Source organism: Paenibacillus mobilis (genome assembly GCF_058267595.1).
In genome coordinates, this window is sequence record NZ_JBZCMS010000015.1 from 1 (window position 1) to 57,671 (window position 57,671).

The 57,671-nt window shown below is 51.5% G+C and carries 44 protein-coding genes, 5 tRNA genes, 1 rRNA gene and 1 riboswitch (1 of these 51 running past the window's edge); of the genes, 39 read left to right on the forward strand and 11 right to left on the reverse strand.

Annotated features, from left to right (window positions below):
* The first annotated feature begins 5 nt into the window (after window positions 1–5).
* The 12 genes from rrf to AC3ZPD_RS20505 all read left to right on the forward strand — a co-directional run bounded on the left by rrf (window position 6) and on the right by AC3ZPD_RS20505 (window position 9,529).
* A 5S ribosomal RNA gene (rrf, locus tag AC3ZPD_RS20450) occupies window positions 6–122 on the forward strand.
* A gap of 31 nt (window positions 123–153) precedes the next feature.
* Window positions 154–228, forward strand: a tRNA-Glu gene (locus AC3ZPD_RS20455).
* Between the two features lie 11 nt (window positions 229–239).
* Window positions 240–316, forward strand: a tRNA-Asp gene (locus AC3ZPD_RS20460).
* A 32-nt stretch (window positions 317–348) separates the two neighbouring features.
* A tRNA-Leu gene (locus AC3ZPD_RS20465) sits at window positions 349–432 on the forward strand.
* Window positions 433–443: 11 nt separating this feature from the next.
* Window positions 444–520, forward strand: a tRNA-Pro gene (locus tag AC3ZPD_RS20470).
* 8 nt (window positions 521–528) lie between these two features.
* A tRNA-Gly gene (locus tag AC3ZPD_RS20475) sits at window positions 529–602 on the forward strand.
* A 301-nt stretch (window positions 603–903) separates the two neighbouring features.
* Complete coding sequence (locus AC3ZPD_RS20480; RefSeq protein ID WP_490986128.1) at window positions 904–2,067, forward strand: family 8 glycosyl hydrolase; 1,164 nt, start codon at window positions 904–906, stop codon at window positions 2,065–2,067.
* 132 nt (window positions 2,068–2,199) lie between these two features.
* Complete coding sequence (locus AC3ZPD_RS20485; RefSeq protein ID WP_490986129.1) at window positions 2,200–3,792, forward strand: response regulator transcription factor; 1,593 nt, start codon at window positions 2,200–2,202, stop codon at window positions 3,790–3,792.
* Between the two features lie 19 nt (window positions 3,793–3,811).
* Entirely contained in the window at window positions 3,812–5,611 is a 1,800-nt protein-coding gene (locus AC3ZPD_RS20490) for a sensor histidine kinase (RefSeq protein WP_490986130.1), read from the forward strand.
* Window positions 5,612–5,726: 115 nt separating this feature from the next.
* Window positions 5,727–7,451, forward strand: a complete 1,725-nt coding sequence (locus tag AC3ZPD_RS20495; protein WP_490986131.1) for an ABC transporter substrate-binding protein — start codon at window positions 5,727–5,729, stop codon at window positions 7,449–7,451.
* A 143-nt stretch (window positions 7,452–7,594) separates the two neighbouring features.
* The gene (locus AC3ZPD_RS20500) at window positions 7,595–8,578 is read left to right on the forward strand and encodes an ABC transporter permease (protein WP_490986132.1); all 984 of its coding nucleotides are present in this window, start codon (window positions 7,595–7,597) and stop codon (window positions 8,576–8,578) included.
* An 18-nt stretch (window positions 8,579–8,596) separates the two neighbouring features.
* Window positions 8,597–9,529 carry a carbohydrate ABC transporter permease gene (locus AC3ZPD_RS20505; protein WP_490986133.1) on the forward strand — a complete coding sequence of 311 codons (933 nt, stop codon included), beginning with the start codon at window positions 8,597–8,599 and terminating at the stop codon, window positions 9,527–9,529.
* 141 nt (window positions 9,530–9,670) lie between these two features.
* Here the strand turns inward: AC3ZPD_RS20505 and AC3ZPD_RS20510 are convergent, their stop codons facing one another.
* From AC3ZPD_RS20510 to AC3ZPD_RS20520, 3 genes are all read right to left on the reverse strand, one after another.
* On the reverse strand, window positions 9,671–10,627 hold the full coding sequence (locus AC3ZPD_RS20510) for a DMT family transporter (RefSeq protein WP_490986134.1): 957 nt from the start codon (window positions 10,625–10,627) through the stop codon (window positions 9,671–9,673).
* A 116-nt stretch (window positions 10,628–10,743) separates the two neighbouring features.
* Window positions 10,744–10,891, reverse strand: a riboswitch (FMN riboswitch).
* Between the two features lie 94 nt (window positions 10,892–10,985).
* Window positions 10,986–11,297: an ArsR/SmtB family transcription factor gene (locus tag AC3ZPD_RS20515; RefSeq protein ID WP_490986135.1), complete on the reverse strand. Its 312-nt coding sequence runs from the start codon at window positions 11,295–11,297 to the stop codon at window positions 10,986–10,988.
* A gap of 158 nt (window positions 11,298–11,455) precedes the next feature.
* Entirely contained in the window at window positions 11,456–12,706 is a 1,251-nt protein-coding gene (locus tag AC3ZPD_RS20520) for a methyl-accepting chemotaxis protein (protein ID WP_490986136.1), read from the reverse strand.
* 228 nt (window positions 12,707–12,934) lie between these two features.
* Between AC3ZPD_RS20520 and AC3ZPD_RS20525 the strand changes: the two genes are divergently transcribed.
* Entirely contained in the window at window positions 12,935–13,384 is a 450-nt protein-coding gene (locus AC3ZPD_RS20525; protein ID WP_490986137.1) for a MarR family winged helix-turn-helix transcriptional regulator, read from the forward strand.
* A gap of 6 nt (window positions 13,385–13,390) precedes the next feature.
* The gene (locus AC3ZPD_RS20530; RefSeq protein ID WP_490986138.1) at window positions 13,391–14,908 is read left to right on the forward strand and encodes a DHA2 family efflux MFS transporter permease subunit; all 1,518 of its coding nucleotides are present in this window, start codon (window positions 13,391–13,393) and stop codon (window positions 14,906–14,908) included.
* A 161-nt stretch (window positions 14,909–15,069) separates the two neighbouring features.
* On the opposite strand, the gene AC3ZPD_RS20535 is transcribed toward AC3ZPD_RS20530, so the two are convergent.
* Window positions 15,070–15,984: a molecular chaperone DnaJ gene (locus AC3ZPD_RS20535; RefSeq protein WP_490986139.1), complete on the reverse strand. Its 915-nt coding sequence runs from the start codon at window positions 15,982–15,984 to the stop codon at window positions 15,070–15,072.
* 187 nt (window positions 15,985–16,171) lie between these two features.
* Here AC3ZPD_RS20535 and AC3ZPD_RS20540 point away from each other — a divergent pair, with 187 nt between their 5' ends.
* Together AC3ZPD_RS20540 and AC3ZPD_RS20545 are read left to right on the forward strand one after the other, a co-directional pair.
* Window positions 16,172–16,801 (forward strand): SGNH/GDSL hydrolase family protein, encoded by a 630-nt coding sequence (locus AC3ZPD_RS20540; RefSeq protein WP_490986140.1) that lies wholly within the window; start codon window positions 16,172–16,174, stop codon window positions 16,799–16,801.
* Between the two features lie 55 nt (window positions 16,802–16,856).
* The gene (locus tag AC3ZPD_RS20545) at window positions 16,857–18,122 is read left to right on the forward strand and encodes an MFS transporter (protein ID WP_490986141.1); all 1,266 of its coding nucleotides are present in this window, start codon (window positions 16,857–16,859) and stop codon (window positions 18,120–18,122) included.
* A 33-nt stretch (window positions 18,123–18,155) separates the two neighbouring features.
* Here the strand turns inward: AC3ZPD_RS20545 and AC3ZPD_RS20550 are convergent, their stop codons facing one another.
* On the reverse strand, window positions 18,156–19,064 hold the full coding sequence (locus AC3ZPD_RS20550; RefSeq protein WP_490986142.1) for a C40 family peptidase: 909 nt from the start codon (window positions 19,062–19,064) through the stop codon (window positions 18,156–18,158).
* A gap of 107 nt (window positions 19,065–19,171) precedes the next feature.
* Between AC3ZPD_RS20550 and AC3ZPD_RS20555 the strand changes: the two genes are divergently transcribed.
* On the forward strand, window positions 19,172–20,173 hold the full coding sequence (locus AC3ZPD_RS20555) for an aldose 1-epimerase (protein WP_490986143.1): 1,002 nt from the start codon (window positions 19,172–19,174) through the stop codon (window positions 20,171–20,173).
* Between the two features lie 178 nt (window positions 20,174–20,351).
* Here the strand turns inward: AC3ZPD_RS20555 and AC3ZPD_RS20560 are convergent, their stop codons facing one another.
* Window positions 20,352–20,678 carry a LytTR family transcriptional regulator DNA-binding domain-containing protein gene (locus AC3ZPD_RS20560; RefSeq protein ID WP_490986144.1) on the reverse strand — a complete coding sequence of 109 codons (327 nt, stop codon included), beginning with the start codon at window positions 20,676–20,678 and terminating at the stop codon, window positions 20,352–20,354.
* 112 nt (window positions 20,679–20,790) lie between these two features.
* Window positions 20,791–21,981 (reverse strand): ROK family protein, encoded by a 1,191-nt coding sequence (locus tag AC3ZPD_RS20565; protein ID WP_490986145.1) that lies wholly within the window; start codon window positions 21,979–21,981, stop codon window positions 20,791–20,793.
* Window positions 21,982–22,192: 211 nt separating this feature from the next.
* Between AC3ZPD_RS20565 and xylA the strand changes: the two genes are divergently transcribed.
* From xylA to AC3ZPD_RS20590, 5 genes are all read left to right on the forward strand, one after another.
* Complete coding sequence (xylA, locus tag AC3ZPD_RS20570) at window positions 22,193–23,509, forward strand: xylose isomerase (protein ID WP_490986146.1); 1,317 nt, start codon at window positions 22,193–22,195, stop codon at window positions 23,507–23,509.
* A 43-nt stretch (window positions 23,510–23,552) separates the two neighbouring features.
* Entirely contained in the window at window positions 23,553–25,049 is a 1,497-nt protein-coding gene (gene xylB, locus AC3ZPD_RS20575; RefSeq protein ID WP_490986147.1) for a xylulokinase, read from the forward strand.
* A 152-nt stretch (window positions 25,050–25,201) separates the two neighbouring features.
* On the forward strand, window positions 25,202–26,224 hold the full coding sequence (locus tag AC3ZPD_RS20580; RefSeq protein ID WP_490986148.1) for a Gfo/Idh/MocA family protein: 1,023 nt from the start codon (window positions 25,202–25,204) through the stop codon (window positions 26,222–26,224).
* A gap of 90 nt (window positions 26,225–26,314) precedes the next feature.
* Window positions 26,315–27,394 carry a lactonase family protein gene (locus tag AC3ZPD_RS20585; protein ID WP_490986149.1) on the forward strand — a complete coding sequence of 360 codons (1,080 nt, stop codon included), beginning with the start codon at window positions 26,315–26,317 and terminating at the stop codon, window positions 27,392–27,394.
* 43 nt (window positions 27,395–27,437) lie between these two features.
* Window positions 27,438–28,316: an aminoglycoside 6-adenylyltransferase gene (locus tag AC3ZPD_RS20590; protein ID WP_490986150.1), complete on the forward strand. Its 879-nt coding sequence runs from the start codon at window positions 27,438–27,440 to the stop codon at window positions 28,314–28,316.
* 47 nt (window positions 28,317–28,363) lie between these two features.
* Here AC3ZPD_RS20590 and AC3ZPD_RS20595 read toward each other — a convergent pair whose 3' ends face one another.
* Window positions 28,364–29,443, reverse strand: a complete 1,080-nt coding sequence (locus AC3ZPD_RS20595) for a bifunctional 3-deoxy-7-phosphoheptulonate synthase/chorismate mutase (protein ID WP_490986151.1) — start codon at window positions 29,441–29,443, stop codon at window positions 28,364–28,366.
* A gap of 552 nt (window positions 29,444–29,995) precedes the next feature.
* On the opposite strand from AC3ZPD_RS20595, the gene AC3ZPD_RS20600 reads away from it, so the two are divergent.
* Window positions 29,996–31,087: an AI-2E family transporter gene (locus AC3ZPD_RS20600; RefSeq protein WP_490986152.1), complete on the forward strand. Its 1,092-nt coding sequence runs from the start codon at window positions 29,996–29,998 to the stop codon at window positions 31,085–31,087.
* A gap of 239 nt (window positions 31,088–31,326) precedes the next feature.
* A complete protein-coding gene (gntK, locus tag AC3ZPD_RS20605; protein ID WP_490986153.1) occupies window positions 31,327–32,883 on the forward strand; it encodes a gluconokinase in 1,557 nt (518 codons plus the stop codon).
* A 174-nt stretch (window positions 32,884–33,057) separates the two neighbouring features.
* On the opposite strand, the gene AC3ZPD_RS20610 is transcribed toward gntK, so the two are convergent.
* Entirely contained in the window at window positions 33,058–33,633 is a 576-nt protein-coding gene (locus AC3ZPD_RS20610) for a hypothetical protein (protein WP_490986154.1), read from the reverse strand.
* 164 nt (window positions 33,634–33,797) lie between these two features.
* On the opposite strand from AC3ZPD_RS20610, the gene AC3ZPD_RS20615 reads away from it, so the two are divergent.
* The 3 genes from AC3ZPD_RS20615 (at window position 33,798) to bcbE (ending at window position 38,720) form a co-directional block, all read left to right on the forward strand.
* Window positions 33,798–34,820 carry an FUSC family protein gene (locus tag AC3ZPD_RS20615; RefSeq protein WP_490986155.1) on the forward strand — a complete coding sequence of 341 codons (1,023 nt, stop codon included), beginning with the start codon at window positions 33,798–33,800 and terminating at the stop codon, window positions 34,818–34,820.
* Between the two features lie 217 nt (window positions 34,821–35,037).
* Window positions 35,038–37,398, forward strand: coding sequence for an RNA polymerase recycling motor HelD (gene helD / locus AC3ZPD_RS20620; RefSeq protein WP_490986156.1), 2,361 nt, complete (start codon window positions 35,038–35,040; stop codon window positions 37,396–37,398).
* Window positions 37,399–37,478: 80 nt separating this feature from the next.
* Complete coding sequence (gene bcbE, locus AC3ZPD_RS20625) at window positions 37,479–38,720, forward strand: bacillibactin exporter BcbE (RefSeq protein WP_490986157.1); 1,242 nt, start codon at window positions 37,479–37,481, stop codon at window positions 38,718–38,720.
* Window positions 38,721–38,891: 171 nt separating this feature from the next.
* On the opposite strand, the gene AC3ZPD_RS20630 is transcribed toward bcbE, so the two are convergent.
* Complete coding sequence (locus tag AC3ZPD_RS20630; RefSeq protein ID WP_490986158.1) at window positions 38,892–39,092, reverse strand: hypothetical protein; 201 nt, start codon at window positions 39,090–39,092, stop codon at window positions 38,892–38,894.
* Between the two features lie 92 nt (window positions 39,093–39,184).
* Between AC3ZPD_RS20630 and rpiA the strand changes: the two genes are divergently transcribed.
* Window positions 39,185–39,856: a ribose-5-phosphate isomerase RpiA gene (rpiA, locus tag AC3ZPD_RS20635; protein ID WP_490986159.1), complete on the forward strand. Its 672-nt coding sequence runs from the start codon at window positions 39,185–39,187 to the stop codon at window positions 39,854–39,856.
* A gap of 37 nt (window positions 39,857–39,893) precedes the next feature.
* Window positions 39,894–40,343: a GNAT family N-acetyltransferase gene (locus tag AC3ZPD_RS20640; RefSeq protein WP_490986160.1), complete on the forward strand. Its 450-nt coding sequence runs from the start codon at window positions 39,894–39,896 to the stop codon at window positions 40,341–40,343.
* 63 nt (window positions 40,344–40,406) lie between these two features.
* Here AC3ZPD_RS20640 and AC3ZPD_RS20645 read toward each other — a convergent pair whose 3' ends face one another.
* Window positions 40,407–41,081, reverse strand: a complete 675-nt coding sequence (locus AC3ZPD_RS20645) for a tetratricopeptide repeat protein (RefSeq protein ID WP_490986161.1) — start codon at window positions 41,079–41,081, stop codon at window positions 40,407–40,409.
* Between the two features lie 386 nt (window positions 41,082–41,467).
* On the opposite strand from AC3ZPD_RS20645, the gene gpmA reads away from it, so the two are divergent.
* From gpmA to AC3ZPD_RS20695, 10 genes are all read left to right on the forward strand, one after another.
* Window positions 41,468–42,217: a 2,3-diphosphoglycerate-dependent phosphoglycerate mutase gene (gene gpmA / locus AC3ZPD_RS20650; protein ID WP_490986162.1), complete on the forward strand. Its 750-nt coding sequence runs from the start codon at window positions 41,468–41,470 to the stop codon at window positions 42,215–42,217.
* Between the two features lie 182 nt (window positions 42,218–42,399).
* Window positions 42,400–43,542 carry a type III polyketide synthase gene (locus tag AC3ZPD_RS20655; RefSeq protein WP_490986163.1) on the forward strand — a complete coding sequence of 381 codons (1,143 nt, stop codon included), beginning with the start codon at window positions 42,400–42,402 and terminating at the stop codon, window positions 43,540–43,542.
* Window positions 43,535–44,248 (forward strand): methyltransferase domain-containing protein, encoded by a 714-nt coding sequence (locus tag AC3ZPD_RS20660; protein ID WP_490986164.1) that lies wholly within the window; start codon window positions 43,535–43,537, stop codon window positions 44,246–44,248. Before AC3ZPD_RS20655 ends, AC3ZPD_RS20660 begins: the two co-directional genes overlap by 8 nt.
* Before the next feature lie 206 nt (window positions 44,249–44,454).
* On the forward strand, window positions 44,455–46,254 hold the full coding sequence (locus AC3ZPD_RS20665) for a sensor histidine kinase (protein WP_490986165.1): 1,800 nt from the start codon (window positions 44,455–44,457) through the stop codon (window positions 46,252–46,254).
* Window positions 46,247–47,809, forward strand: a complete 1,563-nt coding sequence (locus tag AC3ZPD_RS20670) for a response regulator (protein ID WP_490986166.1) — start codon at window positions 46,247–46,249, stop codon at window positions 47,807–47,809. Before AC3ZPD_RS20665 ends, AC3ZPD_RS20670 begins: the two co-directional genes overlap by 8 nt.
* Before the next feature lie 95 nt (window positions 47,810–47,904).
* Window positions 47,905–49,011, forward strand: coding sequence for an ABC transporter substrate-binding protein (locus tag AC3ZPD_RS20675; protein WP_490986167.1), 1,107 nt, complete (start codon window positions 47,905–47,907; stop codon window positions 49,009–49,011).
* A gap of 117 nt (window positions 49,012–49,128) precedes the next feature.
* Window positions 49,129–50,226 (forward strand): ABC transporter ATP-binding protein, encoded by a 1,098-nt coding sequence (locus AC3ZPD_RS20680; RefSeq protein WP_490986168.1) that lies wholly within the window; start codon window positions 49,129–49,131, stop codon window positions 50,224–50,226.
* Window positions 50,213–51,976, forward strand: coding sequence for an ABC transporter permease (locus AC3ZPD_RS20685; RefSeq protein WP_490986169.1), 1,764 nt, complete (start codon window positions 50,213–50,215; stop codon window positions 51,974–51,976). Before AC3ZPD_RS20680 ends, AC3ZPD_RS20685 begins: the two co-directional genes overlap by 14 nt.
* 38 nt (window positions 51,977–52,014) lie before the next feature.
* Complete coding sequence (locus AC3ZPD_RS20690) at window positions 52,015–53,226, forward strand: extracellular solute-binding protein (RefSeq protein ID WP_490986170.1); 1,212 nt, start codon at window positions 52,015–52,017, stop codon at window positions 53,224–53,226.
* A gap of 161 nt (window positions 53,227–53,387) precedes the next feature.
* Window positions 53,388–57,671, forward strand: the 5' portion of a protein-coding gene (locus AC3ZPD_RS20695; protein WP_490986171.1) for a DNRLRE domain-containing protein. 1,020 nt of this gene lie beyond the right edge of the window; only the first 4,284 of its 5,304 coding nucleotides appear in the window; the start codon lies at window positions 53,388–53,390; its stop codon lies off the right edge, out of view.

Genomic DNA, 57,671 nt, shown 5'->3' on the forward strand with positions numbered 1-57,671 from the left:
GCCCGTTTGGTGGCGATGGCGGAGGGGTTCCACACGTACCCATCCCGAACACGACCGTTAAGCCCTCCAGCGCCGATGGTACTTGGACCGCAGGGTCCTGGGAGAGTAGGATGCCGCCAAGCGTACCCATTTAGGGTGTACATAAAATAGCATGGCCCGTTGGTCAAGGGGTTAAGACACCTCCCTTTCACGGAGGTAACAGGGGTTCGAATCCCCTACGGGTCACCATTATTTCTCTTGGAACCGTGGTGTAGAGGCCTAACATGCCTGCCTGTCACGCAGGAGATCGCGGGTTCGAATCCCGTCGGTTCCGCCATTTATTTAAAAATGGCAGCAATAATTGAATATGCGGTCGTGGCGGAATTGGCAGACGCGCACGGTTCAGGTCCGTGTGGGCTAACCCCCGTGGAGGTTCGAGTCCTCTCGACCGCATATCTGATTTTCGGGATGTAGCTCAGCTTGGTAGAGCACCTGGTTTGGGACCAGGGGGTCGCATGTTCGAATCGTGTCATCCCGACCATCTATAATGCGGGTGTAGTTCAATGGTAGAACTCCAGCCTTCCAAGCTGGTAGCGTGGGTTCGATTCCCATCACCCGCTCCATAATTACACTAATGAGACCCTTGCGATGCAAGGGTTTTTTGCTGCAGAAAACTTGATAGGGGGTAAATAAAGCTCAGTGACTTTATTCCGCAAATTTCTACATAGTTTGGCTAGTCAACAAACTAAGTTTTTATGTTATAATGACACAGAAAGCGTCTGTTGAATTACTCTTTTTTGTAAACGGTTACATTGGAAGTGGATTTCATTGATCTGCGGTTGATATTTGTCGTGCTATACGCAATCTGATGGAATGTGATTTATTACCGACGACAGAACCAATTCAATTGGAGGGTGAACAAAAATGGAGAAAACACTGGGCGCTTATGATTCCGGGAATTACCGCAACGTTTTTCGGGAAATCGGATTTTCTGAAAAGGAAATTGAAGCGAGGGTCGAGGATACCTGGACCCAGCTGTTTGAAGGCCCCGAGGATACGCGAATTTATTATGAGGCCGGCGAGGACATGGGATATTTATTGGATACGGGAAATCTCGATGTTCGCACCGAAGGTATGTCGTATGGCATGATGATGGCGGTTCAACTCGGCCGCAAAGAGGTGTTTGACCGGATCTGGAAGTGGACGTACACCTATATGTTTATGACGGAAGGGGAAAACGCCGGTTATTTCGCCTGGTCCTGCGACCCCGATGGTACACGGCGTTCCAATGGACCGGCGCCGGACGGCGAGGAATTTTTTGCATTGGCGCTTCTGTTTGCTTCACATCGTTGGGGGGACGGAACCGCTCCGTTTGATTACGGCCGGCAGGCCCGCAACCTGCTTCGGACGTGCTTGCATAAAGGGGAAGACGGGAATGGACAGCCGATGTGGAATCCGGACAACAAGCTGATCAAATTTGTGCCTAACTGCGATTTCTCTGATCCTTCTTACCATCTTCCTCATTTTTACGAGTTGTTTGCTTTATGGGCTTACCCCGAGGATCGGCTTTTTTGGAAGGAAGCGGCTGCTGCGAGCCGGGCGTATCTTCATATCGCCTGTCATCCGGTTACAGGTCTGGCCCCCGAATATGCTTATTATGATGGAACGCCTAACGATACAAAGGGTTACGGAAAATTTTTCAGCGATGCTTACCGGGTAGGGGCCAATATCGGCCTTGATTACGAATGGTTCCGCGCGGACGAGTGGCAGCCGGTGGAAGCGGATCGCATTCAGGCTTTTTTTGCGGATATTCAGCCGGAGGACTACCGGAGATACACCATAGACGGCAGGCCTTTGGAGGAAAAATCCTTGCACCCGGTAGGCCTATTGGCCACCAATGCAATGGCTTCGCTGGCTGCATCCGGTCCGCATGCTGAAAACGCAGTAAAATTGCTGTGGAACACACCGGTTCGGACCGGCAGCCGCAGATATTATGACAACTGCCTTTATATGTTTGCCATTTTGGCTTTAAGCGGGCGTTACCGGATTTTTAAACCTGCGGAAGACCTGCATATAAATGAACAGTAGATGCGCAGGTGATGCGCAATAAATATGCAATAAATACGCAATACAAGCAATAAGTAGAAAAAGGTGCCGAAGTCACCCGTTTAGCCTGGCCTTACCAGGTCATGCACAGAATCCTTTGGAAGGAGGGTACGGATGTATAAAGTAATTTTGGTTGAAGATGAGGTTTTTGCGAGGCAAGGACTTCGGAATTTGATAGACTGGAATACCTGCGGTTATGAAGTCATCGAGGAGGCGGACAACGGCGAGGAAGCGCTCAGGCTGATCGAGGAAATCAAGCCGGAGCTGGTCATTACGGATATTCGCATGCCGGTGCTTGACGGTTTAGGTTTAATCCGGATGACCAGGAACAAGGGCGATGAGGAGACGAAATTCGTGATCATCAGCGGGTACGGGGATTTCCAGTACGCTCAGCAGGCGATTAAATTCGGCGTAAAAGATTTTATCCTGAAGCCGATAGACGAGCTGGAGCTGCAGGATTCCCTGTCGCGTCTGGCCAGCGAGATCGGAAAAGAAAAGCTGATGAAGGAAAGGCCGGCCGGGCATGAACAAAAAGCTTTTACCAGATTGCTAAGAGGCGAAACCTCCAAAGAGGAGTTGGATGAGCTAGCCCACATGTGGGCCCTTCCTCAGGAGGGACATTACGGCTACCTGATCGCCGAAATAAACGATTTGGTAAACCCGCTTAAGCGGGATTCCGAAGCCAAAGAGCTGCGGGAGTTCCGGCATGCCCTCATTGAGGAAGCCGCCTTATGGAACCCGGCTATCAAGCCGGTCCCTCTGCATGAGCACCGGCTTGGAGTATACGGCTTCCCCGTATGCCTGGATGCCTCAGACGCGGCCAACGGGCAGCAGACGGATATCGGGGACATGGCGGCTCGGCTGGCGCACCGTATGAACGGCCGTTTTACCGCCCGGCCGATCCTGATCTATGCCGGAGACGATGGACGCTCCTTGAGCGAAATAAATCACTGTTATTTGACGGCCATCGAAACGATGCAGCACAAATACGCCGCTGCCGAGCACCGGGTTTTGACGTATAGCCGGATGAAAAATCAGCCCCTTCGTTACATGGAGTTCGAAGCGAGTGTTTATGCCCATCTGCTGGAGCAGATGGAGGAGGGGAACCGCGATGCGATGCTGGAAGCGGCGGACTGGATTTTTGCGGAGATGCAGCAGCGGGCCTTTGCGCCTGAGGCGGTACAAAACGTGATCGCCCGGCTCGTGTTTGCCGTGATCGGTTCCATCTCAGCCATGCAGGGCGACGAAAAGGAGCTTAGCTCACTGGAGGCGGTGCTGCAGTGGCGGAATTATCCGGTTACCCTGGAAGGTCTGAAGAACCGCTTCCGCGGCTTTATCGAGGAAAGCGCCGAAATGGCCGCGGCTCTGCGCAGGAACCATGCAAGGGGCGATATTATGAAGATCAAAAGCTATATTGAACGGCATTATAACGAAGATATCAGCCTGAAAAGCATCGCTGCCCGTTTTTACATGAATCCCGTTTATTTAGGGCAGCTGTTCAAAAAAACATTCGGTGTTTATTTTAATGATTTTCTGCTGCAAATCCGCGTTGACAATGCTAAACGGCTGCTTCGCCAAACCGAACTGCGGGTATACGAAATCGCGCGTCACGTAGGTTTTGACAATGCCGACTATTTTGTATGCAAATTTGAAAAGGTGGAAGGCCGTACGCCAACCGCTTACCGGAATCAGCTTTCCTCCAAATAAAACGAGCGGGGCTTAATTTATGAAGCTTAATTTTAACCATGTGCGCCTGAGAAGCAAAATGCTCATCCTTTATACCGTCGCTGTTTTTGTTCCGATCGTCGTAACCAATATCGTGTTTTATCAGGTGACAACGCATAACGTGAAGCAGCAGAAGATCAACGACATGTCGAAGGCGATGGAACAGATCCGCAACGATTTTTTAGCCCAGATTGACGTGGCCGTTGGCATCTCTTCCGTGCTTTACACAGATAACCTACTGAACGACGCCATCGAAAAAACATACGAAACGCCTTCCGATTACATCGATTCTTATTATGCAACCATCAGTCCGACCCTGTACCGTTACTCTCCTATCTACAAAGCCATTCAAAATATTTCGATTTACACCAACAACAATTCGGTGATCGGAGGCGGAGGTATTCTTCCAATTACGGCCGGGGTCCGTCAGGAGCCCTGGTTCCGGACTATCATGAATAACTCCTCCCCTTCGCCGATTGTAATCCGCAGCGTAAATTATACCTACAAAGGTCCCGAAACCACCTATACCGTTGTCCGGCGGCTGAATTATTACAAATACCAGAATCTTCGGACTAAAGTGTTAAAAATCGACATCGGACTGGATACGATTACCGGCCTGTTCCGCAATTCGACGCTTCAGGGGAAGCTTTACCTGGTCAATGATTCGGGCATGATCGATTACGCGACCGATCCCGAGCTGGATTGGCAAGCCAAAAAGCTATCGTTCGATAAGCTTTCCGTACCTTCCCATACGCTTGTGTTCAAGCAGGAGTTCAACAACGTCAACTATTTGCGGGGGTGGCGGATTGAGGGGCTTTTTCCGGAAAATGAGCTGCTTAAGGACGTTCACCGTTCCCGGAATTTTGTCCTTTATTTGGCGATCCCTAACCTGCTCGTGCCTACCTTGATCATTATTTGGTTCACCCGCTCTTTTAACAAACGGATCGTGCGGATTTTGAAGCATATGAAAAAAGTCAAAAACCATCATTTTGATACGATCAAACATGAGCAATACCGGGATGAGATCGGGCAGCTCACCGATGAATTCAACCGGATGACGCTGCAGATCCGCAAGCTGATAGACGATGTGTACGTTGCCGATATTCAGCGCAAGGATTTGGAGCTCAAACGCAATCAGGCCCAGCTTCATGCGCTGCAGAGCCAGATCAACCCGCATTTCCTGTTTAATGCGCTGGAGACGATCCGGATGCGGAGTCTGCTGAAAAAAGAAACGGAAACGGCAAAAATTATCCATAACATGGCCAAAATTTTCCGTAAATCACTAACCTGGGACCGGGATTTGGTATCCGTCCGGGAGGAGCTTGAGTTGATTTATTGTTTTCTGGAAATTCAAAAATACCGCTTTGGCGATAAACTCGATTACCGGGTGGATATCGACGAAGCGGCTTATGGGTGCCAGATTCCGAAAATGACCATACTGCCGTTTGTCGAAAACGCCAGCATCCACGGCATTGAGCCGCTGAAGGAGGGCGGGCGCATCCTGCTGCGGATTCGGCTGTCGGAGGATAACCTGATTGCCGAGGTGGAGGATAACGGCGCAGGGATCGGACAGGAGCAGCTGGAGGAGATCTGGCATTCCCTTGCGGATGAGGAAGCGATGGGCGAGCATATCGGCATTCGCAACGCTTATTACCGGCTGAAGCTCAACTATCGTGAGCGGTTCCGATTTTGGCTGAACAGCATGGCGGGTGAGGGGACAACCGTGCGTATTGAGCTGCCGGGCCTGCAGGAGGGAGCACGGAAAGAAGTCCAGGCTGGGGGGCAGGAGCCTCCAAGCTAAACATCTATGTTTTTCAAAGTAGAGTATAAAGTTTTTCGGGTTATCAGAAAATCCCCTGTTCTTTAAAATGAAAGTGCTTACAAAAATAAACGAGCGAAAGGGGATAACGACATTCATGGTCAGAAAGAAGCTTGCAATGTTAGGTTTAACCCTCTTGATGACGGCTTCCTTGTCGGCCTGCAGCGGAGGAAACAACGGGAATGGAAACGACAAGGCCTCGTCGGCGGAGCCGTCGGGAAATGCCGGCGCCTCCAATTCGGCGAGCAACTCCACGCAGGCGGATAAGTCGCCGGTAACCTTCACTTATTTTAACGCCAATTCCCAGGTTCCCGACATTGACTCCAATAAAACCGAAATCGGCAAAAAGCTTGAAGAGCAAACCGGCGTCAATTTTAAACTGCAGTTCCCGGTTGGCGATGTGAACACCAAGATCGGTACCATGATTGCGAGCGGCGATTACCCGGACGTACTCGCTCCGGATACGGCGATCGACAAGATTTTGGACGCCAAGGCTTTTATCCCGTTAAACGATCTGATCGAGAAATACGGACCCAATATTAAACGGGTATACGGGCCTTATTTCAACCAGATGAAGCAGGCGGACGGCAACATCTATTTCCTGCCGTTTTCAGCGGTTGTGGGCGACTATCTGCCGGCACCAAAAATCGAGCAGGGGGCCTTTTTCATTCAACGCCGGGTCCTGAAAGAGTTCGGGTATCCGAAGATCAAAACGCTGGACGAATACTTCGACTTGATCAAGAAATACAATGACGTACACAAAAGCGAAGGGTTGACCGGCTTCACCTCGCTGACCTATGACTGGCGGACGATGGGCATCTTCAACGCTCCGATGCATTTGGCCGGTTATCCGAACGACGGCGACGTGATCGTCGATATGACCACTCATAAATCGGATGTTTATGCTGACGATGATTACACCAAGCAGTGGCTTAAGAAGCTGAACGAAATCAACAACGAAGGCCTTTACGACAAGTCCTCTTTCGTCAACAACTATGATCAGTACCTGGCGAAAGTCTCCTCCGGCAAAGTGCTTGGCTTCTTCGATTACGAGTGGGAAGTCGATCAGGCGATTCAAAATATCCGCAAAACCGGAAACGACGATCTGGACTACATGCCGCTGCCGATCGTATTTGATCAAAACACCAAAGACCAATACCTTGATCCAAACTCTTTCGTTGACAACCGCGGCGTAGGCATTACGACAAGCGCCAAGGACCCGGTACGGATTATCCAGTTCTTCGACAACATGCTGAAGGAAGAAAATCAAATCATGATTCAGTGGGGCTTTAAAGGCGAAACTTATGAGGTGGACGATCAAGGCCGCTTCTACCAGACGCCGGAGCAGATCGAAGCCCGCAAAGACAACGCCACCAACCAGAAGGTAGGTTTTACTTACTTCAACTACAGCTGGCCGATGTACGGTTTGGGCTCCAGATTCAGCGACGGCAACGCTTATGCGGTTAACCGCCAGCCGGAAGTAGCCCAGGCTTCCTTTACGGAAGGCGACAAGAATGTTCTTGAAAAATACGGCGTCAAAACGTTCTCCGAATTGTTTGCGACTCCAGACGACCGGCCGTGGTATCCGGCCTGGAGTATCTCGATCGAGCAGGGCTCACCTGCGGAGATCTTCCAGCAGAAATCGAAGGACGTCAAACTTAAATATTTTCCGAAGCTTGTGCTGGCCAAACCGGACCAGTTTGATGCGATCTGGGAGGAATACCTCAAGGAATTCGGCAAACTGGACGTAAAAGGGTTTGAAAGCACCATGGATGACCTGATCGCGGCCAAAATCGCCAAGGTGACGGGAACCGGAAACTAATCATTACGTGTTCAACTGTTCGTTCCGGCGGGAGAAGCAAAGGGGCGGGTTTGGCTTCGGCCGGGCCCGCTTCCTTCCGATAGGCCCCCATGCATGGCCTGCCGGCTTGACGACAAGGATGTCCGATCGGGGAGGAATAAGCCATGGAAAATCAAACCGCCGCACCGGCGGCCGGCACCCAGACCGTGCTAAACCCTAAGAGGGCTAAGGGAGCCAAACGTTTTTTTAAGCTGCTGCTTAAGCAGAAGGCGCTGATCTGCATGTCCGTGCCTTTTGTGATCTGGATTTTTGTATTTAAGTATCTTCCGTTATGGGGCTGGACGATCGCCTTCCAGCATTACCGTCCCAATCTCGGCATGTTCCAGCAGGAATGGGTCGGCTGGTCGCAGTTCAAATTCCTGTTCTCCGACGATTCCTTTATCCGCGTTATGCGGAATACGCTGGCCATGGCGGTTATTAAGCTGGTCCTCGGATTTGTAACGGCCATCACGCTGGCGATTCTGCTTAATGAACTCCGGCTCATTTTCTTTAAACGGTTTGTGCAGACGATCAGCTATCTGCCGCATTTTATTTCCTGGGTAGTGGCGGCTAACCTGATTGCGACAGCACTGTCCATTGACGGCGACGGCATTATCAATAAAGTGCTGGTAGGCCTGCATATTATTCCGGAGCCGGTCATGTGGCTGGGGATCGGACCTTATTTTTGGGGAATTCTCGGCATTTCTGAGGTTTGGAAAGATGTCGGCTGGAACACGATCGTATACCTGGCGGCGATGACGATGATTGATCCGTCGCAATACGAAGCGGCCGAAATTGACGGGGCGAACCGCTTCCAGCGGATCCTGCGGGTAACGCTTCCCGGATTGAAGCCGGTCATTATCATTTTGCTGATCATGAACCTGGGCAACATTCTGGAAACGGGATTTGAACCCCAATATTTGCTCGGCAACGGCATGAATGCGGAATATTCCGAGAACCTGGAGATTTTTGTGCTGAAATACGGGATTTCGATGGGCAATTTCTCGCTCGCCACGGCGGCCGGCATGTTCAAGACGGTGGTCAGCTTTATTCTTCTGTTCTCGGCCAATGCGCTGGCCAAACGAATGGGCGAGGAGAGATTGTTTTAGGAAAGGAGGAGAAAACCGATGGCTCAAAGCATGCCTGTCAAAAAAGTGTATAAACGGTTTCGCTCACCCAGCGACCTTATCTTCGATACCTTCAATGTATTATTCCTCGTTGGTTTGGCGGTCATCACGCTGTATCCGTTCATCAATACGCTTGCCGTATCGCTGAACGATGCAAATGATTCGATCCGGGGCGGCATTTTCCTTTGGCCGCGCCAGTTCAGTCTGGAAAGCTACCAATACGTATTTAAGGAAGCCACGATTTTTCACGCTACGCTGATTTCCATTTTGCGCACCGTGCTCGGTACGGTCATTACCGTATTCGCTTCGGCGATGGTAGCTTATACGATCAGCCGTCCTGAGTTTGTCCTGCGCAAATTCGTAACGGTGATGTTCGTACTCACGATGTATCTGAACGGGGGGCTGATCCCCAGCTACCTGCTGATCCGGGACCTACATCTGATCGGCAGCTTTTGGGTTTATATTGTGCCTGGCATCATCGGCGTGTTTAACATGATTGTTATCCGTTCCTTTATTGAAGGGCTGCCGGAAGGCATCATCGAATCGGCGCGAATGGACGGGGCGGGTGACTTCCGTACTTTCATGCAGATCGTGCTGCCTCTATCGCTGCCCGCTTTGGCGACGGTGGCCTTGTTCACGGGAGTCTACCAGTGGAATTCCTGGTTCGATGTCTTTCTTTACAACTCTCAGGTGCCTAATCTGAGCACCCTGCAGTATGAGCTGATGCGTATGCTGGCCAATTCGAACTCAAACTCTTCGATGACCTCAGCCTCCGCTTTTGCCAACAGCGGCAACAGCAACGCCAATTTCGTGACGCCGACCTCCATCCGGGCGACGATGACGATCGTGGCCAGCGTGCCGATGATCATCGTTTATCCGTTCCTGCAAAAATACTTTGTCAAAGGCATGACGCTCGGGGGCGTGAAAGGCTGAGCAGTCCTTTAGCAAAAAGGAATAGCCAGGCGCCGGGCAGAGCGGCGGCCGGCTATTTTGTTTTAGCGGCTAAAAAATGCCCTTCCGGCTTCCTGATAGGAAACGAAAAGGCATAGCGGTTCATTTATCGTTGTAAATCGATTAAGCCTGTTGTTCCTTCAAGCTCTGCTGACGAGAGATCGCAAACAGGACGGCCCAAATCAGAAGGAACCCGGTCAACTGGACAAGCGTAATTCTTTGATGATAAACAATCCAGTTAATGATGACACTGACCATTGGGAAGCTAAGCTCGGCCAAGGTGGCAATGGATGCTTTGGTATTTTTCAAACCTTTGTAGTAGAGCAGCAAGCTGAGCAGACCGGGCAGCACGGCTTGCAAAACGATGTTGATGACAATGCCGGCCACGGCGCCTTTATCGGAAGGAATATTCCAGGCTGCGCCTTGGTTTAACGTAATTACGAACAGCAAAGGCAGCGCCAAAATAAAACGAAGGGAGGTCACGGTTTCGTACTCCATTTTTCCAACCATCAAACGCCCCATGACGGTGGACCCTCCCCACAAAGCGGCCGCTCCCAGGGAGAGAAGGCTCCCTACCTCCACAAATTCGCTGACATGGCTGAATGGAAAATGAAGGCCGAAGGTCAGCAGATAAGTGCCGATCAAAGCAACCAGCAGCAGCCGGCCGAACATTTTGGGAAGCGTTTCTTTCAATAGAAACCGGGCAAGAATAATGGCGAACAGCGGCTGCAGCTTTTGAAGCAGAAGAACCGAGTTGAAGTTGACGGCAGTAGCCAAAGCCTGCGTGAACAAAATCGTAGCCAGCGCGGATCCGCCCCAGGATATAAAGAGCAGGGCCCCGACATGGCGGGCTTTCAGACCTCTCAGTTCAGAGCGGTGAGCCCATAAAACCGGGGCGGCAAACAGGAACAAAATAAGATGCTCCAGCAGCACGATTTGTGAAGAAGTCAGATACTTGGACAATAAAATCCGGAAGATCGGGTCCACACCCCAAAGGGCGGCCCCGAGAACAACCAGCCAAAAGCCGGTTTTAACGCTACGCTCACTGCGAATCGGTAATGCTTGGTCAATACTGGACATAATAGCCTCCTGCGGATCTTAAAAAAAGGAAAACCCCCGATTGTTTAAAAGCAATCGGGGGTGATCAAATAAACATGTAGGAGCAGGGCAAAGAAACCATGCCAAACACGATTATTGATGATCTTCTTCCATCCGGACTTTACCGTCGGCCTTGGAATTGCACCAAGTCAGTCGCTGAAGCAAACGACATCAGCGAGTCGCGGGCTAAGCTCTTTGCAGAGCATCACCGCCGGTCAGGAATTTCACCTTACCCCGAAGATCCTTAATAAATTTTAGTATAATGATTAATTTGAGAATACACGAAATGAGAAATAAAACATGCCAATAATGTTATTGACAGGCCGATTTCGAATGCTAATTAAAGCTCTTGTCCGATCCATTCAGCCAGCTGCTTTAAAGCGGCTTCGTTCCGGCGGTAATAAGTCCACTGTCCGCAACGCTTGGCTTCAAGCAGTCCGGATCTTTGAAGCATCGACAAATATTGCGAGGTTGTCGATTGGGACATTCCGGCCTTTTCTTGAATCGAACCCACACAAACGCCGCCCGTGAAATCCAAATCGTTCAAATGAGCGGATTGCGCTGGAAAATGCTGTTCCGGCTGTTTAAGCCACTGCAGCATTTGCAGCCTTGTTTCATTCGAAAGCGCCTTAAATATTAATGTATAGTCCATACGTTAATTATATTGGCCTTTTTCGATATGTCAATCCATCTTGCGGGGAAAAACAAACCTTTTGTCTCTTCTTAATGATTCGGATTGATCGAAGCATGAAAAAACCGGCATCTGCCGGTTTTTTGCTGCATTTTTTAAAAGCTATAAAAACGGGTAAGTTAAATTTTGAAGACTTGAATCGTTTTCTGAAGCTGGAAGACCGCCTGGGTCATCGCTTCGGTTTCAAGGGCTACATTTTCAATAGAAGAAATTTGTTCATTCATGGCTGCAGAGACTTGCTCGGTACCGGCAGCAGACTGTTCGGTGATGGATGAAATATTTTGAATGGAAGCGGAAATTTTGTGGGAAGCCTCCAGCATGGACTCGCTCTCCTCGCTGAAGACGGCGATTTGTTCGGAAATATAAGCAACGCTGTCGACGATTTGAGCAAAAATGCGTTCCGCTTCCTGAATCATTTCATTTTGCATGCTTACGATTTCTTCATTGGTATGTATATTCGCCGAAGCCTGTTTCACATCATGCTCGATGCTTTTGACCAGTTCAAACACTTTTTGGGTAGACGTCGTGGATTCTTCGGCCAGCTTGCGTACCTCCTGAGCGACGACAGCAAAACCGCGTCCATGCTCTCCGGCCCGCGCAGCTTCAATAGAAGCGTTCAGGGAGAGGAGGTTGGTCTGCTCGGCCAGCTCTGAAATGGTTTTGGTGATCAGGGTAATTCCTTTGGCATTTTGCGATAGTTTTTCGATCGATTGCGCAACCATACCCGTAGCTTCTACATTCCGTTTCATGCCTTCCGATTGTTCCTCGACGGACTGGCGGCCCGCTTCAACAAGCTTTAGCGTATGGGAGGAGCGCTCGTTCATTTCTCTGACGGAACCGGTATAATTCCCTACTTTGGTTTCGATAGATTGGATGGAATCCATCATGCCGCTGACATCTTCGGAGATTTGGCTGGCTCCGACGGCGAGTTCCCCGGATGATTGGGCTACCTGGGTCATGACGGTTTTTAATTCCTGGTGCCTTTCGGAGAGGCCGCTGCTGGTGTCCATGACTTGGCGTGAAATGGAGGTCACGTCGCCAAGGAGCTTCTTGAGCTTGTCCGTCATGCTGTTAAAGGTGCGGCTGATATCGCCCATCGTACCCGTTTCCGGCACGGTTGCTGTAAAATCGCCTTTGGCAATGCGGGCGGTCACGTTCGAGAGATTGTCAAACGTAGAAGAAAGCGTTTTCTCAAACAGACGCGACAAAGGGTAAGTGAGCGCTGTGAGCACAACCACGAGAACGATTCCGAGCAGCCAATGCCCGGTCAAAATTAAAGCGATCAAAAAAGGAACGGAGAACAGCACGGCAACCGCAAAGAAACCGGTTACAATTTTTCGTGACATGGACAAGTTTTGGAGCCAGGACATAGAACAAACGACCTCCTTGAAAAATAGATATATTTTCCTATATTATACACGCGCTGAGAACTATGGTCTATGGCAATCTACCAACAGGGAGCATAATCTAGTCTGCTGCAAAAGAATGAAAGAAAGATTAATTTTTCTGAAATATGGATTGACTTTTGGAATAAAAAGAGTTTTAATATTTCGTGTGCGAAATGTTAAAGAAGATAAATATTCGGGAAGGAAAGTAATATGTCTTTGGAACAAGGGAACCAACTTCACGAACTGGTTCAAGGTTTCCGTGAATTAAAGCGAACCTTTCACCAGGTCGTATCCAAACAAGCCGAGAAGATGGGAATCACGGACATTCAGTTTTACGTATTGTTCGCACTTCGAGAGCAGCCCGAAATAAGCATGTCCGATTTGGCTGAGCGTCTTCATTTAGGCAACAGCACACTCAGCGGGATCATCGACCGGATGGAAAAAGCCGGGCATGTGGAGCGGAAACGCTCCGATTCGGACCGCAGGACGGTCACTTTGCGTGCAACGGAGGAAGGAAGGGAGATCGAAAAGGCCACAAACCTTTTATATACCAAAGCAATGGGCAGACTCAGCGAAATTCCGAAAGAAGATATGGACCAATTAATAAGAACGTTTCGTTCTATTATAAATTTATTAGATTCAGAGAAAGAAGGAGAATAGAACACAATGAATGCAACACAACCTAGTGCTTCGGTTCCGGTTCTGAAGAAAGGCCCGATCGTGGCTGCGATCCTCATTGCAGCTTTCGTGGCCCTGCTCAACCAAACCTTGATGAACGTAGCTTTACCAAAAATGATGGATGATCTTGGAGTGGGCGCAACGACGATCCAATGGCTCACTACCGGATTTATGCTGGTGAACGGGGTTCTCGTTCCTTTGAGCGCCTATCTGGTTCAGAGATTTACGACCAGGACGCTGTTCTTGACAGCCACTATTTTATTCTCAATAGGTACGCTGATATGTGCTTTAGGCAGCGACTTTTCGATGGTCATGATCGGCCGTGTCGTTCAGGCTCTTGGCGCCGGCATTTTGCTGCCGCTGATGAACGTTATTTTCTTGACGATTTTCCCGATTGAGAAACGCGGGCAAGCGATGGGGATGATGGGCGTAGCGATGATTTTTGCGCCTGCTATCGGGCCAACTTTGTCCGGTTGGGTTATTGAACACAACTCCTGGCATGTCCTGTTTTGGATCATCCTTCCGCTCGGTTTGATTTCGGTAGTACTGGGCTTGCTGTTTATGAAAAATGTTTTGCCGAATTCCAACCCTAAACTGGAATACTTTTCGGTTATCCTTTCTACTTTGGGTTTTGGCGGCATTTTGTACGGCTTTAGCGAAGCCGGCAGCAATGGATGGAATTCCGCAGAAGTTATTGTAAGCATCGTTGTGGGAGCTGTATCCTTGATTTTGTTTGTTTGGCGCCAGTTTGCGGTGGAGAAGCCGCTGCTGGAAATGCGTGTCTTCAAATACAATATGTATTCTTTGACTACGGTTATTAACGTCATTGTGACTATGGCGATGTATGCGGGTATGATTCTTTTACCGATTTATCTGCAGACGATCCGCGGCTTCTCTCCGCTGGAATCCGGTTTGCTGCTTCTTCCGGGTTCGATTTTGATGGGGATTATGTCTCCGATTACCGGTATTATTTTTGATAAAATCGGTGCGAGATGGCTGGTTGTTATCGGCCTTATTATTACGGCTGTTACCACCTACGAATTCAGCGATCTTACCGCTGACACGACTTATGGACATTTGATCTTTGTTTATACCGCCCGGATGTTCGGCATGTCCATGATCATGATGCCTGTCCAAACGGCGGGCCTGAACCAGCTGCCGGCCAAAATGAATGCGCACGGCGCGGCGATGTCCAACACCCTGCGGACTATTGCCGGTGCGCTCGGTACGGCCTTCCTGGTCACTATTATGAACAACAGAGCGACAGACCGTGGAACCGAGCTGGTTAAAGCCAGCGGCTTGAATCCTCAGGATCCGGCTAATGCTCAAGCCATCGGCAAGCTGACCCAGGATGCAACCATTTACGGGATAGACCAGGCGTTTATCGTGGCTACATGGATTACGGTCGCTGCCCTGGTGCTTGCGTTCTTCATTAGAAAAGTAACGATCAATAAAGAATCGGCTCCACTCGAAACGAAAACCGTAACGGCTGCTTCCAAAGGTTAAGCCGGACACGGATATTCATATGGCTGCCCCGACTGATGTAAGGGTTGGCTAGAAATAAACAGCCGGCCAGGTGATTTCACCTGGCCGGCTGTTTTCTTTTGCCTAAATGAATTGGTTAGAAATAGCTGCAACGGAGGATAAGAACTGAAAACGAACTTCTTTTATTTGGCCTGCTCGGCCTCCAAATAACGTTTGATAAATTCCAGCGTTTTGCCGCTTAATTCGGTGTCGCCCCGGATGCCGACGATCATGTCGGTTTTGCCGATGGCCAGGTTTGCGGCCAGCGGGCTGGCGGTAAGATCAATGCCGTAGATATGGGACGTGGTATCCTTCTCCGTCTTCTGAAGTTTCTCGGTATCGGCTGAAAGAAGATCCTTTAAGTCGCCGTTTGCATAACCGTCCAGGTTCTGTAGGGCGCCGCCCTGAGCCAGCCAGTCAAAAGTGGACTTATCCATAATGTAAAGGTCCGGTTTCTCCGTCATGACATCAATCTGGGCTTTCTGCTGCAAGGCCAGCCCCATCTGACCGGCATCGGTACTATCCATGGGAAGGTAGCTGACTTTGGCGGAGACCCTTTTCCAGTCCGTAAAGGGTTTGAGCAGGGAAGCCTCCAGAGCTTCATTGGCTTTGCTGTCATCCGGCAGCACGAAATTGCCTATGAACATGACCGAAAGATCAACGGGAGGCAGGCTCGCCAGCCTTTCCTGTTCTTTGCGGTGACTGGCGTATGCGGTAACCGCAGCAATAATCACGACGACGGCGATGAGCGAAAGCCAGATTTTGGCGCGGTGCAGTCTGTAGAAATCATCCGATTTTTCAGCGGCTCCGGCCCATCTGCCCCACTTGCTGAACCGCTCCTGCCGTTTCTGTTCAATTGCCTGGTTGTCCTCATATTGAATGATGTAACGGTAAGCCCGGTTAATTTCCTCAAAATTCAATCCGGATTCTTCACCTTCCGGAGTCCTACCTCGGGATCGTGACCTTCGGACATAAAGATCATATTTCTTGTTGACTTCTTCCCTTGGGGCGCCTGCTTCAAGCCCCAGGGTTTCGTAGGCCTTTCTCAACTCATCCATGATTCTGCTCTCCTCTGTCTAATAAAAAATGGCTGTTAACTTTATTATAATGGCTAATATTTTTAATTGAAAACCCGCAGGGCAAAGCTCCAAATAAATCGCTTTCAGCTATTTACCATTTAGGCTCCTGGTATTATGATAAACAATTGAGAATGCGTTTACAAATTACTTGGGGAGAAGGTTTGTTATGGGCATACTGGAGCAGGACTCGAAGGTGTTATTTATTGGAGACAGCGTTACGGATTGCGGCAGAAATCTTGAGGATCTGGGCAGTCTGGGCTCCGGATACGCTTTTGCCGCCGCTGCGCAGTTCGGGCAGCTGTTTCCGGAGAAGCGGGTCACCTTCATAAACAAAGGCATCAGCGGCAACCGCGTCGTGGACCTGGAGGAAAGATGGGACCGGGATTGCCTGGGATTGAAGCCGGATTACGTGTCTATTCTGATCGGGATCAACGACACCTGGCGCAGATATGACAGCAAGGATCCGACAACCGCGGAAAGTTTCTATGAAGGCTACCGCCGCCTGATTTTGAAAACCTTGCAGCAGGGCGTAAAGAAGCTGATTCTGATGGAGCCGTTTGTTGTGCCGGTGACGGAGGAGCAAATAGGCTGGTATGAGGATTTAAATCCAAAAATTCAGGCCGTTCGCGACCTGGCCAGAGAATTCAAGACGTTATATGTACCGCTTGACGGCTTGTTTCATGCAGCCAGCACGCAAACAGGAGCCGCTTATTGGGCCCAAGACGGCGTTCATCCTTCGGTGGCCGGACATGGCTTGATCGCTGATGCCTGGCTGAAGACGGTGGGTGCAAAATAAAGTTTAGTTTACCTTCTACATAGCATCTATGAACCGTTTGCCGGAGGCGAGCCCGATGATTCCAAAGACAGCAGTTAAGCCGCGTGCGCAGCGCAGGCCTTCCTTTCACCGCAGGAATTTGACCATAGCCACTATGGAGGGATTTCCTGCCGTTATTTTTCAAACCTTGCTTGGAGGTCAGTTCCTGACGGGCTTTCTGCTGTATTTAGGCGCATCCTCCGGCGAACTCGGTTTTGTTCTTGCGATTACGACTTTCGTAAATATCGCGCAAATTGCGGCGGCTTTCCTGATTCAAAAGCTGAAGAGCCGCAGGCGTCCCTTGCTCACCTTGATTATCCTTCACCGGGTATTGTGGGGGGCAACCGGTCTCGTCCCTCTGATTTTTCCAAAGGATGTCTGGGTGTTGTCGTTTATTGTTCTGTACACGGCTGCTTTTCTGTTCAACACCGTCAGCGGCATGTTATGGAACTCCCTAATCGGCGACCTTGTTCCGATGCGGGTAAGGGGCAGGTATTTCGGGATCCGGAATACGATTCTGAACGCGGTGGGTACGCTCGTTTTGTTCCTGGGCGGAGTGGTGCTGGACCATTTTCCGCAGAGCCAGGGCTTTTTGATGCTTTATATCGTCGTATGGATCTGCATTACCGCGAATATCGTGCTTTTCTTTTTTTATCCCGATTTGCCGTTTGAACGGTCCGACGAAACCCGGTTTTGGCCGATGCTCCGCAAACCGCTGCGGGACCGAGGGTTTATGCAGTCCACCGCTTTTCTGGCGGGATTTCTGTTTCTGCAGAACCTGATCGTTCCTTTGTATTCTTATATCATGCTGCAGAGGCTGGAACTGAATTATCAGACGGTTTCCTTAATGAATATCTCGCAGACTTTATTTATGATGGCGAGTTTTTATGGTTGGGGAATCCTAAACGCCAAATACAGCAACAAAAAACTGCTGTTCTGGACGCTGCCCCTTATCGCCTGCTCTTGTCTTCTGTGGGGTTTGTTGTCCGTTTTTCCGGTTATTGCGGTCCTGCTGACCGCCCATGCCTTATTTGGCATTGGAGTAGGGGGCTTCAACCAGCTGGCTTTTAACTTTATGATCGGGGACACGCCCAAAAAAGACCGCCCGATGTACATGGCAACCTACGCGTCGATTACCGGAATCGCCGGTTTTCTGGGACCGCTGCTCGGCGGGAAAATGCAGGAATGGCTCGACGCCGCGCCGGCCTGGGTTCAGGTTTACGGAGTGCAGCTGGCTGTGGGGGCCGGCATGCTGCTGGTTGTCTTCACTTTAGGCAGCCGTATTCTGAGGTATGGAAAATAAGAGGGCGCGGCACTAATAAAAAAGCAAGAAAAGTCAAAGGACTCTTCTTGCTGAAAGGTATTTGTCGCTCCAATAACCGGATTCGATGCCGGTAATGGTTACGCCGGGATCCCCATAAGTGTGGATCATGTTGCCGCCGCCGATGTAAATGCCGACATGGCCGGCAATTTTGTCGGTCTGGAAACGGCCCGGTACGGTGAAGAAAACCAGGTCCCCGGGTTCAAGCTCGAATTTTTTGACCGGCGTGCCGGTATTCGCCTGATCTTTAGCGACCCGGGGCAGCTCGACATTAAATTTGGCGAAGACGTGCTGGGTAAAGGAAGAGCAGTCGAACGTGCCGGTATCGTCGTAATCTTCGGAACCAAAAACGTATTTGGTGCCCATAAACGTTTTGGCGTAGTCGATAAGCTGATTGACGTCGACGCTGCTTTGGATGTGGATTCTTGTGGACCTTCCCGGAATGACGCGGTCTTCGGCCAGCCGTCCCGGAAAAGGGGCGAAAATGATTTGCTGCTTCACGCCGTTCCAGCCGATTTGGGTGCCGAGCAGGTCGCTCATCGAATTCCGCGTAAAATACAAATCCCCGTCCCTGGCTTCGGGAGCATGGCTGAGAATGACGGGATGGTTCATGGATATGGCTTCGGCTTGTCCGGCTTTTGCCCGGTAAATCACATCGCTGAAGCCGACCAGGAATTCGTCGCCGCGTTTAACCATGTTTAAGCCGAGCTGTTTGGCCGCAAGCGAAAGCGGGATCTGCTTCAGCGTGGTCGAGCTGTCATGATAACCCTGCTTGTTGTCAAAGGAGAGAGTACGCGGGCTGCTGCCGTGATCGGCTGCCGTTTTGTTGCCCGGATTCGAGTGGCTGCAAGCCGTTCCCGTTATTGAGAGCAGCAGGACGAGGCCTGCGGCGGATAAGCTTTTTGCGGAGATGGGTAATGTCATTAGGAAGCACTCCATTTCTGATTATGAGTTACATCTGAAGTTTGTGATGGTTGCGCCGGATTTATGTAAAAGCCTACTAACAACTTGTTTTGAAAGGAGCAATAACAATGAGCCAATTTCAGGCCTATGAAGGAACTTACCAGGGGGAGAAGGCGGTTTGGCTGAAAGCGGGCCCGTATGAGGCGGTCATGCTTCCGGAGACGGGCGGCAATCTGATCGCGTTCCGGGATACGGAGAAAGGGTTCAGCTTCCTTAGAGAGCCGGCAGAAGGGGCCATCGAGGATTTTAAAGCCGCTCCGGGCGTGTTCGGTATCCCCGTCTTGTTCCCTCCCAATCGTTATGAGGACGGAAAATTTCCTTGGGACGGCCGTACGCTGCAGCTTCCAGTCAATGAAGAAGCAACAAGCAACCATTTGCACGGATTTTTACATACGACGCCTTGGGAGATAGAAGAGTTTGGAACCACGGAACATGAAAGTTATGTGACGGTGGCGATCAAGGTGGATAAAAAAAGTCCGGTTTACAGCGAATTCCCGTTCCTGTTCACCGTTAGACTTCGTTATTCATTAGGCGAGGACGGGTTGTCCCAGCAGGTCTTTGTAAAAAATGACGGCGAAAGCTCCATGCCGCGCCTGCTTGCTTTCCATACTGCGGTAAATGTTCCTTTCTCCAAAGAAAGCGAAAGCAAGGATTATAAGGTCAAGCTGACAATCGGCCAGCGCTGGGAATTGTCCGAACGGATGCTGCCTACCGGCCGCCATCAGGATTTGTCCGACTTCGACCAAGCCTTGAAAGGGGACGGCGTATATCCGTTTGCGGAATCCATGGATAACCATTATACGGCTGTGCCGCAGCAGGGCCGCAACCGGATGGAGCTTACGGACAACAGGCTGAAGCTGACGCTGGTTTATGACGTAGGCACTTCTTATAAGCAGTGGATGATCTGGAATAACGGCGGAACGCCGGGCTTTTTCTGTCCGGAACCGCAGATGAACCTGGTTAATGCGCCAAACACGGATCTGCCGGCGGAGGAAATCGGCCTGTTCGGCCTTGAACCTGGAGAAATCTGGGAAGAAACGGCACGGTTTTATGTGAGAGAGGCCAAATAAAAAATCAGTTAAATAAAAAGCAGCAAAAGCAAAAGACGTTCTCCACGCGGAGGACGTCTTTTGTGCGTGTATAAAGTGACCGGTAACCTGAAAGCGTCGGGCAACAGGAGGGCGGGAGAACCTGCCGGGAGGCGGCCCGGTAATAGGGCCTCTGCGGTGAGAGAAAGAAGAACGAAAGTTAGTGAGCTAACTGCTTTTTGACGTGACGCTGCAGCCAAGGAGCTACGCTTAACGTTTTAGGATAGGAGTCTTTGTCAAGGAAAAGAAGCATTTGGTTCTCCAAAGCCGACACCTTATCTTTATTGGCGTAACACTGGTGAGCTACACGCACGAAACAAGGGTTGGTCAACAGGCGGCTTTGCTCTTCGGCGGACAACTTCTTCTTTATGGTATAGTTTCTGCCGTAAAAGCTGACTAAGCCTTTGCTGCCCACTTTAAAGAAATAGGCGTCTTCCACCGGCTCGAAATTTGCAAATACATCCCTTTCCGGATAGGCTACATTCATCTTAAGAAATCCCCCTTCACAAGATGTGTTGTTAGCGCTTACAAGTATACCATATTCAGTAGGCGGAAATAAGGTGTTTTAAAAATTTTTTTGTGAAAAACGCTAAATATTTTTATAAAGAAATCTGGGTTTTGGCAAAAAAGGCCTGCAAAGCAAACGAAGCGGCGCCAAGCACGCCGGAATCGAGATGCAGCCTGGAAATTTCGAGGCTGACCCGCGCGTAATGAAAAGAAAGGGATCTTTCTTTAACCGTCTCATATAAGGGTTTGGCGATCCAGGGTTCGATCAGGGCAATCCGGTTCCCGATAATGACCCGCTGGGGATTAAACAGGTTGATCAAATTGGAAATGCCGATGCCCAAATGGCGGCCGACGTTCTGCATGACCCCAAGGACCCCCGGATCGCCGGCTTCGGCCAAACGGATAAGCGTCTCGAGAGCAGGCGTCTCCGCTGCGCCGGTTGCTTTCTGTACGCTTTCGAGTCCGGCCGCTTCGAGCAGCAGGGCGTTTTCGGAAGCATAAAGCTCCCAGCAGCCTTTGTTGCCGCACGAGCATTCCGCACCGTCCAATTTAATGGAAAAATGGCCGGCTTCCCCGGCAAAACCGGAGGAACCCCTGTACAAGTGGCCGCCCAGCAGGATTCCTGTGCCGATCCCGTGGCTGACACTGACGTAAAGCAGGTTGTCGGTATCCTGGGCAGCACCGAATTTATGCTCGCCGACAGCCCCGGCATTGGCTTCATTGTCGATCACGACAGGAAGCTGCAGCTCCTGCGTCAGCATCTGCTGGAGCGGGACGTTGGACCAATGCAGGTTCGGGGCGAACAGGACGGAGCCCTGCTCGTCCACGATGCCCGGAACGCCGACCCCGACCCCGACGATGCCGTAGGGACTTTCCGGGGCCCGCGCGGACAGCTCCCTGACGGCGCGGACCACCACGGAGCAAACGTAATCGGGCGTATCGTCATTCAAGCGAAAGAAGCCGCGGTCTTTGATCGAACCTTTAAGATCGGTCAAAATGGCCGTCACCGAGTCGATCCGGACGTCAACGCCTATGGCATAACCGGCTTGTTCGTTAAACAGCAGCATCAGCGGTTTGCGGCCGCCGCTAGATTTCCCCGGTCCCATTTCGTGTACGAGATGTTCGTCGATCAGCTCGTTGACGAGGCTGGAGACCGTCGTTTTATTTAAGCCCGTCAATTCGGAAACTTTGGCTCTGGAAATGGGGGAACGGGTCCGAATCATCTCTAGGACGATGGACTTGTTAATTTTTTTGACTAGAAATAAATCTCCGGTTTGCTTCATAGGATCCCCCTGAACAGCATAAGTAATATGGATTTGCATGCGCTTCCCGCAAGCGGGGGGCATGCCGGCAATTCTCCGATAATAGGATGTAAAGTAAGTTTAAGGCCGTTGCAGTTTTTTTTCAAATACTTTGTTTATCCAATAGACAAACTAACAAACCTGTATTATGATAATAAACGAAATCAGTTCAATTTATCCGGGAGGTTTTGAAATGAGTCATTTTTCTGATATTAATGTAATCGCTTACGAAGGTCCTTCCTCCAAAAATCCACTGGCATTCAAACATTATAACCCGCAGGAAATCGTGGCAGGCAAAACGATGGAAGAACATCTGCGTTTCGCTACCGCTTACTGGCATACTTTTGTGGCTGACGGCACGGACATGTTCGGCCGCGGCACCGCGCTTCGTCCTTGGGAAAGCTACAGCGGTCTGGATCAAGCCAAATTCCGCGTAGAAGCATCCTTCGAATTTTATGAAAAATTGGGCGTTCCGTTCTTCTGCTTCCACGATGTGGACATCGCTCCGGAAGGCGCAACCCTTCAGGAATCCAATAAAAATCTGGATATCATCGTAGCGATGATGAAGGATTACATGAAAACCAGCAAAACGAAATTGTTGTGGAACACCGCCAACATGTTCAGCAACCCGCGTTATACGCATGGCGCAGGAACGTCCAGCAACGCTGCCGTTTACGCCTATGCCGGCGCGCAAATCAAAAAAGGTCTTGAAGTCGGTAAAGAGCTGGGCGCACAAAACTATGTCTTCTGGGGCGGACGCGAAGGGTACGAAACGCTGCTGAATACGGACATGGGCTTCGAGCTCGACAACTTGGCCCGCCTGTACCATATGGCGATCGATTATGCGAAGGAAATCGGCTTTGACGCCCAATTCCTGATCGAGCCAAAACCAAAAGAGCCAACCAAACACCAATACGACTTCGATGCTGCGACTACGCTTGCGTTCCTGCACCGCTACGGCCTGAAAGACCACTTCAAACTGAACCTGGAAGCGAACCACGCTACTTTGGCGGGCCACACGTTTGAGCATGAAATCCGCGTAGCCCGCATCAACGGCGTACTCGGCTCCCTGGACGCCAACCAAGGTGACGTGCTGCTCGGCTGGGATACCGACGAATTCCCTTACGATCTGTACACGACTTCTTTGACGATGTATGAAGTGCTGAGCAACGGCGGTTTGGGCAAAGGCGGCGTAAACTTCGACGCTAAAGTACGCCGGGGTTCCTTTGAGCCGATCGACTTGTTCTATGCCCATATCTCCGGTATGGACGCTTATGCAAAAGGCCTGAAGGTCGCGGCGAAAATGATCGAGGACCGTTTCTTCGAAAACATCGTGGAAGACCGCTATTCCAGCTTCCAGGACGAGTTTGGCCAATCGATCGTTTCCGGCAAAGCCACCTTAAAAACGCTGGAAGAATATGCGCTGCAAAACAAACCGGTCAACAACAAATCCGGACGTCTGGAATTGATCCGTGCTACGCTGAACCAATACATCCTTGGAGACCTGTAAGCCGATCAAGAGGCGACTCTAAGGCCTGTAAAGGAGAACGATTATGGAGTATGTAATTGGCATCGATTTGGGCACCAGTTCGGTTAAAGCCTTATTGGTGAACCGGGAGGGCAAGGTAAGCGGCGAGGTTTCGGAATCGTATCCGCTTATTACGCCGAAATCCGGCTATAGCGAACAGGACCCTGAGCAGTGGGTAGAGAAAAGCCTCTCCGCCCTGCGCAAACTGGTGAAAGACAGCGGCATCGAACCCGCTTCCGTCAAGGGCATCAGCTTCTCCGGTCAAATGCACGGCTTGGTTCTGCTGGACGGCAGCCATAAAGTATTGCGCAATGCGATTTTGTGGAACGACACGCGCACGACGAAGCAGTGTCGCGAAATCGAGGAGAAGCTTGGGGAGCAGCTGTTAGCCGTGACCCGCAACCCGGCTTTGGAAGGTTTCACTTTGCCGAAGATCTTGTGGGTGCAGCAGCATGAACCCGAGCTGTTTGCGAAGGCTTCCGTTTTCCTGCTGCCGAAGGATTATTTGCGCTACCGCCTGACGGGCGAATTGGGCATGGATTATTCGGACGCGGCCGGCACGCTGATGCTGGACGTGGCCGGACGGCGCTGGAGTCCGGAAGTGCTTAAGGCGTTTGGTTTGGACGAAAACTTCTGTCCAAAGCTGATTGCTTCAACGGAGTGCGTGGGTACGCTGCTGCCGGACATGGCGGAGCAAAGCGGACTGACCACGGACGTCAAGGTGTTCGGCGGCGGCGCGGACAATGCCTGCGGCGCAACGGGCGCCGGTATTTTGGGTCCCGGCGAAACGCTTTGCAGCATCGGCACCTCCGGCGTGATCCTTTCTTATGAAGAAAACGCCGAAGCGGATTATGAAGGCAAGGTGCATTTCTTTAACCATGCGGAGCAGGAAGCTTTCTACGCAATGGGCGTGACCTTGGCGGCGGGAAGCAGCCTGAGCTGGTTCCGCGACACCTTTGCGCCGGACAGCTCGTTTGACGAGCTGCTAACCGGAGCGGCCCAGGTTCCGGCCGGAGCGGACGGACTGCTGTTTACGCCGTATCTGTCCGGCGAACGGACGCCGCACGCGGATTCTTCGATCCGCGGCAGTTTTATCGGCATGGATCTCCGCCATAAGAAGGAGCATTTTGCAAGAGCTGTCGTGGAGGGGATTACGTTCTCCCTGCGCGAGTCGATTGAAATTCTCCGCGGAGCCGGCAAACAGATCGATACGATCGTTTCGATCGGCGGCGGAGCCCGCAGCGAGCTTTGGCTGCAAATGCAGGCGGATATTTTTAACGCCGAAGTCATCCGCCTGGAAAGCGAGCAGGGACCAGCCCTGGGCGCGGCCATGCTGGCAGCGGCGGGCCTTGAATGGTACGCCTCGCTGAAGGAGTGCGCAGGCAGATTTATTGCGCAAGCGGCGAGCTACCAGCCGGCCGCAGACAAGGTGAAGCTTTATAACGATCTTTATCCTTTATATCAGGACGTGTATAACAGCACCCAAACGTTGAACCAGAAGCTGGAGCCTTTCCGCTCTTAGTTCCATATTTCTAAGTTCAAAAATAAACCACCCCTTCAAGTATGTTGAAATGCATACGGGAACGGGTGGTTTTTCATTCGGTAACCGGATTCAAAAAGGCTTTATTCAGGTTAACGCTTAATAAAGACGAATGCTTAAGGAGGGTGCTGCTTATGACAAAGGTAAGATGGGGGGTAATGAGTACCGCCAGCGTCGCCAGGGATGCGGTCATACCGGCCATCCGGGAATCGGAAACCGGCGTTTTCGCTGCGGTAGCCAGCAGGGATTTGGAGAAGAGCCGAAGAACTGCGGTGCAATATGGAGCCGAAAAAGCTTACGGCAGCTACGAGGAGCTGCTGGACGACCCGGATATCGATGCCGTTTATATTCCGCTGCCCAATCATCTGCATGCGGAATGGAGCATCGCCGCCATGCGGGCGGGCAAACATGTTTTGTGCGAGAAACCGGCCGCCTTGACGGCCCGGCAGTTCGAACCGGTGCTCCGGACAGCGGAGGCTACCGGGATGTTTTTTTCGGAGGCGCTGATGTACCGGTATCACCCGCAGCTGAAAGAGGTCAGGAAACGGATCCGGCAAGGCGCAATCGGTGAAATCCGGCTGATTCGAGCCTGCTTCACCTGCGACAGCTCGGCAGCTGGAGGCAACATTCGTTTTCATGAGGAGTGGGGCGGGGGAGCTTTATATGATCTTGCCGAATATCCGCTTAGCGCGGCACGCTGGCTATTTGGAGCGGAACCCGAAGCGGTTTCCGTGCATGCCGAATATTCGGAGGCCTACGGCGGGGTGGACATGATGGCGGCGGGACTGGTTGAATTTACCGGGGGCCTTTCTTTGCTGTTCGACTGCGGCTTATGGACGGAAGAAAGACGCTGCCTAGAAATTGTGGGGAGCAAAGGAAGGATCGAGATTCCCCATGCTTTTTCGGGTAAAGAGCAGTCGGGGTATTTCCTCTACCACAACGGAGAGCAGACCGAAAGCCGCGAGCGCCTGCTGAACGCTTACGTGCTGGAAATCGACCATTTCGGCAGCGTGTTGAAAAAAGAATCCGCACCGGAGTTTACGGCAGCCGACGCGCTTGCTAATCTCCGTTTGCTGGACGCCTGCCGCTTGTCCGCGCGTGAACGGCGGCGCGTAACGTTGTCTGGGCAAGACCAGGGAATGAGGACTGAGGAATGAAGACGGGTTTGGCCTCATGGAAAGCGAAGTGATATGATAAGATAAGATGTAAATTAAGTCATATACATATCATTTCAAGGAGGACATCTTGTGACAAATTCCAGCCAGAAACTATACTTATTTATCGGTTCTTATGCGGAGACTGACGGACCGGGCGTTTATGTATACGAAATGAATGAAACTTCCGGCGAGCTGCGCCAGGTTCAGGCCGTATCCGGGTTGAAAAACCCGACTTTCCTGAATGTCGATCCAAAAGCAAACAAGCTTTACAGCATTGCGGAAGCCGTTAACGCCGAAGGGAAAAAAGCCGGTGAAGCGGTTGCTTTCTCAATTGATCCGGCGACCGGCAAATTGGCCGAGCTTAACCGGGAGATTAACCTGGACAATACACTTTGCCATATTCAGCGCGTGGACGAATATAATTATGCGTTTGTATCCAGCTATCACGGCGGGAAAGTAGGCGCCGTCAAAATTAACGGAGACGGAACCTTAGGCAAATTGACGGATGAAAAACAGCATGTACCGTTGGCCGGACAGCCTGCCGATACGGTACCGCATGTCCATTCCGCGTTTTTCAGCCCGGATAAACGTTATTTGTACGTCAATGATTTGGGCCTGGATCTGATCCGCGCTTATAAGTTTGACGCTGAAACCGGCAAGCTGTCTGCCCAAGGAGACACCCGTACGGCACAAGGAGCGGGTCCGCGCCACTTGGCTTTCCATCCGTCGGAGCCTTACGTATTCGTGATTCACGAGCTGAATTCAACGATCGTTTCTTACCGTTATGAAGCGGAGACAGGCGTTTTGTCGGAAATCCAGTCCGTATCTACGCTGCCGGAAGGTTTTGACGGACAAAACGGAACCGCTGAAATCTCCGTTTCCAAAGACGGCCGTTTCGTTTACGGCTCCAACCGCGGCCACGACAGCATCGTGATTTTGGCCGTGGACCAGAAAACGGGCGGGTTAAGCGTCGTGGATTATGTATCCACTGAAGGCGGACATCCTCGCCACTTTGCCCTGACGCCAAACGGAGATTACCTGATCGCCGCTAACCGTGACGGAAACAATCTCGTCGTTTTCCGCGTGAACCGGGAGACCGGCATGATTACGGCAACGGGGGCTACGGCATCCGTATCCAAGCCGGTTTGCGTACAGCCTTTTTATTTCTAAGCAAGTAGCAGCTGACATTTAAGAGGTTCCGGGAGGTAAAGGCATGAGAGACGAGCAGGCCATGATGGAGCTGATCCTTGGCGCTGCGCGCCGGGATGAGCGGGTGAGGGCTGCGGCCCTGAACGGTTCGCGGACGAATCCCGCGGCGCCTAAGGATTTTTTTCAGGATTATGATGTCGTTTATCTCGTCACCGAAGTTCAGTCCTTTATTCAGGATCCGTCCTGGATCGACGTCTTCGGCGAACGGATTATGCTGCAATGTCCCGACTTCATGGCGATGTTCCCTTCGGAAGCGAATGGAAGGTTTACTTATTTGATGCTGCTGGCCGACGGGAACCGGATTGACCTGCGCCTGGTTCCCCTGGAGCAGTACGCGGATTATTTGCGTGAAGACCGGCTAACGGTAATCCTGATGGACAAGGACAACCTGCTGCCTGAGCTTGAAGCACCGACGGATGCGGCTTATCGCGTTCAGCCGCCTACTGCCGAGCTGTTCTCGAACTGCTGCAACGAGTTCTGGTGGGTCTCTACATATGTGGCCAAGGGGCTGTGGAGGAAAGAAATCCTCTACGCCCAGGAGCATCTGAACCTTCACGTCAGACCGATGCTGCTTCAGATGCTAAATTGGCTGACCGGCATTCGGACCCGCTTTTCCGTGTCCACGGGGAAAAGCAGCAGATACCTTCAGGCTTATTTGCCTGAAACCGACTGGACCCGCCTTATGGAGACTTTTGCCGGGGGACGGTATGAAGACGTATGGGGAGCCCTGTTTGCGATGATGGGACTGTTCCGGGACGCGGCCAGGCAGGTAGCGGAGCTTATGCAATACGAGTATCCGGAAGAGGATGACCGACGGGTGTCTGCCTATTTGCTGCGGGTGAAGGAGCTGCCGCCCGATGCGGGCCGGTTTGATTTAGAATAACAAAGAGCGCCTGAAAGGGCGCTCTTTGTTTAATCCCGCGTTAAGGCTTATTGCTGCTCGTGCAGTAGGCCGGATGACCGCACACCTTTCATGAAGTCCATGAATTGAGGGATATCCAGCTGCTGCGCAGCGTCGGACAAAGCGGTTTGCGGATCGGGATGGACCTCGATCATCACGCCGTCCGCGCCGGCTGCAAGCGCGGCTTTGGCGCACGGCAGCATAATGTCCTTGCGGCCGGTGGAATGGGTAACGTCGACCAGCACCGGCAGATGGGTTTCCTGCTTCAGGATCGGGACGGCGGAAATGTCGAGCGTGTTGCGGGTCCATTTTTCATAAGTGCGGATCCCGCGTTCAATCAGCATCAGATTGGAATTGCCGCTGACGGCAATATATTCGGCCGCATGGACGAACTCTTCCAGCGTGGCGGCGATTCCGCGTTTAAGCAGCACCGGGATTTTGGCCTGGCCGGCTTCTTTGAGCAGCTCGAAGTTTTGCATATTGCGGGCGCCGATTTGGATGACGTCGATATACTCGGCCGCAATTTCAATATGGGCAGGATGGACGATTTCGCTGATCGTCGACAGCCCGAACTCCTGGGCGACTTCCTTCAGCATCTTCAAGCCTTCGATGCCAAGGCCCTGAAAGTCGTAAGGGGATGTTCTAGGCTTGAAGGCGCCGCCGCGCATTACTTTCAGGCCGGCTTCTTTAAGGGCAGCGGCAACGGTCCGCAGCTGTTCGTAAGATTCGACGGAGCAGGGGCCGGCCACCATGATCTGCGCGGAACCGCCGACGGAAATCCCGTTAACGTCCAGCACGGTGTTTTCCGGTTTGTTTTTCCGGCTGACGAGCAGCTGGCGTTTATGTTCTTCTTCCTGCAGGTTTAAGGATGCTTTAAAAATTTCCTTGAACAGCTGTTTGATCTCCGAATCCTTAAAAGGTCCCGGATTATGTTTCACCAGTTCTTCCAGCATTTCGCGTTCGCGGACCGGATCGAATTTAGGCACGCCTTGCTTCTCTTTGATTTCTCCGATCGAGCGGGCCACCTCGGCACGGGCGTTCAGCAGACGAAGAAGTTCCATATTGATTTCATCGAGACGGTTGCGCAGCAGTTCCAGCGTTTCATTCATTTCAATCTCTCCTCTATGCATGAATTTAAACAATCTTTAACGATTGCGGCGAAAACAAAGGCAACTAGCAGGAGGAAACCCCCGACATACAACCCGGCAGGAGACGAAGAAAAATAAAAAAGTCGCCCATCAAGGGACGGCTGAAGCCGTGGTACCACCCTTGTTGGACAACTTGTAAAGTTTCCCGCTCGAGTCACGATAACGGCGTGAGGCCGGACCATTCTAATAAGGGTTTAAGCCAAGAAGCCGGTTAATAATAAGCCGCCCTGTTCAAATCGTCAGCTCTGGAGTGAATTCACGGACGGCGGTTCCTCAGAGGGCTCTCAATCTTCGGCGCCTCATTCCCTGTTCAGGACACGACCGACGTTACTTGTCTCCGTCAAAGCATTTATCAATTAACTCGGATTATAGGACGTTGCCGAATTGATGTCAAGTTTATCCGCGCCCAAATTCAAGCCCGACCAAAATGGGTAAAAAAAATGAGACCCTTTTGTGTTTTTTGCGTAGAATAGCCTAAGACCGTATTTTGATTTAAAAGGAGCAAATTTCAGCATGACTTTTAAACATTTTTTTTACATACCCGGCGTTAGGCGGGTCATAGCTCTGATCTTTGTGCTGCTTGCTTTGTACATATTCAGAAGTATGCTCAACATGATTTTGCTGACCTTTATTTTCACCTATTTAGTTAACCGGCTGCACGGATTTGTCATGAAAGTGGGCGGCCCGCGGCTGAGGCTGAGCAGGAAATTGGCCGTGATCGTCATTTACGTCCTGCTGGTAGCGCTGCTCGCAAGCGGAATTTACAAGTATTTGCCCTTGTTTATTAATGAGTTAAGCGACCTGGTCAACCAGGTGATCTCTTTTTACAACAAACCGCCTATCGATCTTCCGGACAACGTAATCGTCAATTATTTGATGGAATCCTTGAAAGATATTGATTTGGCCAGTTATGTTTCCGGCGGGTTCGACTTTTTGCTGCATACCTTGTCCAACATCGGCAAGCTGAGCCTCAATTTGTTTATCGCCCTGATTTTAAGTTTGTTTTTTATGCTGGAGAAAGAAAAGGTCACCCATTTTACGGCGAATTTCCGGGCCAGCAAAGCGGCTTATCTCTTCGAGGAGCTGGAATATTTCGGCCGCAAATTCGTTCATTCCTTCGGCAAGGTCATTGAAGTCCAGTTTCTGATTGCATTGGTGAACGCCACATTATCGACGCTGTTCCTTTGGATTTTAGGTTTCCCGAATTTACTGGCATTGGGCATTATGATTTTGCTGCTCGGCTTCGTTCCGGTGATGGGGGTCATTATTTCCCTGATCCCGCTTTGCGCCATCGCGTTCAAAATCGGAGGCGTCGTTAAAATCGTTTATGTGCTGATCATGATCGTGGTCCTCCACGCGCTTGAATCTTATGTGCTGAATCCCAAATTCATGTCCAACAAAACCCATTTGCCGATCTTTTATACCTTTATGATTTTGATCATCTCCGAGCATTTTTACGGGGTTTGGGGACTTATAGTAGGGGTTCCGGTCTTCATGTTCCTGCTGGATATTCTGGAGGTGCCGATTGCGCTGGCTCCGCCCCCGGCAGTCGAGGCTAAACCTCAGGAATTAAAGAAAGACGATGACCCGGACACCGATTCTTGATACGTTAATGAATACCGAAAAGGCTGCCTTTGAATAAAGAAGGCGGCCTTTTGTTTGCGTGAAGGAAGCGGCTTTTTGCCAGTCCAACCAGGCTCCAATTGGAATACCCATATGCTTTCCTGTAAGATGGTACAGGATGCAAAATTCAGGGGAACGGGTAAGGAATAGCAAAACCGAATTGCGGAGAAAAGCTAGATGCTGATCTGATAAGTCTATATGGCAAAAAGGAGCTGAAGATAATGAACGAGCATGAAACGGTGCTTGGACTAGATATCGGCACAACCAGTCTGAAAGCGGTCCTGTTCGGTCCGAACGGAACGATGATCGCCAAACACAGTTCCGAATATCCTTTGTACCAGCCGCAGCCCGACTGGGCGGAGCAGGATCCGGAAGAGATCGTTCAGGCGCTGGTGGATGCCGTACGCCACGTCCTGTTAAAGAGCAAAGCGGACGTCAAACAAATCAAGGCAATCGGCTTCAGCGCAGCCATGCATTCGCTGATCGCGTTGGACAGCGAGGGACAGCCGCTGACCCGATCATGGGTCTGGACGGATAATCGAAGCGCGGGCCAGGCTGAACAGTTGAAGGAGAATGGCGGACACGAAATTTATTTGCGAACAGGGACGCCTATTCATCCGATGTCTCCGCTGTGCAAGCTGCTCTGGATGAAGGAAGAGGATTCGAATACTTATCAAAAAGCCGCGATGTTTGCGGGAATCAAGGAATACATCCTATTCCGGTTATTTGGTACATACGTAACAGATTATTCGATCGCTTCGGCAACGGGGCTGTTTGAATTGCAGAAACTAGACTGGGACGAAGGGGCTTTGAACCTCCTTGGCTTGGAGCGATCCCGCCTGCCGAAGCCGGTTCCAACAACTCATATTCTGAAAGGAATGAATGAGACCCTTGCCGGCCATATGGGGCTTGATCCGCAAACGCCGGTGGTCATCGGGGCCAGCGACGGCGTGCTTGCGAACCTGGGTGTCGGCGCTATGGGCGACGGTGAGGTCGCAGTTACAATCGGCACCAGCGGGGCGGTCCGGATGATGACGGATAAACCGATGACCGACGACAAACAGCGGACCTTTTGTTACGCTTTGACCGACCGGCACTGGGTAGTAGGGGGGCCAAGCAACAATGGCGGCATTATGCTGAGATGGCTGAGGGACGAATTTGGTTCTCCTGAAGTAGAGGTAGCCAAACGGCTCAATAAGGATCCTTATGATCTCATGATCGAATATGCGGAAAAAGTGCCGGCAGGCGCAGAGGGGCTGCTGTTCCTCCCGTATTTGACCGGGGAAAGGGCGCCGATCTGGGATCCGGATGCCAGAGGCCTGTTTTTCGGAATCAGCCTGCGCCACCGGAGGGAGCATTTTATCCGGGCCGTGCTTGAGGGTGTGATCTTCAGCATTTTTTCGATCGGCGTGGCGCTGCGCGATTTGGCCGGACCAGCCCAAAAGGTGATCGCTTCCGGAGGGTTTGCCCGTTCAGCGGTATGGCGGCAAATTTTATCGGACGTGATGGGAAAGGAACTGCTGGTGCCCGAGGTCGAGGAAGCTTCGGCGCTTGGAGCGGCAGCTATGGCGTTATACGCGGTTAAGGACATCGATACGCTGGAGGAGGTTAAAAATTGGGTGCGCATTTCCGAAACCCACAAACCGGACCTTCAGAACAGCGAGGTTTATTTGCAACTCTTCGATATGTACGAACGGCTGTACAGCAAGCTGAAATCGGAATTTCAGATCATGGCCGAATTTCAGCGCAGCGGCGATTTCCTCTCCAGGCCGAAGTAAGACGGAAGCGAGATTGGAAGTATAGCCATGAGGGAGAGTGCCGCTGAAAGAGCAGGCAAGGAACGGGGAACAACAAAAAGCCGCTATCTAAGCGGCTTTTTTAGGAGGATACGGCAAACAGGGTTTGGACCGTATCCTGGTTTTCTTTTTCACGTAAATGCGGGTTATTGAAACTTAATTGGATTCCTGCATTTTGGCTTCGTGCTGACGGAAAGTGCCGTTAGGAGCGCCGGTTCTCGAGTCGCGTTTCTCAAATTCCTTGCTCCAGTCGCGGTTGACGATGACCTTGAGTTTGTCGGGCAAAGCCGCTTTCAGCTTCCCAGCGCGATCGGCATCGATTTTGCCGTTTTGTACGGCGAGGTCGATTTTTTTGGAGGTGGCTTCCGTCAGCTTGCCGATATATTCGCTTTCGGACCAGCCTTTTTTCTCTTTGACGATTTGCTGAAGCGTACGGCCGGTTTTTAATTGGTTGACCAGCTCGGTTTTGTCCATGCCGATCAGCTCGGCCGTGGTTTTAACCGCATAACCGCCAAAGAAATGCCTGCGGTGTTTTCTTTTGTGTTCAGCATCCTGCTTGCCGGTATGGGAACCGTCTCCCAGAGCAGCGGAAGGGGCTCCGGAGGATTGGGTTTGTGCCGGCACGGCGTCAGCTGCTGCACCAAAAGCCGTTTGAGGGGCCGGAAGCAGGCTGCTCAGCAGCGTCAGGCTGACCATTCCGGCAGCCAGTGCGGTTGTTTTCAGGTTTTTCATGTTAGTACCACCTTTATGGATATTTTTTGAAGCTGCCTCCTTAGTGTTTACAAAAATCAGCTTTTTACCTAAAAATAACCTTAAAATTAGATAAATTTTGTTTTTAAGGCCGGATCAGGTTAATATTTATAAAGAATTTGGATGTGTAATCGGGAGGGTTTGGCTTGAATTTTGGCGCCAGAATGTTCAAAACCGGGTTAGCGGTGACGCTTGCCTTATACATCGCCGTTTGGCTCCAAATGGGGTCGCCGGTAATCGCCGCGGTAGCCGCTATTTTTGCGATGCAGCCCTCGATTTACCGCTCCTGGAGGTATCTGATCGATCAGCTTCAGACCAATACGCTAGGTGCGGTTTTGGCCATGCTTGCGGGCATGGTGTTCTCTTCGGAGCCGTTTGCGATCGGGATTGTTTGCATCCTGGTTATTATGATTTGTCTTAAATTAAAAATGGGTGATACGATCGGCTTAACGCTGGTTACCGTGGTGGCTGTCATGGAGGCCTCCGGACAATGGGATTTTGCGGTTACTCGGTTTGTTTTGAGTTTGATCGGGATTGTTTCCGCCTTTTTGATCAATGTGTTTGTTGTTCCTCCAAAACCGAAGGTGCAGTTTGTAGAACAGGTCCGCCGGACCTTTGACCGGCTTTCACTGCTAATGCGGACAGCGATATCGGATGAGATGAAGGAGAACATTTTCAAGGAAGAACAACGCAAGCTTGAAAATGAAATCGGCTCGATTAATGATAAATACAAGCTGATGGAGGAAGATCAGAAGAAGCTGAAAACGCCGAAGTTTGGCGTAAGCCGCCAGCTTGTCGTCTATAAGCAGATGGTGAACACGCTCCGCAAAGGGTATGAGGTAATCGAAGCGATTGAAGAGCATTATTTTCAGGCGGGGCGTTCCGAGGAAATGGATCTTAAATTTGACCAGCAAATCGAAAAGCTGATTAAATTCCATGAGCAGGTCATGCTTAAATTCGATCATAAGCTGAAGCCGGGTTCGGTCGATTCGGAGCTGCTGCAGCAGGAAAACGACGTGTTCCTCAAAGAGATGCTCAGCCATTATAAAGAAGAGGAAGACGGCTCCCTGCGCTTGTCCATTGTGACTGCGGCCATTTACGATTACGGTCACCAGCTTGACCGGCTGAACCGGCTTGCCGGACATTCGCCTGAGCATGCGGAGGCTTGAATACTTTCCCATAACGCAAAAAGTCCCGCCTGAGGCGGGACTTTAAATTTCATTACTTTGTTCGAATGGAATTGATTAGACTACCGTAAACTGATAAAATAAAGAATGGACTAAAAAAACCGTGAATTTTGACGAAAATATTTCTATTAGAATTTTAGCATATAAATGATGATTTGTCAATAGACAGCCTGGAGAAGAGGGGATGAGGGGTTTGAGTATGACTGAACAATCTTGGCATGAAGAACAAAACCGGGTTAATCACGTAGTGAAAGTTATCGATAAACGGATTAAAGGACTCGAACAGGAAGTAGGCAGCGTCCGGACCGATGTGGTAGAGATGCGACGGGATTTCTGGGAAGATGTGACGATCAACTTCAGCGAAGCGGATGATGTAGGCGAAACCTCCACCAGCCTGAGGCAGCAGTCGGAAGTGCTGTCCGAGCGGGAACGAAGCCATAAACATTCCTTCGCGGCTTTGTCCAAGATGAAGCGGCTGCGGCAGTCCCCTTATTTTGGCCGAATTGATTTTGCGGAAAACGGGGAGCCCGCAGAACCGATTTACCTAGGAATCGCCTCCCTGCTCGACGAGGACGACCAGACGTTTCTGGTTTATGACTGGCGCGCACCTATCTCGAATTTGTATTACGACAGTACGCCGGGACCGGCTTCTTATAAAACGCCTGTTGGGAATATCGAAGGCGAAATGCTGCTTAAACGGCAGTTTATCATCCGGGACGCCCGAATCAAGCTGATGTTTGATACAGGGGTGACGATCGGTGACGAGCTGCTGCAGGAGGTGCTCGGCAGAAGCTCGGATGCCCAGATGAAAAGCATTGTCGCCACCATACAGAAGGAGCAGAACAGGATTATCCGCAACGACCGCAGCCGGATGCTGATCGTACAGGGGGCGGCCGGGAGCGGCAAAACCTCGGCGGCGCTGCAGCGGGTAGCTTACCTGCTTTATAAATACCGTGAGCATCTGCAGGCGGATCAGGTGATCCTGTTTTCCCCGAACCCGATGTTTAACAGTTATGTTTCTACCGTCCTGCCCGAGCTTGGCGAGGAAAACATGCTGCAGACGACCTTTCAGGAATACCTCGAACACCGCATTGGCCGGGAGTTCCAGCTTGAGGATCCTTTTGTGCAGATGGAATATGTGCTTTCCGGAGAAAGCGGACAACCCGGATATGACGCCAGAATCGAAGGCATCCGCTACAAATCTTCGTCGCTGTATCTGCAGGCCATGAACGGATACCGCAAAATGCTGGAAACGAACGGCATGTTGTTCAGACCGCTTCGTTTTCAGGGAAAAGAAATCGTCAGCCGCGAAGAGATCCGGCAGCGTTTCTACGCTTTCGATCGTTCCATAACGCTGGCTAACCGGTGCGATCTTTTGCGGGAGTGGCTGCTTAAGGAATTGGCGGATTTCAGCAAACGCGAAGTGAACGAACCTTGGGTGGAAGAGCAGATGCAGCTGCTGGACAGCGAGGATTACCAGATCGCCTACCAGCGTATGCGCCGCCAAAACCGCAAGAAAAACCGTTCGTTCACCGATTACGAGGACGAGAAGCTGATCTTGGCCCGGATGGTGGTCAGCGACCGCCTCAAGCCGCTGCGCAGATGGGTAAAGGCTCTGCGTTTCGTAGACGTTAAAGGCTTGTACGGCCAGCTGTTTGCCGATAAACAGGCCATGCTGGAGGCAAGCGGCGGCGATTTGCCGGTCTCCTGGGAGGAAATTTGCCGGTTTACCCTCGAGAATCTGGAGCGGGGCGAGCTGGCGTATGAAGACGCGACCCCTTATTTATATTTGCGGGAGCAGCTGCTTGGCTTCCGTTCCAACGGCAATATCCGTCATGTGTTCATCGACGAGGCCCAGGATTATTCGCCGTTTCAGCTCTTTTTCCTAAAAAGATTGTTCCCGAGGGCGCGAATGACGGCGCTGGGCGACCTGAATCAGGCGATTTACGCCCATGCTTCGATTTTGCAGCAAACCTCGACGCTGGCCCAGCTGTATGGCCCTGATGAAACCGAACAAATCACGCTTAAGCAAAGCTACCGTTCCACGCGGCAGATCGTGGACTTTACGCGGCAGATGATTCAAGGCGGCGAACAGATCGTTCCGTTCAACCGGGACGGGGATTTGCCTGAAGTCAGGCTGGCCGGAGGCCAGGACACCTTGAAAGCCGCGCTTTCTTCGGATCTCAAAGAGCTTAAAGCGCAGCATTATGAAACGGTCGCGATCATCTGCAAAACGGCCGAGGAAAGCCTGCAGGCCTTCGAGCTGCTGAAGGATGAGCATGAGCTGAAGCTGATCAAAAAAACGACGTTATCCTTTGACAAAGGCATTCACGTGATTCCGGCCTATTTGGCTAAAGGCGTGGAATTTGATGCCGTACTGATTTACGATGCCTCTGAAGAGCGTTATCACCGGGAGTCAGAGAGAAAGCTGTTTTATACGGCCTGCACCCGGGCAATGCACCTGCTTCATGTGTACAGCCTGGGAGAACCGAGCCCGTTTATCAAGGCTGTTGATCCGGCTGATTACCGGACCGTAGAATTGGAAGCCAGCCGGATTTAGGCATTTTGAAAGCGGATAAGAACGCCCGGATTAAACCACACTAACACCGTTGTGTTCGTCACAGAAAGGTGGTCAGGTTTGTGGGCAGCAAAAAGGGCGCATTAATGGCTTTGGCTTCAATCCCTTTTATTATGACCCTGGGGAATTCCATGCTGATTCCGATTCTTCCCCAGATTTCAGAAGAACTCGGGATCAGCTCTTTCGAAGCCAGCATGCTGATTACGGTTTATGGGATTGTGGCTATTTTGCTCATTCCGGTGGCCGGTTATCTTTCGGATCGTCTTGGACGGAAGGCGGTTATTGTTCCCAGCCTGATTTTAGCGGGCGTCGGAGGAGCCGTTTGCGGGGCTGCGGTTTGGCTAGGAGACGGAAAGCTGGTCTACTGGATTATTTTGGGCGGTCGATTGATACAAGGAATGGGCGCCGCCGGTGCTTTTCCCATTGTTATTCCCTTTGTCGGAGATATGTTTAAGGATGAGAAAGAGGTCAGCAAAGGGCTTGGAATCATTGAAACGTCGAACACCTTCGGCAAGGTGCTGAGCCCTATTTTGGGAGCAGCGCTAGGGATGGTTTTATGGTATTTGCCTTTTATTTCGATCCCGGCGCTTTGCCTGATTTCCGTACTGCTTGTCTTGTTTCTTGTCAAAACGCCGAAAAAAACCAAGGAACCCAAGAAACTGCGCGAGGTGCTGCATGACGTAGGCCATATCCTCAAGCAGGAAGGCCGCTGGTTGTACGCAATCTTTGCCATCGGCGGGATCTGCATGTTTTTGCTGTTCGGCGTGCTTTCTTATTTATCCGAGCAGCTGGAAGTCAAACATCATCTGCATGGCGTTGTTAAAGGCCTGGTGCTGGCGATCCCGCTTGCCGTGTTATGTTTGGCCTCCTATATAACAGGCAAGAAAATCGGCAAAAATAAAAACGTGATGAAGTGGGCTGGCGTATGCGGGATGGTTTTGTCCACCGTCTCTTTGTTCGGCATCGGGCTGTTCAATAATATTTATTTCGTGATCGGCTGTCTCGTTATTTGCGGTTCGGGGATTGGCGTTGTGCTTCCCTGCACGGATTCGCTGATTACGGAAGGCATTAAAGAGGATATAAGGGGAACGGTCACTTCTTTGTATAACAGCATGAGGTTTATCGGGGTTTCGTTTGGTCCTCCTGCCGTATCGCTGCTGGTCAATACCAGCCACCGGGTAATGTTTTTTGTCATTGCCGGAATTTCGCTTGTTGCGTTTGTGCTAATTTTGTTTGCTGTCAAACCCAAGCCGGAGAAAAAGGAAGGGGAAAATCGGATCCCCCGTCCGGCTCCTTCGGGTTGAGCCCGCCAAACAGCTGTATGAGCAATCAGACAGCTGTTTTTTTGTCTGCCTGTTCAGGAAAGAACAAATGGCAAGGCAAAAAAATAGTTTTGCGGCCCGTCTGCTTTTGGTATGATAATACAGGCGGATTATTGCGCTGCTTCTGCTTTTTATTCCTTGCGGAACTGTACCTTACATATGGTAACTCCCGGACGGGGCGTTCAGCACCCATTCGAGCATCAGGATCATGTCATCCAGGCGTTCGAGCTGCGCCTTCAGGGAAGGGCGCTGGTTGTCCTGGTCCGGCTGCAGGCTTGCAAGCCGGTCTTCGAGACGTTTTTTCTGCAGGTTCAGTTCATTGATCTTGGATTTGATTTGATGTTCGGTTCTCATGGGTCACCTCATAATTTCTTATTCTTGCATTATTATAACAATTGGCGGGAGAAAACAACATTGGTCCTGCGAGCATGGTGGAGGGTAAAGTGATGAATGGAAAACAAGCCGCGGGTTACCGCGCAGTCGAATGGGTGGAGCCTGGCATGACGGTAGGTCTCGGAACGGGTTCCACGGCTTACTGGGCTATACAGCGTATCGGAGAACGAGTGAAGGAAGGGCTGGAGATCCGGGCCATCGCTACTTCAAAGGCATCGGAAGAACTGGCTAGAGAGCTGAATATTCCTTTGTATGAGGCGGCCGATATTCCGCATATTGATATAACGATTGACGGAGCGGACGAAGTGGATCCGCAGATGGCTTTGATCAAAGGCGGCGGCGGCGCCCTGCTCCGGGAAAAGATGGTTGCTTTAAAAAGCGGCAAGCTGATCGTGGTCGCCGATGCCAGCAAAGATGTCGAGGTGCTCGGAACCTTTAAGCTGCCGATTGAAGTTGTTCCTTTCGCGTGCGAATGGACGTTTGATAACCTTCGGAAGCAATATGGAGTACCGATGGAATTCCGGCACAAAGACGGCCGTATTTATGTTACGGATAACGGCAACTATATTATTGACGCTTCTTTTGGTAGAATAGATAATCCGGAGAAGCTGGCTAATGAACTGAAGGCGGCAACCGGTATTGTGGACCATGGTTTGTTTGTGGGAATCGCCCACACTGTGGTGCTGGGCAATGAAGATGGGACGGTATCGGTCCGTTCCAGATAATCTTTTTTAATTCAGGAAAAAAACAGGGGGGATTCTTGTGCTGATCGATGCGAAACAAGGTCTTGAACAAGCCGAAGCCGAGGTAACAGAGCTTCTGGAGCTGGCTGTGCATGGGGATGAAGAAGCTTTGGCGGCCGCCAAAAACATGTACAAATCCGGAGACAGCAATCACCTGCTTCGCCTGTATCAGGAAGAAGGGGAGACGATCGGGTTGATCGGCTTTCATATGGATGCGGAGTCAGGTACCTTGACCATTCATCACATTAGCGTTTTCCCCGAATATCGCAACCAGGGATTTGGGCGCGGTCTGATTTTGGAAGCTTTAATGGAACAATCCCCGGATACCATCAGGGCTGAGGTGGATGAGGAAGCTGCGGATTTCTACCGCAACATCGGCTTTACGGTGACCGGAAACGGAACCAACGTTTCGGGCGGAGAAAGCTTCCAGTGCGTATACCATGCGGTGGAGCGGGAAGACGAGTTTTAACGGATCCCGATTAAGGATGGGATAAACACAAAAAGCCGGCGGTGACCCGCCGGCTTTTTGTGTTTACAGCGACATTTTCTTAAAGTAGCTGCGCAAGGCATATCCGCGCTCCTGGCGTTTCTTATACTTTGGCAGCTGTCTGTAAATCAGCAGGGCTTCCTCGTAAGCCCGTTTGGCATCTTCTTTTCTGTCCAAGGCCTGATACAGCCTGCCGAGCAGGTAATAAGCCTCGATGGAAGAGGATTGAATCCCCCTGAATTGTTCGGCATAATGAAGCGCTTTGGCGGGAGCTTCGCTGCGGTAGGCGGCAGCAAGCTTCAAATAAGGCTGGCCGTATTGTACACGTTCGTTGAGCCGAAAGGCTTGCAGGATCCGTTTCTCCCCTTCGTCCAGCTGTCCCAGTCCCAAGGCCGCTTGGCCGTAATCCGACCAGAATTCGGCGGACTCCTCGGAATAAGGCAGGCTATCTTCTAAAAGGCCGAGCGCTTCCCGGTATTTCTTTTGCTCGATCAGCAGCCGGGCCAGCTCCCTTTTGGAGGAGACGTCATACGGGCTGGCGGCAATTTGCTGGCGCAGCTTGGAGATGCCGCGGCGCCGTTTAAAAGGTTTGGTCAAGCTTGGAAAAAGGCCGACATACCTCCGGTCCAAAAGATACAAAATAACGAGAAGAACCAGTATGGCGAGAATGGGATTGCCTAACAGGCGCCATAAAATTAAAAAAATAAAAACCTTGGTCATCTTAAAGCCTCCACTGACACATTTGCCCGTTATTATACCATAATTTGAAAGTATTGACTCCGGGTGTCCAGGTTGACCACCGCCACGGGCAGATGATCCAGCTTGCCGTAGGAGGTCCAGTAGCCGGATAAGAATAGTCCGACGTAAATCAGCGGGACGAGCAGTAGAAAGATGGGGGCGATTCGTCCGTGCTTATGAAGAATAAGTTGCTTCCAATCATGGAAAATTAAGCACAGGCATCAAGAGAATAAAATGAGTCTTGTTTTTTTATAAAATTATTTTTGCCCGGACGGGGTAATAAGTTAAGATGGATTCAAAGGTTCGTCTGAAGAAAAAGATTCAAATAACCGGCTGGATAAGCCGTGAAAGGAGTGCGGAGTCAACCGATGTATACTTTGGTTTTGTTAAGACATGGGGAAAGCGTGTATAACCAGGAGAACTTGTTTACGGGCTGGACGGACGTGGATTTGTCGGATAAGGGGGTCCATGAAGCCCATGAGGCGGGCAAACTGATGCAGCGCGAACAGCTGACCTTTGATGTCGCTTATACTTCTTATTTGAAGAGAGCAATCAAAACGTTGTTTTTTGCGCTGGAAGAGATGGATCTGCTTTGGATTCCGGTCCACAAAACCTGGCAGCTTAACGAACGCCACTATGGCGCCCTCCAAGGACTGAGCAAAAGCGAGACGGCGAAAAAATACGGCGACGAACAGGTCATGCTGTGGCGCAGAAGTTACGATGTGCTTCCGCCTTCGCTCGCCCAGGACGATGAACGGTACCCGCGCAACGATATCCGCTACAAGGATGTGGAGGATAAATACATCCCGCTCACCGAAAGCCTGAAGGAAACCGTCGTCCGCGTCGAGGATTATTGGAACCGGGAAATTGCGCCGCAGATCAAGGACGGGAAAAAAGTGATCATTGCCGCACACGGCAACAGCCTGCGGGCTTTGATTAAATATTTGGAGAACATCGGCAATAAGGAAATCCTTGATTTGAACATTCCGACGGGCACCCCGCTCGTCTACAAGCTGGATGAAGATTTGAAGCCGGTCGATAAATATTATCTGGGCAGCGAGGAACGTACCGAGAAAAAAATCGAAAAGGTGGCCGATCCGGGGAAAATCATGGAATAAGCGGTCCCTGCCGGCGCCAAACTCAATAAACGGCCGGAAAAACCTCTCGAAGAGCAGAGATTTGAATCTCTCTTTTCGGGAGGTTTTTTTATCGTACATATTGCGGAAGAACTGGAATAGATATGTAGGAAACGAACATGTCCACCGGATCCCTGAGACCAAAAGAGGAGATGAACGAACAAATGAACTTTATTCACCGCAACATCGCCATTCAAGGCATAGGAACCGCAGTGCCGGAGTATAAGCTGGATCAGGCCGATACTTCGCAAAGATTGGGACAAGCCCTTTCAGACCGTCCGGATTCCATGCGCTGGGCTAAAAGGATTTTTAGGCAATGCGGCGTCGAAGCCCGCTATACGGTTGAACCGGAGCTGCTCAAGTCTTCCTCGGAATGCCGTTATTTTCCTAACTCGTCCGATTTAACCGTGCCTGGAACGGCTGAACGCATGGACACTTATAAAAAAGAGTCGGTGCCGCTTGCGCTGAAATCGGCCCGTCAAGCGCTTCAGGATGCCAACGTAGAGGCCTCGAACATCACTCATCTTATCAGCGTCAGCTGCACCGGCCAGTTTCTGCCGGGACTTGATGCTTGTCTGATTCAGGAATTGGGATTATCCCGCACCGTGAGCCGGATTCCCTTTAACTTCCTCGGCTGCGCGGCGGGACTGAAAGGCGTCTGCCTGGCCGCGCAAATAGTCAGCCGTGAGCCGGAAGCTAAAGTGCTGATCGTAAGCGTCGAGCTGTGCACGCTGCATATTCAGCCTTCCAGCGACAGGGAAGCGCTTTTTGGCGCCTCTTTTTTCGGGGATGGATCTTCGGCCTGCGTGGTGGGAACGCCAAAAGCGGGAGAAAACGCCGTCTTCCAGCTGGGGCGCGATCATTCCGTGCTGCTGACGGATTCCGCAGATGAAATGATTTGGGAAGTCGGCAATCACGGCTTTGACCTGTATTTGTCCCCGGACATTCCCAAGCTGCTGGGCCGTTTTGTTCCCGAGCAAATGGAGGTCCTGCTGGATGAAAGCCGGGAAGCCGAGCTGTGGGCCATTCATCCGGGCGGCAAAGGCATTATCGATGCGATTGAAAAAATGTACGAGCTTGCCGAAGCCCAGACGGAGGCAAGCCGAAGCATCCTGAAGGACTATGGAAACATGTCGTCCGCGACGATCCTGTTTGTGATGAACGAGATGCGCAGCAGGCTGGAGGAACGGCAGGCCGAAGCGGAATCCGGTGTAGCGATGGCTTTTGGACCGGGACTTACCTGCGAGATGATCCAAATTCAATATGTTCCGCAAAAATCACCGCACCGGGATAAAGCCCATGTCTAGAAGCTTCAAGTACCGGGCCGTGGAGCTTGAAGTCATGGACGACTTCTCGGACGGCGGGCCGGAGCTCCGCGAAGCCCTGGGGCAGATCCGGCGGCTGAACCGGATATTTGCGGCAGCAGGTCCTACCCTGTACGGCGTAAAAAAGCTATGGCGGGAGGCGGGGGCCCCCCGCCGCTTCACCGTTTTGGATATCGGTGCAGGCTCGGGGGACGTGAACAAGGCGCTTTTGCACTGGGCGGACGAAGAAGAGCTGGAGGTTTCGATTACGCTGTCTGACATTACGGAGGAGGCCTGCGCGGAAGCTCGGCTGCTTTACCTGGGAGAACCCCGGGTACGCGTCCAGCGCAGCGACTTGTTTGACCTAAAGCCAGCTTCGGCCGATATCGTCACCGGTACCCAGTTCGTTCACCACTTTCCTGCGGACGAACTTCCGAAAGTAGTCGGCCATATGCTGAAAGCTTCGCGGATCGGCGTAGTGATCAATGATTTGCACCGGCACTGGATGCCGTGGACGGCGGTTTGGCTGATGGTCCGTTTCCTGTCGGCGAACCGGTTTGTAAAAACCGACGGCCCCCTGTCCGTAGCCAAAGGTTTCCGGGCCGAAGACTGGCAGAGGTTAAGGCGTTCCCCGGAGCTGGAACACCTCGTTTATGCCTGGAGGCCATTGTTCAGGTATGCGGTGGTGATCGGGAAAAAAGAGAAGTAGACTTTTTTATAAAGGTATTTTCCGCAAATTAAAGGCGGAGGATGCCTTTTTTAAATGTGAGAAGGAAAATCGGCTTCCGCTCCACTTCCTTCTTTCTCTTTTTCACGGCCGGAAAATAGAGTTTAACCTTTTGTTTAACTTGTCGAAAACAATTCTCTACTAAGATGAAAGATAAGCTGCTAGAGGGACCCGGAGGGATGATGGGAATGAGGAAAGCGATAACCAGGCTGCTGAACATGGAATTTAAAAATAAGCTGACGCTGCTTTTTATTACGGTAGCGATTATTCCGCTCGGCATTCTTGGCGTGCTGACGTATAACTATTTCTCTTATTCCCTGCAAGAGAAGGTTTATCAGACGTTAATGGAAAGCACCTCGCAGGCCAACTACAGCATGAACTATTTTTTGGCGGATATCGAGCAGCTTTCTATGTACATATACAGCAATGCGGATATTCAAAACGTTTTGCTGCATGGACGGGAACGAAGCATCGCAGAGAAACATGAAGACGAAGTCCAGGTGACGAACATTCTGGAATCTTTTGTGGGTTTAAAGGATTGGAGCATAGAGATTTACATTTTGGGATTAAACGGCGACCGTTATTTTACGGGAGATTTGTTGCCCCGCGAATATGATCATTATAACTCCAACTGGGGACTTTTCCGCAAAGTAAGGCTGGTTCAGGGCAATCTGGTCTGGGATACCCACTACTCTATGAGCAAGCTGAACGATTACGGTTCGGTGCTAAGCTTAGGAAGAATGCTGAAGGACGTCCGGACGAATCAGCCTATCGGCTATCTGGTCATCGACGTCATGGAGACCGATCTGACGGACAAATACGTGAAAGCGGAGCTGTATCCGGATACTCAAATTTTTATGATCGACAACAATGGTTATGTCATTTCAGGCAAACCTTCAAAACAGCAGGTCGGGACCAAACTCCAGGTCCCTTATCTGCAGAAGCTTCTGGACGGAAGCAGGGGTTATTTCCAGACCCGCGGCGCGGGCGGAGAGAAAGACGCCGTCATTTACGACACCTCGAATACGACCGGCTTTAAGCTGATCAATGTTGTGCCCGTTAGTGTCGTAACGAAAGAAACTGCCAGCATCCGGCTGCTGATTATCCTTATGATTCTGGTAGGCATTATCCTCGCTTATTGGCTCGCGGCCGTTTTGTCTTTCCACGTCACCAACCCGCTGCGAAAGCTGCGCTCCCTGATGCGGAGCGTGGAAGGCGGCAATCTGAATGTGGCGTTCTCCTCCAAATATCAAGACGAAGTGGGACAGCTCGGCAAAAGCTTTAACAAAATGGTCGTTCAGCTCCGGCAGCTGATTCAGGACAACGTTGAAAAACAACGCCAGGTCCATCATGCCGAACTCAAAACGATTCATGCCCAGATGAACCCTCATTTCCTCTACAATACACTGGATTCCATCAACTGGATGGCCAGAATTCACGAAATTGACGATATAAGCCGGACGGTCGTGTCTTTGGGCGAACTGCTCCGGTTCAGCATACGCAAGGGCAACGACCTCATTCCCATTCAGGAAGACATGAAACAAATCCGCAATTATTTAACGATTCAGAAGATCCGCTTCGGCAGCAAACTTCAGATCGATATGCAAATCGATCCGGAGATCGAGACGTTATATACGCTAAAGCTGCTGATCCAGCCGCTTGTGGAAAATGCCATTATCCATGGGCTGGAGCCCAAGAAAGATACGGGAATGCTTAAGATCGTCGGCAGCAAAGAAGGCGACAGCGTTCAATTCATTATTCAAGATAACGGAATTGGTTTTGGCGGGGTGAAAGAGAGCAGGATCTCCGCGCCAGAGGATTTTTCTTCAGGCAAAAGCACGGGCCTGGGGCTCGAGACCGTTGAAAAACGGCTGTTTCTTTCCTTTGGGCATACGGCCGGACTTCAGGTTTTCAGCGAGCCCGGACACGGCACCAAGGTAGTCCTTGTCATCCCACAAATCAAAAGCGCAGGTGATAATCATGTATAAAGTGATGATTGTTGACGACGAATGGCTGGTTCGCGAGGGATTAAAGCAGACGATCCCTTGGCCGGACCTGGACTGCATCATTGTAAACGAAGCCGCCAACGGAGAAGAAGCACTGGGGAAGATGGAGGCAGTGACTCCCGATATCGTCCTGACCGATATCCGGATGCCCGGCATGGGCGGGCTGGAGTTCGCGAGCCGGATCAAACAAAGCCATCCGGACGTCAAGACCATTTTCCTGACCGGCTTCGACGATTTCCATTATGCCCGGACCGCGCTGCGCATGGGGGCTTTTGATATTTTGCTGAAGCCCACCAATCCCCTGGAGATCAGCAGGGTGATCGGCAGCGCCATCGAACAGATCACGGAGAATCGCGGCCAAACGGATTATACCCTGAAATTGGAGCATTGGCTCGGCAGCACTAAAACGCTGCTTACGGAGAAATTTTATTTCGACCTGATGATGAACCGAACGGATCCGGAAAGTTTGCAGCTGCTGAAAGAAATGCGCGTGAACGCCGATTTCAGTCCTTTTGACGCCTTTCGCGTGCTGATCGTCAAGCCGTCTTTGCCGGATTATGCGGCGGAGCTGGAAAAGCTGCAGGCTGAACTGCAGCCTTATTTGCTGGCTCCCCCGGTTCCCGTAGGTCAGGAGCTTTTGGCTTATATCCTGGCTGATACGGCGGACGGAACCTCTATTCAGCTGAGGCCGCAGACGCTGGAGGGCCTATCCGCATTCAAAGAGGGAAAAACGGCAGGCGGCGTCAGCTCTACGCACCAAGGCGAACGTTCGCTGGCTACCGCCTATGAGGAAGCCCGTTTTGCCCTGCAGTACGATATGGGATTTGGACAAGCCGGTCCGGCTTTCTATGAACAGCTGGTCCGTGAAGCCTCGCGTTGCCATCCGGCGGAATGGAGCGACAGCGAACTGCTTGAACTGGTGAAGTGGGGAAACCGCGAAACGATCGTAAAAAAAGTCCAGGACTGGTATTTGATGCTCTTCAGGCAGTCGGACGGCAACGAAGCGGCGTTTATGCGGCAGCTGGCTCAGCTTATATTCGGGGTTTATACCCTGCTGACCCGTTATTTCTGGGAGCTTGGCTGTCTGTCCGATACGAGGAGCTTTTTGGACCGGATGCAGAAAACCGGCACGCCCGAGCAGATGGCAAACTGGCTGGAGGAATTGCTTGGCGAGGTGAATGAAGCATATTTGCGGAGCAAGCAGCAGGGGCGCACGGAATTTGACAACGTGATGGATTATGTGAAGGAGAATTTTGACAAGGACTTGTCCATGCACGAGATTGCGTCCAGCCTGCATATGAGCGAAAGCCATTTCAGCCGCATTTTCAAAAAGAAGGTGGGTCAGAATTTTCAGGAATACGTGACGGAATTAAGGATGAGCAAAGCAAAGGATTTGCTGCTGCATTCGGAGATGCGCATTTATGAGGTTTCCCTTGCCGTCGGATTTCAGGATGCCCGCTATTTCAGCCAACTGTTCCGGAAAATGACTGGAGAAACGCCTACCGATTTTCGCCAGTCCCTGGTTGCGCACAGTTAGAAAGAGAACAAACAATTCCGCAATTTTGCCGCATTGTTGCTTGATCTCCCTCCTTTTATAGTGAATATGAACTTATTATTTTCAGGAGGCTGACCATGAAACAAATGAAATGGACAGGAATGATGCTGGCGCTAGGCTTGATTTTGTTATTAGCTGCCTGCGGGGGAAATACGTCAGGCGGAGCAAGCGGCGCCGCCAGCAGCAACGCGAAGGTGTCGGAGGAGCCGGCGGCTTCTGAAGCGGCATCGGAGGCTGCGGAAAGCACGCCGAGCACGGGCGGCAAACTCGTCATTTATTCGCCGAATGAAACGGAGATCAACAACCCGATTCTCAAGGAGTTCCAGGACCGCACCGGCGTACAGGTAGAGCTTGTGTCCGGGGGCACCGGCGATATGCTGAACCGGATCAAAGCGGAATCGGGCAATCCGCTGGGGGATCTTATGTTTGGGGGAACCGTAGAATCGCTGGACGCTTTCAAGGATTATTTCGAGCCTTACGCATCCTCCGAAATCAGCAATCTGAATCCGATGCTGACCTCCAAGGACAACAGCTGGACGCCCTTTACCTCCCTGCCTATGGTCATTATCTATAACAAAGAGCTGGTTAAAGAAGGCGAAGAGCCGACCAGCTGGAATGACCTGCTTAAACCGGAATGGAAGGGCAAAATCGCTTATGCCGATCCGGCCAAATCCGGCTCCTCTTATACACAGCTTGCAACGATACTGACGGCTTTTGGCAAAGACGACGGCAAAGGCTGGACGTTCATGGGCAAACTGGTCGATAACCTGGACGGCAAGGTGCTTTCCAGCTCCGGCATGGTGCCGAAAGGCGTAGCGGATAAAGAATATCCGGTAGGAATCACCCTTGAAGAAAATGCCCTCCGTTATGTGGAAGGCGGCTCGAAGATCGGAATCGTGTATCCTTCCGAAGGCACTTCGGCGGTTCCGGACGGCATGGCTATCATCAAAGGCGCCAAAAACGTGGATAACGCAAAATTGTTTATCGATTTCGCCGCAGGCAAAGATGTTCAGTCGTTGATTCAAACGGAGTTCAAACGCAGATCGGTCAGAACGGATTTGGATCCTGTACAAGGCGTAACGCCGATCGGAGACATTCATTTCGTGGATTATGATTTGAATTGGGCCTCCACGCAGCGTCAAGCCAATCTGGATCAATTTTCAAAACTGCTGACCGGTCAATAAGGATAAGTCAGTTAGGCCGTCCTTTTAAAAGAAATCAGTCTCGATCGTGCAAACGACGGGACTTTTTTCTTAAACAAACCTTTGAACTTTCAGCTTATACGTTACCGGAGGATCGCGATGAATATCATTTTTCAAGGCGTTTCGAAATATTTCGAACAAACCAAAACCTTGCACGACATTACGTTTGAAATTAAAGACGGAGAGTTTTTTACGCTCCTCGGGCCGAGCGGCTGCGGCAAAACCACGCTGCTAAGAACGATTGCCGGCTTCTACAGGCAGGACGAGGGCGATATTTATTTCGGGGAACGGCTGATTAACGCCGTGCCGGCCCATAAACGGAACATCGGCATGGTGTTTCAGAATTATGCGATTTTCCCGCATATGAGCGTCTATGAAAATGTGGCCTACGGGCTGAAAGCCCGGCGCATTGAGGGCGCTGAAATCAAACGACGGGTGCTGGAGGCGCTCGAGCTGGTCGAGCTGCAGCATTTAAGCCGCCGCAGTCCTTCCGAAATGAGCGGAGGACAGCAGCAGCGAGTGGCGCTGGCTCGCGCCATTGCGATTCGGCCTGCGCTGCTGCTGATGGACGAGCCGCTGTCCAATCTGGACGCCAAGCTGCGGGTCAAGATGCGTTCCGATATCAAAGCGCTGCAAAATGAACTGAAGATTACCACCATTTACGTGACGCATGACCAGGAGGAAGCGTTGGCCGTTTCCGACCGGATTGCGGTCATGCATCAGGGCGTTATCCAGCAGATCGACCCTCCCCGCGACCTTTATCTTTATCCCGTTAATCCGATGGTGGCTAATTTTATCGGCACCTCGAACAGTCTTGAAGTAACGCTGAACGGTTACGACGCTAAGGCAGAGCGGGCTTCCGTCCGTGTATTGAACCAAAAGGTGGCCGTCAAGCTCACCCGTCCGTACGAAGGGCAGGCGCTGCTTTCGATCCGTCCGGAACATATCGGACTGCTTGATCAGCCTGCTTACGCCGGCCAGCCTCCGGCGAGGGTAGAGCAAGCTCTTTTTCTAGGCGGGAAAATGCAGTACACCGTTTCGTTAAGCGGCGGACAGCGCCTTCAGGTCGAAAATCATTTTGCGGAACGGGAGGGGCTGTTCGAGAGCGGGAGGGAAGTTTACCTGGACCTGCGAATGGAGCACGCCATGTTATATGACCCCGCAGGGAAGGAGGCGATCGGGCATGGACGGGTTTAACAGCGGACAAAAGTCGGAGGAATTGGCGTTCCAGGCTGCAGGCCTGTCGCCGGGGACGGCCATGGGCGTTTCGCCTCGTCGTCCCGTCCGCTGGCCGGACCGCCTGAAGCTGCGCAGATGGGATTTCTGGACCGGGTTTACGCTGTTCATCTATGTATATTTATTTATATTTGTCGTTTATCCGCTGGGCTCCCTGCTGGTCAGCAGCTTTTTCGGCCCGGAGGGACAGTTTTCCTTGTCCCATTATTGGGATTTTTTGCGCCTGAAATTTTACCGCGCCGCCTTGGTCAACAGCTTGAAAATTTCCGGCCTGACCGCCCTGTTTGCCCTGCTGATCGGCGTTCCGCTGGCTTACGCTTCCGTGCGCAGCAATATGCGGGGCAAAGGGCCGCTGAATATTTTAATCATGATGTCGCTGATGTCGCCGCCGTTTATAGGCGCTTATTCCTGGATCATGCTGCTCGGCAACAACGGTTTGGTCACCCGTTTTTTTCACCTGATCGGAATTCCTTTTACGTCCATTTATGGACCTTCAGGCATTATTTTTGTGCTGACCATGCAGTTCTACCCTCATATCTATCTGTACGTTTCGGGAGCGCTCCGGACGGTCGATACCTCTTTGGAGGAAGCGGCGGAAAGTTTGGGCGTGCCCGTCTGGAAAAGAATGCTGACCATTACGCTGCCGCTCATTTTCCCGACTTTATCGGCAGGAGCGCTGATGGTTTTCATGGAGGCGTATGCCGATTTCGGGACCCCTCTGCTGCTGGGCCAGGGATATAAAGTGATGCCGGTTCTAGCCTATGACCAGTTTGTCAGCGAGATGGGCGGGAACGCGTCGATGGCCAGCACCATCAGCAGCCTGATGATTTTGTCGTCGATCCTGCTGCTGGCTTTGCAGCGGTATGCGTCAACCCGCCGGAACTATGCCATGAGCGGCATGCGGACGCCTAAAATTAAACGGCTTTCGCCGGGGCTTCGTCTGCTCGTCACGGTCGTAAGCTTCATTCCGGCGGTCATCTCGATCGTTCCGCAGATCACCGTGGCCGTGACTTCCTTTATCCGCACCAAAGGCCCGGTATTTCAAAGCGGGTTCAGCCTGGGCAGCTACGAAGAGATTTGGTTCCGCGTCAAGCAGGCTATTTTGAATACCTACACCTATTCGCTCGCGGCGATTTTAATTACGATTTTGTTCGGCGTATTTACGGCTTATTTGCTTGTTCGGCGCAGTTCCAGGATTACCGCGGTTTTGGACGGGTTAATTATGGTGCCTTACGTGGTTCCGGGCACGGTGGTAGGCATTGGTTTCATTATGGCTTTCAATAAACCGCCGGTTGTTTTAACGGGGACCTGGATCATTTTGGTGCTGGCCTATGCCACCCGGAAAATGTCCTACACCCTTCGCTCCAGCACCGGCATCCTGCAGCAGCTTGACCGTTCGGTCGAAGAAGCCTCCATCAGTCTGGGAGTGCCGCCTGTCCGAACGTTCTTTAAAACGACGCTGCGGTTGATGGCGCCCGGTGTCTTGTCCGGAGCGATTATCAGCTGGGTGGCCATGATCAATGAGCTTAGCACCACGATTGTTTTATATCATGGGGCAACGGCGACGATTGCCGTATCGGTTTACAGCGAGGTGGTCACCTCGAATTATGGGACAGGGGCCGCCTTGGCGACTATTTTGTCCGTTTCGGCGTTGATCTCGTTATTAATCGCGAATCGTTTAACCCGGAGTCCTTTAAATAAAGGGGTTTAGTTCCAATGAAAATACGCTGGTGGTTGGGAGCCGCTGTTATGGCCCTGTTGATTGCGACCGGATTCCTGATGTCCTGGCACGGGTCAAGCGGCAGCAAGCCGGAATACCAGACGGAGAATGCCGTCACGATCAAGATATGGACGTACAGCCCGTCGCTCGCCGCTTACTTTGAAACCTTCAGAAGAGAGCACCCGGATATCAATCCGCAGGTCCGGTTATTTCGTACCTCCGAACAGCTGTACACCGAATTAGCGGCTTCCATAACAGCGGGAAACTACCCTGATGTTGCCGAGCTGGACAGCGCTTATGGCATCACCTCGCTGGCGGACACCGGCGCGCTTGTGCCGCTGTCAGACGAGCTTGCTGCGCTCGCCGATCAAGACCTGGACGGCAAGCTACTGTCTTCCTACAGGTACAAGGACAAGCTGTGGGGACTCCCGTTCGGGAGCGAAGCCCCGGTTGTTTATTATAACGCCAATTTGATCGGTATCGACGAAGCCCGTCTGCTCAGGCAAAGCGGAACTTTCACCTGGGGAAACATGGTGAGTCTTGGCGTAGGTCTGACCATGGACCCGAATCAGGACGGCGTCAATGAATTTTGGGGCCTTGTCGCCGACGAAAACACTCCCTGGTATTTAAGCAATATGATCCAGATGGAGCGCAGAGCGGCCCAAGACCCGCAGAGCAGCGCATTCCGCTTATGGCATAACCTGGTTTACGCCTTTAAAATGATGCCTCCCTTGTTCAATCATCAGGCAACCAGCGCATTTATCAATGGACAAGCGGCTTTCCTGCTGTCTTCGTCGGCCAAAAGAGCAACGCTGGAAAGATATATCGGCGGCAAATTTGCCTTTGGCCTTGTGCCTTTTCCGGAGATCGCCGGCAAGCAAACGGTTATCCCGCTCAGCAGTGGTTGGGTGCTGCTGCGCACGGCAGCGGACAAACAAAAGGCCGGCGCCAAGCTGCTTGGCTATTTTATAGGCAAATCGGTGCAGGAAACTTTGTTAACAAAAACCTCGCTGCTGTCCGCAAGAAAAGACGGCGTTTCTATAACGCTGAAGAGGTCATCCCGCAATGCTGGCGCTAACGCCGGACAGGAGCTTTCCGATGCGGCTCAAGAGTCGCTGAAGCTCCCCGGCTTATTTATAGACGCTGAAGGGTGGGGGCTGGGAAGTCATATTTTCTGGCAAAAGCTGCTGGAAGTCCAGCAAGGGCTCGAAAGCTCAGATACCGTGCCTGGGGAGGAATAAGAGAAGCAGGGCAGGCCGAAAGTCGGCTCCTGGTTCCCGTCGTTTGCTAGGGAAGTTTATGAGGCAAATTTTCCTCCCTATTTGGAAAGTTTGCCGCATTGTCCGAAGGGCCGCCGCTTCTGCATAGTAAAGACATAGCCACAATCCAAGGAGGAGATAGCTTGTTTCACTTAACGAACAAAGTTTTCCGGCGTATCACGGGAACGGCTCTGCCCGCATTGCTGCTCCTGACTTCCGTTGCACTGCCGACCGGCGTGCATGTTAAGGCAAGCGCAGAGGATGAAACCGGCCTTCAGGGACCTGTCAGAGCCATCTATGATAATCTGCTGAATCCAAGAGGAACCGTCATGTCAATGGCTCATCGGGAGGATTGGAAACACCATCCCGAGAACTCCCTGTCCGCTCTGCAGGGCTCGATTGACGAAGGGGCGGACATAGCGGAATTGGATGTGCAGCGGACAAGCGATGGTCATTATGTGGCCATGCATGACGGCAGCGTAAACCGGACGACGGACGGCAGCGGCAATGTGTCGGACATGACCTGGGATCAGGTCAAAGCCCTGCATCTCAAAATGAGATGGGGAGACGTCACCGGGGATTCGAACAATCTGACCACGGAAACCGTACCGGAGCTCAGGGAGATGATGGAGCTCGCCAGCGGTAAAATTCTGGTTAACCTCGATAAAGTGCGCGACCTGTACGTGACGGCCAAAAACCGCGGTTTGGACGGCTTCACCTACTGGAATGAAATCTGGGACATGCTTGAAGAGACCGGGACGACGCAGCTGGCCATTTTTAAAGGAGAAATCGGAGATATCCCGCCGAGTGAATTCCAGCGTTGGGTAGAAAAGCTCCGGGAAAAATATCCGGATGCCTCGCCGCTTTACATGCCTATTTTTTCGCAAAATAATGGTTCGGCCCAGCAGCTGGTTTCGGTTATCGATGCTTTCGCCGCGGAGAGCCAGCTGGTGAAACCTGTCGGCTACGAGGTTCAGTTTAACAGCGAAACGGCCTCTTCCATTTCAGACCCGGTCGTACAGGAGATTCAAAGAACGGGCGCAAGAATTTGCGTCAACGTTATGGATGACGGTGTCTACAATTTTAAGGATTTGAATGCCGGCAACAATGACAGTGCCATGTATGCAAACCCTGAGAAAGGTTATCCTTGGGTCATTCAGCATGGCGGGAACATTTTGCAGACCGACGTGGCTCCGCTGCTCCACAGCTATTTGGAAAACTACGGCGGAGGCCCCGTTCAGGAGGCAACCCAAACGGTTACGCTGCAGCAAAGCACAGGGTATACGGGAACCTCGGATACTATGATCTACCAAAATCCAAGCTTACAGGATAACAATTCGGGCGCTAATGACCGGTTTGAGGTAGGTTCTTACAATCAGCCGCTTGAACGGCTGCCGGGCAGCCGGATTATGGAGGAGCTTGCGGGAGTAACAGCTTCGAACGAAAATACCGACGGGAAGGAAGTAGCCGCCAACCTGGTGGACAAAATGCTGGCTACCAAATGGCTGGCCCTCAGCCAGAACTCGACCTTGACGTTTACGTTTAATGAACCTGTCAGTTTGCAAGGTTATGCCTTTACTTCGGCTAACGATTCCCCGGGCCGTGACCCGCAGAGCTGGATTTTGGAAGGCTCGGCGGATAACGGCGAGACGTGGACGAAGCTGGATGAGCAGTCCGGACAGTCGTTCTCCGACCGTTATCAGACGAAACGTTATGCTTTTTCCAACGACGACATTTATTCGTTATACCGTTTTACGATCCAAAATACCGGCGGGGAAGCTTATACGCAGCTTGCGGAGGTTCAGCTTTCGGACGGCAGCTCCAATTTACCGGAAGGGGACGGCGGCGACCAGCGTTACGGATTAATTCGTTTTGATCTGGACGCATTGCCTAAAGGGGCGGTCGTCAAAGAAGCGGATCTTGCCCTGTATGTTATGAATACCCGATCCAATACGGGAAAGATTGAAGGACAGAAAATAGGTATCCATCAGGTCAACAAAGCCTGGGAAGAAGGCAGCGGAACTGGCATTGACGGCCGGAATTCGGGCGGTTCGGGAATAACCTGGACCAGCTTCATGGCGGATCCGGGTGCTTATGAAGTCGCACCGACTGTTGTCGATACCGTGTACGGGAGCGACGTGGAGAATTGGAAAACCTTTGACGTGACCGATCTTGCTCAGGCCTGGTCCAGCGGGAACGAAATCAACAACGGGATGCTGCTAAAGGTAGAAGACGAAGATGCGGATAAGGTATCCACCAAACAGTTTGCCTCTTCCGAGAACATTATCGCTTCCCTCCGTCCGAAGCTGACGGTCACCTATACGGTTCCGGTATCGGGCGTACAAATTGCGGAAGCAGATCAGCTTTCCATGCTGGTTGGGGACAGCCGCCAGCTTAGCGTGGTTATTTCTCCGGCAGGCGCTTTGAACGCAAAGGTGCTGTGGTCCTCCGCCGATGAACAGATTGCCAAAGTAGACGCGGACGGCACGGTTCATGCGAGGGCTGAAGGCGTCACTACGATTACCATTACCACGATCGACGGAGGCAAGCAGGCCAATATTCAGGTTGAAGTAGGAGCCACCGGCAGCACGGCTAACCTTAGCGGCATCAGCTTCTCTCAAGGAACCTTAACACCGGCTTTTTCGCCGGATATCAAAACTTATGACCTGGCGCTGGAGAGCAACAGCGGAAATACTATCTCCATCACGCCTGTTGCCGAAAATGCAAAAGCGTCTATAACGCTTAGCCATAACGGCGGAGAATCGGTACCTGTGGCCAGCGGAACTGCTCAGCCGTTCAGCTTGGCCGTTGGCGGCAATATTTTTAAAGCGACGGTTACATCGGCGGACGGTGCCGCTTCGCAGACTTATGTTGTTAATGTCCATAAAAATGCCCTCTTCTATCAATATGGCGCTAACGGATATACCGATGCTTCCGATGTTCATATTATTCGGGGGGATAGACATACGAATTCCAATACGGGCGCAAATAATGCGTTTGAGGTTGGATATTACGACCCTCTCGTTACGGACGCCAAATACGGTCTGATCCGTTTCGGCAGCCTGGATGAAATTCCGAAGAACGCGGTGATTACCAGCGCGGAAATGCATCTGTACCTGACGGCGGTCCGCGGACGCAATGCAGGCACACGTGTGGATAATACGACGATCGGCGTTCATGAAATCACGCAGCCGTGGGTCGAGGGCACGGGTACAGGAATTGACGGCTCGACCCGGTTGGATGAAAGCTGGGTATGGTGGAGCAATCAGCCTGCTTCTGATCCCGATCCGGTTAGTTCGGTTGTAGTGGGAACAACGCCGGGAACCTGGTATGCCTGGGACGTAAAAGAATTGGTCCAGAAATGGACGGCTGAACCTTCCAGCAATTTCGGCATGCTGCTTAAAAATCCGGATCCTGCGTTGGACAGCGACGTCATTGCGACCACTAAAGATTTTGCTTCTAAAGAAAATGCCGACGTCTCGCTCCATCCTTATTTGACCGTTACTTATGTGCTCCCTTCCGAAGGAGTGCAAATTACGCCGGACCGTCTGGACCTTGCGGCGGACAGTGAACCTTACCTGTTAGATGCCCAAATGGTGCCTTACAACTCGGCCGAGGAAGCCATGACCTGGACATCTGACAATGAAGCCGTTGCTACCGTGGATCAGGACGGCAAAGTTTATCCGCATGCTGCGGGTTCGGCTGTTATTACCGTTATGACGGAAACCAGCGGTTACCGGGCGCAGGCTGAGGTTATTGTCCATGAACCCGGCTCGGATGCCGGACTTGTTGCCCTGAATGTGGCGGGGGGAACGTTGGCGCCGGCTTTTGCACCGGAAGTAACGGATTATACGGTATATGTTTCTCCGAATTTGAGCCGCTTGACGGTTCAGCCGGTTGCGAGCGACGTTTTTGCTTCAATAAGCTTAAACGCTCCTGACGGTTCCGTACAGACGGTTTCCCAAGGAGAAACCTTTAAGCCGGTCCCTATAACCGGAGGCGATCAACTCCTGCTCAAGGTGATATCCGAAGACGGTTCCCAATCGACGACTTACCGGATGCAGATTATGCAATCCGCGGGTCTCAGCGGTCTTGCCGTATCGGATGGCGAACTTTCGCCGGCATTTTCTCCGGCCATTACAAGTTATACGGTATCTGTGCCTGAAAGTGTTTATTCGGTTCGTGTAACGCCTTCCGCCCTTGATCCGGCCCAGGCCATTACTTTGAGCCTGAACGGAGGCAGCGAGCAGACGCTGGCAAGCGGAATGCCGAGCGAAGAAATGAATTTGCTGCCGGGCAGCAACATCATTCTTGTCCAGGCTGCCGGGGTAGGCGGGGTGAGCAACCCGATGTATTCGATCCTTATTCAAAAAGGAATTTCCGGCAATCCGGAACCGCCGGGCGGCGAGCCAACGATGCAGTCCATA

What these genes read in the sequence shown, in the direction of transcription:
- AC3ZPD_RS20480 (WP_490986128.1), top strand. Translation starts at nt 904, where the DNA reads ATGGAGAAAACACTGGGCGCTTATGATTCCGGGAATTACCGCAACGTT.
- AC3ZPD_RS20485 (WP_490986129.1), top strand. Translation starts at nt 2,200, where the DNA reads ATGTATAAAGTAATTTTGGTTGAAGATGAGGTTTTTGCGAGGCAAGGA.
- AC3ZPD_RS20490 (WP_490986130.1), top strand. Translation starts at nt 3,812, where the DNA reads ATGAAGCTTAATTTTAACCATGTGCGCCTGAGAAGCAAAATGCTCATC.
- AC3ZPD_RS20495 (WP_490986131.1), top strand. Translation starts at nt 5,727, where the DNA reads ATGGTCAGAAAGAAGCTTGCAATGTTAGGTTTAACCCTCTTGATGACG.
- AC3ZPD_RS20500 (WP_490986132.1), top strand. Translation starts at nt 7,595, where the DNA reads ATGGAAAATCAAACCGCCGCACCGGCGGCCGGCACCCAGACCGTGCTA.
- AC3ZPD_RS20505 (WP_490986133.1), top strand. Translation starts at nt 8,597, where the DNA reads ATGGCTCAAAGCATGCCTGTCAAAAAAGTGTATAAACGGTTTCGCTCA.
- AC3ZPD_RS20510 (WP_490986134.1), bottom strand. Translation starts at nt 10,627, where the DNA reads ATGTCCAGTATTGACCAAGCATTACCGATTCGCAGTGAGCGTAGCGTT.
- AC3ZPD_RS20515 (WP_490986135.1), bottom strand. Translation starts at nt 11,297, where the DNA reads ATGGACTATACATTAATATTTAAGGCGCTTTCGAATGAAACAAGGCTG.
- AC3ZPD_RS20520 (WP_490986136.1), bottom strand. Translation starts at nt 12,706, where the DNA reads ATGTCCTGGCTCCAAAACTTGTCCATGTCACGAAAAATTGTAACCGGT.
- AC3ZPD_RS20525 (WP_490986137.1), top strand. Translation starts at nt 12,935, where the DNA reads ATGTCTTTGGAACAAGGGAACCAACTTCACGAACTGGTTCAAGGTTTC.
- AC3ZPD_RS20530 (WP_490986138.1), top strand. Translation starts at nt 13,391, where the DNA reads ATGAATGCAACACAACCTAGTGCTTCGGTTCCGGTTCTGAAGAAAGGC.
- AC3ZPD_RS20535 (WP_490986139.1), bottom strand. Translation starts at nt 15,984, where the DNA reads ATGGATGAGTTGAGAAAGGCCTACGAAACCCTGGGGCTTGAAGCAGGC.
- AC3ZPD_RS20540 (WP_490986140.1), top strand. Translation starts at nt 16,172, where the DNA reads ATGGGCATACTGGAGCAGGACTCGAAGGTGTTATTTATTGGAGACAGC.
- AC3ZPD_RS20545 (WP_490986141.1), top strand. Translation starts at nt 16,857, where the DNA reads ATGATTCCAAAGACAGCAGTTAAGCCGCGTGCGCAGCGCAGGCCTTCC.
- AC3ZPD_RS20550 (WP_490986142.1), bottom strand. Translation starts at nt 19,064, where the DNA reads ATGACATTACCCATCTCCGCAAAAAGCTTATCCGCCGCAGGCCTCGTC.
- AC3ZPD_RS20555 (WP_490986143.1), top strand. Translation starts at nt 19,172, where the DNA reads ATGAGCCAATTTCAGGCCTATGAAGGAACTTACCAGGGGGAGAAGGCG.
- AC3ZPD_RS20560 (WP_490986144.1), bottom strand. Translation starts at nt 20,678, where the DNA reads ATGAATGTAGCCTATCCGGAAAGGGATGTATTTGCAAATTTCGAGCCG.
- AC3ZPD_RS20565 (WP_490986145.1), bottom strand. Translation starts at nt 21,981, where the DNA reads ATGAAGCAAACCGGAGATTTATTTCTAGTCAAAAAAATTAACAAGTCC.
- xylA (WP_490986146.1), top strand. Translation starts at nt 22,193, where the DNA reads ATGAGTCATTTTTCTGATATTAATGTAATCGCTTACGAAGGTCCTTCC.
- xylB (WP_490986147.1), top strand. Translation starts at nt 23,553, where the DNA reads ATGGAGTATGTAATTGGCATCGATTTGGGCACCAGTTCGGTTAAAGCC.
- AC3ZPD_RS20580 (WP_490986148.1), top strand. Translation starts at nt 25,202, where the DNA reads ATGACAAAGGTAAGATGGGGGGTAATGAGTACCGCCAGCGTCGCCAGG.
- AC3ZPD_RS20590 (WP_490986150.1), top strand. Translation starts at nt 27,438, where the DNA reads ATGAGAGACGAGCAGGCCATGATGGAGCTGATCCTTGGCGCTGCGCGC.
- AC3ZPD_RS20595 (WP_490986151.1), bottom strand. Translation starts at nt 29,443, where the DNA reads ATGAATGAAACGCTGGAACTGCTGCGCAACCGTCTCGATGAAATCAAT.
- AC3ZPD_RS20600 (WP_490986152.1), top strand. Translation starts at nt 29,996, where the DNA reads ATGACTTTTAAACATTTTTTTTACATACCCGGCGTTAGGCGGGTCATA.
- gntK (WP_490986153.1), top strand. Translation starts at nt 31,327, where the DNA reads ATGAACGAGCATGAAACGGTGCTTGGACTAGATATCGGCACAACCAGT.
- AC3ZPD_RS20610 (WP_490986154.1), bottom strand. Translation starts at nt 33,633, where the DNA reads ATGAAAAACCTGAAAACAACCGCACTGGCTGCCGGAATGGTCAGCCTG.
- helD (WP_490986156.1), top strand. Translation starts at nt 35,038, where the DNA reads ATGACTGAACAATCTTGGCATGAAGAACAAAACCGGGTTAATCACGTA.
- AC3ZPD_RS20630 (WP_490986158.1), bottom strand. Translation starts at nt 39,092, where the DNA reads ATGAGAACCGAACATCAAATCAAATCCAAGATCAATGAACTGAACCTG.
- rpiA (WP_490986159.1), top strand. Translation starts at nt 39,185, where the DNA reads ATGAATGGAAAACAAGCCGCGGGTTACCGCGCAGTCGAATGGGTGGAG.
- AC3ZPD_RS20645 (WP_490986161.1), bottom strand. Translation starts at nt 41,081, where the DNA reads ATGACCAAGGTTTTTATTTTTTTAATTTTATGGCGCCTGTTAGGCAAT.
- gpmA (WP_490986162.1), top strand. Translation starts at nt 41,468, where the DNA reads ATGTATACTTTGGTTTTGTTAAGACATGGGGAAAGCGTGTATAACCAG.
- AC3ZPD_RS20655 (WP_490986163.1), top strand. Translation starts at nt 42,400, where the DNA reads ATGAACTTTATTCACCGCAACATCGCCATTCAAGGCATAGGAACCGCA.
- AC3ZPD_RS20660 (WP_490986164.1), top strand. Translation starts at nt 43,535, where the DNA reads ATGTCTAGAAGCTTCAAGTACCGGGCCGTGGAGCTTGAAGTCATGGAC.
- AC3ZPD_RS20665 (WP_490986165.1), top strand. Translation starts at nt 44,455, where the DNA reads ATGAGGAAAGCGATAACCAGGCTGCTGAACATGGAATTTAAAAATAAG.
- AC3ZPD_RS20670 (WP_490986166.1), top strand. Translation starts at nt 46,247, where the DNA reads ATGTATAAAGTGATGATTGTTGACGACGAATGGCTGGTTCGCGAGGGA.
- AC3ZPD_RS20675 (WP_490986167.1), top strand. Translation starts at nt 47,905, where the DNA reads ATGAAACAAATGAAATGGACAGGAATGATGCTGGCGCTAGGCTTGATT.
- AC3ZPD_RS20680 (WP_490986168.1), top strand. Translation starts at nt 49,129, where the DNA reads ATGAATATCATTTTTCAAGGCGTTTCGAAATATTTCGAACAAACCAAA.
- AC3ZPD_RS20685 (WP_490986169.1), top strand. Translation starts at nt 50,213, where the DNA reads ATGGACGGGTTTAACAGCGGACAAAAGTCGGAGGAATTGGCGTTCCAG.
- AC3ZPD_RS20690 (WP_490986170.1), top strand. Translation starts at nt 52,015, where the DNA reads ATGGCCCTGTTGATTGCGACCGGATTCCTGATGTCCTGGCACGGGTCA.